The organism is Bartonella sp. AA78NXGY, from assembly GCF_042197005.1.
Lineage (GTDB): Bacteria > Pseudomonadota > Alphaproteobacteria > Rhizobiales > Rhizobiaceae > Bartonella.
On sequence record NZ_JBHIRI010000008.1, the window covers coordinates 1 to 57,671 of the forward strand.

The following is a 57,671-nucleotide window of genomic DNA, read 5'->3' on the forward strand; positions in this document are numbered from 1 at the left end:
ATTAAAGACTTTGACTCATTGTATGTTAGGCGCATATAATAACTTTGTCGGGTGTAGTTATGCTATACAATACCCTTCGGGGAAAGGCGTAACGACGGACTAGATGCCGTGTTTCTTAGTGCCCAGCACTCTTTTAGAATGTCATTAAGGAACGTCTAACATCTAAGAATTCTTTATGAATACCATTATTAAAATTACTGAATTATGTGGCAAAAGGCATGACAATATTATGCGTGACATCAAGAAAACGCTTGAAGAACTTAACGCCCTCAAATTTGAGGAGGTTGATTTTGGTGGGCACTACCTTGATAACAAAAGTGAAAGCCGCCCTGTTATAACCTGCCAAAGCGTGAATGCTTAATTCTTGTTTCTAGTTACAGCACTGCCTTACGAGCAAAGATAATTGACCGTTGGAAAGAGTTGGAAAGACAAGTAGCTATTCCACAAATTGATTACTCCAAACCCGAGGTATTACTTGGCGCCTTAAATCATCTACAAAATCAAATTAAGCAGAAAAACCATGTTATTTCAGAATTAGCACCAAAAGCAAAAGCTTTAGAAGGCTTAAAACGCTCTGATGGTTTGTTTGGTTTGATTGAAGCCGCGAAGATGTTGGAGATAAGACCAAAGGATTTAATAGATTACTTACGTAAAAATGATTGGGTGTATCGACGTGGTCCATTGTTACCTTAATCAGGATAAAATCAACAAAGGATTCATGGACTGTTCTGCCATCACCATTCAAAAATCGGATGGAACAGAAAAGGTGCTGCCTTCAACAAAAATCACACCTAAAGGATTGGCGGCATGTTTGAGAGAACAAGTCCACGGAGGTGTGCAATGAAGGTAGATTCTAACTTCTTATGCGATTTATGGATGGCATTATCTCAATTTTCTAGACATGAAAATATGAGTGATAAGATTGTACTGCTCTGGTTGACATCATGAGTTTAGTAGAAAAAGCTTTGATTTTAAAACTTCAAGATGAAGTGCCTATCCTTCTTTCGATATCTTTCTCATCTGACGCTCCATAAAAAAAGCCCCACAAAAGTGGGGCTGGATAAAATGATGTTCTAATCAATCTCGCGTTAATTATAATAAAGTGGCTCGCTACATCCACGGGCGCCTATTTTTTCATCTTCTACATAACGAGAATGCGCAAAATTCCGTACAAGATGATCATTGTTAGAGCCACCAGTCCAATCGCCTCCTTCCAACATAACATTTATGTCTACACGTAAACTGCTTCCTTGCTCCCCTGTATGCCATTTAGTCACTGGATAACAACCAGACAAATATTGCCAAACATAACCGCAACCATCCTCACAACCGATATGCGAAATCATCCGTCTATTGTTTGTATCAACGTGTCCTCCAGACGTCTTAAGAGAAGGCGCTTGATTGCCGACAATACTGGTTGCTTGATTACTTCCATACATGCATGGCGAAAACTCATCACTCGTCAAAAATCTCTTATTAACAGACCAAAAATCAAATGCATGATCCGCATAGCTACGATTGGTCGTAATCGGAACACCATATGCCAACTTTACATTTGCATCTGTCCCTGATTGAAGATAAATATCAACCCAAATATTCTTCCACGGATCGTAAACCATTCCCTCTGGATCAGTCCTCGGACAGTGATTTAAACACCAAACAGAATTGGGCAAAACATCCCCCGCTTGGTAACCCGATAAGAGATGACCTTCAATCTCACCAACATCCGCACATAGCGTATGAAATCCACCGATCTTTTCAGAATTATCCTTTGTATAGCCATCAGGAGCCGTCGGATTTTGCGAAAGCTCAAAGCATAGCTCATTCGTCTGATCTTTTAAGATGAGATATATATAATAATCCTTTCCTGCTTCAAGATCTTCGTCAAAAGTCATCCTTCCACGCCCTGGAACGCTGTAAAAGATGGACCTATCCCCATTCTCTCCACCATGATAAAAGCGAAAACATGCCCCTTCATTGATCACAAGACCTTTTCTATTTTTCGAATCGACTTCCAGAATTCTGTCAGGTTGATGAAAACGCACATCCTCTAAATAACTAGTGGCAAGAGAACCTACCTTACCTGGAAATTCAGAAAGACTGTCACTGTTCCTCTGTGCCTTCTCTTGAACTTCTGTCAATACACTCTTCGCTTCTTCCGCTAACACTTTTGCCTCAGAGGCGGCTGTATTCGCAGAATTTGTCGTTGCTGTCACCGTGTCTAATGAACTCTTGACCTCTCCAAGCCCTTGCTTTGTCGTATCAGCCTCTTCTTTTGCTTGCTCCGCAACATTCATCGCTTCTTCCGCTGTTATCTTCGCAGTCTCAGCTACTTCTTTGGCTTCTACAACCAAAGGTTCTACCTTATCTGCCTTAACCTGCACCGCTTCACAAATGATCAGATCAAATTCTGATAAACCGTATTTCTCTTGCGCATCCGCAATAACTTGGATTAATTGGTAAGTAGCCAACACCACGGTCATTGCATTCGCTAAGACTTTATTTGTTTTTTTCAAAGCTTTTGAACATCAGTTGGTAGCTGATAGAGCCAAGATCTGAGACATCGAGTTCGACAACAGCATCTTTGTTTTACGACGCTTGCCAACTTATGTATCAGAATACACCGCAAAGGAACGAAACGGCACTTCTGTATAGCGTGTCCATTCTCTTATTGTTTATGACATCAAAGCCAGAAAAGGCACGAGAAACAAAACACGCTCTCCAGTTCCGGATATTTGTTGTGCTATCTTAAAGCTGGTAAAAATCTTCTCCGTTCCAAATGCCATAATAAGTTTGCCACGGTCTGCTTCTTTTTAACCATCACAGACTTTCTCATACTTTTGGATTTGTTGAAAAGTTATCCCTAATTGGTGCCCTAATTGCTTTTACGACATTCCCAGCATTTTTTTTGAAAGCGATTTTTTGCCTATAGAAATGTCGTTAAAATGTGGCTTTTTGCTTTTCACTTTCAAGTCCCCCGCTGGGTGCGAGCACCCTCGCATTAGTATTCCGAGAGCCTGAAAATACTGAGTTCGAGTCAGATTTTTTGCTTTTAGTGCTCACCGCACCTAGACATAGAAAAATATCCCATAATTCCGAGACACCCACAGAGTGGGCTCATTTATGATCGAACTTTAGGGCTTTCAACCCCTACTGATCGCTGCGTAGACGAGCAAAATCACTCTTTAAATAATAAAGTAATTTCGGGAAATTGGCAATCAAAATTAAAATAATCTCAAAGACTATAAGATTGGGCACTCTTCAAAAGAGGATAATGCGAAGAACTGTCATCATGGTTAATCATCAACCCACATAATGCTTCTTTTTCAGAAACCGCACAACGCGATATAAGAAAAAATGTTGTTTGCAAAGTTCTCTCTTGCCTATACAAAGAGAAAATGAAAAATTTGGAGGGCGCCCTATGATAAATGACATCTACTGTGTTGGATACAATTATGTTGAACATGTTCATGAACTAGGTAATGTTGTTGAAGATGAACCCGTTATCTTTAGCAAGCCAAAAAGTTCACTCGTTTTAGGCAATGAAATTTATCTCCCTAATTTTTCCAAAGAAATACATTTTGAAACCGAAATTGTACTCAAAATCTCAAAGGACGCTTTCATGATCATGGAGGAAGAAGCAGAAGAATGCTATGATGCCGTAGCAATAGGTCTTGATCTCACAGCGCGGGATTTGCAAACAAAACTGAAAGAAAAAAAGCTTCCTTGGCTTTTATCGAAAGGATTTAAAGGCGCCGCATACGTCTCTGACTTCATAAACAAGGAAAAAATAAACAACCCAATAACCTTTGCAATGAAGTTAAATGGCGAAACAAGACAAGTTGGCAATACGAAAAATATGATCTTTAACTTTGAGAAGATAATCTCATTTTTAAGTCACTACATTCAGCTAAGACGTGGTGATCTCATATACACAGGCACTCCACAGGGTGTAGGAAAACTTTCTCAGTTTGACAGAATAGAATTGTATCTCGAAAATCAATTAATTTCAGAGCTAAAAGTAAAATGAATCATCAAATACTGACCTTTTTCATTGTTTCATTTTTTTTAGTCATCTCACCGGAGCCGAATATGGCCCTTATCATCGATAATGCAACGAGATTGGGAAGAAAGAACGCATTTGTAAACGTTTTAGGATTGTGTACAGCAACATATGTGCATGGGGCATTTTCCACACCTAGGTGTATCAGCGCTCATTCTCAACAACAAAACGCTGTTTTTTTTAGTAAAACTCATGGGTGGCAGCTATTTATTATACATGGGCTTTAAATCAATTAAATCTGGAATACACAGCTTAAATTCAAAAGAAAGAAGTTCAACGAATGAAAAGCATGCTACGAGTGAAACAAAGCTTTTAACCAGCTATATGGACGGTTTTCTGACACAAATACTAAACCCCAAAGTATCTATATTTTATATAGCAGCTTTTCCAAAATTCTTAGCTTCTGGAGGTAGCATTAAAAAAGGTTTTGAACTTGTCACAATACATTCTTTCAACATCTTTGCATGGTTTACTTTAATGACCATTTTTATATCATTTGCCAGTACCGCCTTAAAAAAGCAGCGGGTAAAAGGCTCGATTAACATTGCGACAGGAACAGTTTTATCTCTGTTTTCTTTTTTCATTTTCTTTGGATAGTTTTATCTTTGATAACAAATTGTAAAGTTAATAGAGCAATCTTTTCCTGATTCTGTCTCTCACTATGAATAGCTCAATCTCTAACAGAGCTTATACAATCCCCAGTTCTTTTTTTCTTTATATAACTGAATTACGTTGCATTTCTTTATCATACTCTCAAGGGCGTTTGTGTAAACAATGTGAGTTTCTCGCAATATTTTATAAAATGTTACCAATATCTAAACAAAATCCTTATTCATCACTTTAAAAAAATAAGCTATGATATTCCTCTTTTCGCTTATGAAACAAAAGTAACTTTTTGATTTATGATAGCACCATACAAACAAAAAAATGATTTAAAAATCATTTTAATTTTCCATTAAAAATTGTTTCTTAAACTAAGATGAGAACTCTCGAGTGCTATTTGAGCAAAAAGTAAACTCTCACCATTATGAATAATAATAAATAATGCACTGATTACAAATAATAAGTTTCAAAAAATTATAAAAACTCCTGACAACTTTCTGAAATAATTTTAAAAGCCCCACGTCTTTTAATGAACAATTAATTTGTTATTCATAACAATAAAAAGCTCCCCATTCAAATATCTGTTACGTTATTTAAGAGGACAACATTCTCTTTTTTCAAAAGCATATTCCTAAAACATATTCTTTTCTTTATCCACACAAAATCATAAAAAACGTTTTTTTCCTTTACACCTCATTTATATCATGCTTCGATACAAAATAATGCTTTTTTAGTGTAATTTAATCTCAAAATAATTAAAGGGAACCCCCAAAAAATGAGCTACAAACAAAATTTAAAAGATAATTCTCAGAATAAGTTACAGCGTGGACTACACAACCGACATGTACAACTTATAGCCATTGGTGGTGCTATTGGAACAGGTCTCTTCATGGGGGCAGGAAAAACAATTAGTGTAGCAGGTCCTTCCATCATACTCGTTTATGCTATTATCGGTTTTGCTCTATACTTTGTCATGCGTGCTATGGGAGAATTGTTGCTTTCTAATTCACAATACCGATCTCTTATTGATTTTTCAACCGATATGCTAGGACCGGGAATCGCTTTCTTTGTTGGCTGGAGCTATTGGTTGAGCTGGGTTGTAACTGGAGCTGCTGACATTATTGCCATCATCACTTATATGAACTTTTGGTGGCCAACACTCAATCCATGGTTTACCGTTTTTACCTGCATTAGTGTCTTTTTAATCTTTAACCTCTTTGCCGTAAAACTATTCGGTGAACTTGAATTCTGGTTTGGTCTTATCAAAGTCGTCGCAATTTTAGCATTAATTGTTGTGGGATTTTATATGATCGTTACGGGCTTTACCTCTCCCAATGGTACGGTTGCTTCTCTCAATCACGTATGGAACGATGGAAATATCTTTCCGCGAGGAATGACAGGTTTTTTTGCTGGATTTCAAATTGCTATTTTTTCTTTTGTTGGTATAGAAATTGCTGGAACAACCGCTGCTGAAGTAAAAGAACCTAAAAAAGTGCTCCCCAAAGCAATTAATGCAATACCGGTCCGTATTGTACTCTTTTACATTTTTTCTCTCGCTGTAATTATGTCTGTCACACCTTGGGATCAAATTGTTCCAGATAAAAGCCCCTTTGTCTCGATGTTTTGGCTTGCAGGCATTCCGATAGCTGCTGGCTTGGTAAACTTTGTCGTTATCACCTCAGCTGCCTCTTCAGCAAATAGTGGTATTTTTTCTACCAGCCGTATGATATATGGACTTGCAACACAAAAAGGTGCCCCTCCAATTTTAGGTAAACTTTCCAGATACCATGTTCCAGCCAATGCTCTATTCTTTTCCTGTTTATGTATTTTAATAGGGTATACAATTGCCTCACTCTCTCCAAGCCTCATAAGTGCTTTTACAATTGTGACAAGCATTTCAGCTATTGCATTTTTATTCGTATGGTCTGTAATTTTGATTAGCTATATTGTGTATCGTCGCAATCGCCCTCATCTACACGCTGAATCCATTTATAAAATGCCAGGAGGTGTTATCATGTGTGGGATAATTTTAGTTTTCTTTGTTTTCATGCTCTATTTGTTGACATTAGAAGCTGATACTCTACTAGCCTTAAAATATAGTATATTCTGGTTTGTTTTCTTAGGTATAATGTATTTTATGTTTGTAAAGAAAAAAATAACTCAAGGTAACAAATAAAGTCTATACATAAAAACATCTCAAAAAAGGGTAATTTTAGTTACCCTTTTTCTACTTAACCTCCTCCCAAACATCAAAAAACGACGATTCCTACCAGCACCGGTTTGTAAACAATCCGGCTTATTAAGGGGGGAATGCTGCTGATCATTTATATGGTTCACCTACATAAGGCTCTATGGGCTAGCCCTGCCCTGAACACTCACCACCCATTCTAAAAATACTTAATGCGTAAAATGTTATATGCTTTATATCACTACTCTACACAACAGTATTTTACTGCACAATAGGATAAGAAACGAGCTATTCTATAAAAAATTCTCTATAAACTTCACTGACATTGTTTACTAATAAAACATGAGATTTATCTAAAACTTTCCCCCCAAAAAATTTATATTCAATTTTTTATCAAAATTAAAAATATAGCTCTAAACAGAATATATCTTAATAGCTATCTGCAATAAAAAAAGATTCTATGAAAATATTTTTCTATTTGTAATAAATTTTAAATATTAATACTTAAATGTAAATTTTAAATATATTTTTTAATGTTTTAAATAATAGTTTAACTATTTAAACTTATTTTATTTATATACAAAGTTTTATATTTAATAAATTTACAATTTTATTTATATTTTTATATAGATAACAATATCTATAAATAAATAATTTTAAATATAAATATATTTATATAAAAATTTACTATAAATAAATATACATAAAATATAAATTATTATTTATATACATATAATAATATATAATATAAATTATATTATATATATTAATTATGTATAAAACATAAAAAATCAAAAAAATATAATACAATTTATCTTTTTTTTCTTATATATAAAATAATTATTCCATTAATTAATAATGTTTTTGCTTTATTCACATATAGTCATAGAAAAAAATTCCTTTACTCCTTAACCATAGCGTGTTCCGATAGAAGGAATTACCTTTTTTAGGGTAATTTTTATTTAAAAATAACTAAGGAGAACTCCCCAAAAATGAACAAACAAAATTTAGAAAAAAAACCTAAGAAGAAATTGCAACGTGGACTACATAACCGACACATACAACTTATAGCCCTTGGTGGAGCGATTGGAACAGGTCTCTTCATGGGATCAGGAAAAACAATCAGTGTAGCAGGCCCCTCAATTCTACTCGTTTATGCAATTATTGGTTGTGCTCTATACTTTGTCATGCGTGCTATGGGAGAGTTATTGCTTTCTAATACACAATACCGATCTTTTATTGACTTCTCAACCGATCTTCTAGGGCCATGTGCCGGATTCTTTATCGGCTGGACATATTGGTTGTGTTGGATTGTCACTGGAACTGCTGAAATTATTGCTATTGTCACTTATACACACTTTTGGTGGCCTGAGCTCAATCCGTGGATTCCTGTTATAATTGGTCTTATGTCCTTTTTAATTCTTAACCTCGTCGCCGTAAAACTATTTGGCGAACTTGAGTTTTGGTTTGGTTTTATCAAAATCGTAGCAATTCTAGTCCTAATCGTTGTAGGATTTTATATGATCTTTACCGGTTTTGTCTCTCCAAACGGTACGGTTGCTTCTCTTAGCCATATATGGAACGGTGGGAATATTTTTCCGCGAGGAATTACAGGCTTTTTTGCTGGATTTCAAATTGTTATTTTTGCTTTTGTTGGCATTGAACTCGCTGGAACAGCTGCTGCTGAAGTAAAAGAGCCTCAAAAAGCTTTACCACAGGCTGTTAATTCAATACCAATCCGCATTGTATTCTTTTATATATTCTCTCTTCTTGTGATTATGTCTGTGACGCCGTGGGATCAAATCAGTCCAGAAAAAAGCCCATTTGTAACAATGTATGCACTTATTGGTATCCCAACTGCTGCAGGTTTGATGAACTTTGTTGTCCTCACAGCTGCCGCATCTTCAGCAAATAGTGGAATTTTTTCTACCAGCCGTATGATATATGGGCTAGCAACACAAAAAGGTGCTCCTAAATTTTTAGGAAAACTTTCTCGTAACCACGTTCCAGCCAACGCATTATTCTTTTCATGTATATGCATCTTATTTGGTTATGCCGTTGTATCGTTATCTCAAACACTCATAGCTGCTTTTACAATTGTTACGACAATTGCCGCAACTTTGTTTATATTTGTATGGTCTATCATTTTGATCAGCTATATCGTCTATCGCCGCAATCGTCCTCTCCAGCATACTGTCTCTCCTTATAAAATGCCAGGAGGTGTTGTTATGTGTTGGGCGCTTCTTGTTTTCTTTGCATTCATTATCTATTTATTGTCATTAGAAGCTGACACTGCCATAGCTTTAAAATACACTCCAGCATGGTTCATATTTTTAGGAATTGTATACTTTCTTTTTGGGAAAAAGAATTATGCAAAAAATTAAAAAATAAAGCTTATGTTTCCAAAAACATATAAAAAAGGGTAACTAAAGTTACCCTTTTTTTGATATTTATCTATAAAATTATAAAAGCTATTGACAAAATATCTCTGTAGAATCTTCAATTACGCTCTTTATCAACCAAAGCATTCGATTTTATCCAAGGCATCATAGAACGAAGTTTTTTACCAACTTCTTCAATAGGATGATTATCATTTAAACGCCGCATACTTTTAAAATGAGCAGCACCAGCTTTATATTCTTGAATCCAATTCGATGTAAATTTACCCGTTTGAATATCTTTCAATATACGTTTCATTTCTGCTCTGGTTTCATCCGTAATCACACGTGGACCAGACATATATTCACCCCATTCAGCTGTATTAGAAATCGAATAATTCATATTTGCAATGCCCCCTTCATACATGAGATCAACAATCAGTTTAACCTCATGCAAACACTCAAAATAAGCCATTTCCGGCGCATAACCTGCTTGTGTTAATGTTTCATAACCTGCTCGAATCAATTCAACAAGACCACCACAAAGAACCGCTTGTTCACCAAAAAGATCAGTTTCGCACTCTTCTTTAAATGTTGTTTCAATCACCCCAGCACGTCCACCACCAAGTCCACATGCATAAGATAATGCTACATTATGTGCATGCCCTGAAGCATCTTGCGCCACCGCTATTAAGCAAGGAACACCACAACCCCGTTGGTATTCATGACGAACTGTATGCCCTGGACCTTTAGGAGCAATCATCACAATATCAACGTTTTTTTTAGGTTCAATCAAGCCAAAATGAATGCTCAAACCATGCGCAAAAGCAATCGCTGCCCCATCGTGTAAATGATCATGAATATGTTCCTTATAAATATCAGCTTGCAATTCATCTGGTGTTGCCATCATGATGAGATCTGCCCATTTTGCTGCTTCAGCAACACTCACCACTTCAAAACCATCAGCCATGGCTTTTTTAACTGTTTCCGACCCTGAACGCAAAGCTATTTGCACATTTTTAACACCAGAATCTTTCAAGTTTAAAGCGTGCGCACGCCCTTGAGAACCATAACCAACAATGGCTACTTTTTTCCCTTTAATGAGATTAACATCCGCATCACGATCATAATAAACACGCATAAAAAATTCCTTCTTTCTCTATTTAAACTGGATTTCAGATTATTTTTATTCAATAAGAAACATTATCTACAGTGCATCACACACTTATAAAGACAAAAAAAACGCTTATAAGAACACAGCAATTGAATAATTTTAAAGTTTACATATTGCATAGAAAAAACTGTAGTCCCCAAACATTCCTAAAACATATACGGATCCCCAAATAAACTTCAACTGCTATTCTACAAAAACAATAATTACACAAAATAAGATTTCTAAAGAAAATTTAGCTAATATTCTACTCTTTTATCGTGCAACAACGCTATATTCTAAAAATTAAGATACAACATACAATCTTTAACATGAACCAAATCAATACGGATAGCAAGAAAAATTACAAAATAACAAGTATTGTTTTAATACAACCTTCAAAAGCATATACAACAATATCTTTAGAATAATAGAGAGGATGTTTTTACTTTTTACGTTCTTTTAATATCCACGCCTCTCACACGAAGAAGCCCCCATACGGCTATTATGTTATCCATTTATGGCGCCTTATAAAAAAATTTTAATATGCTCAAGCCCTTTTCAAGAATTCCCTATAATAGTGTAAGATTTATTGCACATCACTCTCTTTACTTCATAAAGCTACAAGTCGATATCATCATTCTATTTAACAGCTCCTATTGCATTAAGCTTATTCATAAGGAGATTTTACGTTATACTATTTACAGATAACCCAAAAATGAGCTCCAATATCAAGAAAATTTGTGTATTAATCCATTAAAATCCTACGCACTCCTTTATAAGGGAAATACTTTCAAAACCCTACTTCTTCTCCATTCAAAGAAATTATAATAAGAAGATTTTAAAACTTCCTCATAATGGATAGTACAAATAAAAAACATCGCATGCACTCAAAAACAAAAGATAGAAAGCAACCAATAAATAGAGGAACAATAGAATATTTATAATGCACGATAATAGTGCTATTTATATCAACATATATAAAATTGTTTTTTAAGATAAATTGGCAAACCTCTATAAAAATTTCTTTTCCAATTTTTATAGAGAGAAAAAGATTACGATAACAACCGGATAAAACGCTGAACAGTCTCATGTATTCCATACTCTAATGCATCAGCAATGAGCCCATGGCCAATAGAAACTTCATCAAGCCAAGGAATATTTTTGACAAGAGCAGGAAGATTCATAAGTGTCAGATCATGCCCTGCGTTTATACCTAACTGCAATTCTTTTGCTCTTCTTGCTGCTAAAACAAGTTTATTGAGCTCTTGATCTTGTTTTGTTTTATCCTGAAATGCACCACCGTAAGGTCCCGTGTAAAATTCCACACGATCAGCGCCCATTGCTTTAGCAATATCAAGACCATCGACAGTAGGATTAGCAAAAAGGGATACACGAATCTTTCTGTTTTTTAAATTCTGAATAATAGGTGCTAAAAATTCTGCATCATGAGCAAAATTCCAACCATGATCAGACGTTGACTGATCTGGATCATCAGGAACAAGGGTAATCTGATCCGCATAGTTTTTAGCGATATCCAAAAATTGATCACTGGGATAACCTTCAATATTAAACTCAGCAGTAGGAAAAGTGTTCTTTATTAAACAGTATATATCTGGTAAATCCGCAAAACGAATATGCCTTTCATCAGGGCGCGGATGAACCGTCAAACCTGCTGCTCCAGCAGCAAGCGCTATATGCCCAATATTCGTTATACTTGGCCACGGAAGATTACGTCGATTACGCAAAACAGCAACAGCATTAAGATTAACCGAAAGTTTTACCGCCATGCCCATTTCCATTTTTTTATAGTGTGTAACAAGATAGAAAAAAGGCATTTTCCATCTGAAACTTAGATGATATACACATCTTTTTTCTATCGAACAATCGTTAAACGTTCTGCTGCGCGGGTAATTCCCGTATAAAGCCAGCGCGCATACATATCACGAAATGCAAAACTTTCATCAAACAAAACGACATTATTCCATTGAGAACCTTGCGCCTTATGAACCGTTAATGCATACCCATAATCAAAATCATCATATCGCTTTTTTAATTGCCATGAAATTTCTTGATCAGGGTTTTCAAACGCTGCTTTTAAAAGTTTAATCTTTGCTACCCCACGCTCACTTTCTTCTGGTTTCACAAGAAGATTAATACTTGGTTTAACGGTCTCCTTCTGTGAAGTCATCACCTTCCATAAAGAGCCATTCAACAAACCTTTAATCGGATCATTTCGCAAACACACCAGCTTATCTCCCGCTTGTGGATAATCTGCTGTAAATCCCTTTAACACACGCAAACGCTGATTATAAAGGTGGCGTGTACGATTAACCCCTACCAAGACCTGATCAGCATCCAAAACCAATTGTTGATTGACCTCTTTACGTGTCACAACGCGCGCTTCTCCATAGTCACCATAAGCAATATCGCGTCCTTCACGTACATCCATAGCAAGACGTATAATCGGATTATCTCGCGCTTGCCGATGAATTTCTGAAAGAAGAAAATCTGGTTCTCCATTAGAAAAAAAGCCTCCACCTGATATAGGAGGCAATTGACCTGGATCACCAAGAACAAGAATTGGCGTTCGAAAACTCATTAAATCACGGGCCAATTTTTCATCTACCATCGAGCACTCATCAACAATAATGAGTTTAGCTTGTGCAGCAGCACTTCTTCGATTTAACGTAAATGTTGGAGCAATAGATTTTTTTCCTGTTATTTCATCGGAAACTTCCTCTTCACCACGTGGACAATAAATTAGCGAATGAATCGTACAAGCATTGCTTGCACCTTTAGAACGCAAAACCTGCGCCGCCTTCCCTGTAAAAGCAGCAAATTGAACAGAACCATCAACTGTCTCTGCAAAATAGCGCGCAAGCGTCGTCTTACCCGTCCCCGCATAGCCAAAAAGGCGAAAAAGAGGAGAACGCCCTTCCTTCAACCACGCGGCAACAGCCTTCAATGCATTATCCTGTTCCCGTGAAAACTGCATAGCTTACCAACATAAGATTTGCATAAAAAGAGCAGTATTTTGAAAAAAACCAACTATCAAGAAAAATTTTTTTATTAAGAATTGCTGACACACACCCATCTAACAACTTTCGTAGCACAATTATCAATTATTTACCCATTGTTTTTTCAAGATATTGTAACAATCTAAATTTTATCTATACATCGATCTTCTTGGTAACACCTTATGCGTATCAAATAAAATATCATTTTTTACAACAGTAACACCAACAATGGAAGATGCATATCTTAAATTTAAAATAACACCTCTATACGCTTTTTCTAACCAAAATTTAGAATGAGAAAAAGAGCATTGCAATTGCAAAACCCTCACTAGAAAAAATGTCCTTAACAGGATAAGAATAATGTAATTTTATGAATACTATTTTACACAATCAATCAGCTTTCTTGCACATAAAAATAAAGTACATCCACTATTATGAAATTATAATTAAATATATCAAAAACCTTTTGGCAAAAATAGAAATAGCTCTCAACAAAACGACTTAATCCTATGATGATACACCTATAAAGTTCCTATCTCCCTCTTATCATGATTTTAATAAATTTACTCTTCATGCTACAAATAAGTGATATCTCAACGAATAAAGAGAGACATCACACTTATATGAAGCACGCTTTATCTCGCACAAATATGTAGCTTTTTCTGTTTCAACAATAAAATATGGTTTGTAAGTATGGCCTTCTTGGTAGTCTATTATAGAAAACTGGGACATGGCTTCAGTCCAGCGTAGCACTTCAGGTTCGTCCTCTAGAATATGAGAAAAGCGCAATTCTCCATCTATTGAGTTAAACTTTTTCTTTTTGTCGCAATGTTTTAAAGTTTATAAAAACTAACTGATTAATACTATTCTTATTTGCTAGAAATAACAATAAATCAAGGGGTATAATTTGTTAATAGGCTTGGTGTTATATCAAAATATCAGCGATGAGATTGCTTTTTGGTTGTTTTAGAAATGAAATAATGAGCTCAAATATTGATGAATGAAACGGAAGGTTTAAATTGAAAATATTAATTCCAGATGACTATCAAAAAGCCACTCTACCATTACAGTCTATTACAAAATTAATGAAATCGCATGAAGTGCTGGTTATAAATAATTTAGCTAAAGAATATGATTTAGAAGATAGGCTCAAAGAGATAGATATTCTGATCTTAATCAGAGAGCGGACTATAGTTGATAGAAATCTTCTCCTGAAACTGCCAAATTTAAAATTAATCTGCCAAACAGGCCCTATAGGTTCACATATTGATATAGAAGCTTGTAGAGACTTAGGAATTGAAATATTAGACGGTGGTGGAGATCCAACTTCTGCTGCTGAATTTGCGTGGCTCTTAATTATGTCTGCGCGTAGAAAACTCTGTAAATCTGTATCTGATATGAAAAAAGGACGATGGCAAACAACATTTGGCAACCAAATGAAAGGGGCTACTCTTGGAATATTCGGGTTTGGCCGTATTGGTAAAATGGTTGCTCAATATGCTCAAGCTTTTGGCATGTCCATTTTGGTTTATGGGAGCGAGCGTTCAACGCAAGAAGCAAAAAATTTAGGTTATCATTTTACGCATTCAAAAGATGAATTTTTTACACGTCCTGACGTTATATCCGTCCATTTACGTTTAAGCGATAAAACCAGAGAAATCATAAAATTAGATGATCTATTGAGCATGAAACCTCATGCTATTTTTGTCAACACAGCGCGTTCAGCTTTGGTTGAAAAAGGGGCGATAGAAAAAATACTAAGTTTGGAAAATTCAATTTACTTTGCACTGGATGTTTATGACAGCGAGCCAGTATATGAGAGCAAATTATTGCAATCAGATAGAGTTCTTTGCACACCGCATCTGGGCTATGTGACTGAAGAAAGCTTTGAGAATTATATTGAAAAAGCTTGCCAAAATATAGCGTCTTTTATAAAGAGCACTTAATGCCGGCTGAGCCAATGTTTGTAAAATTTATCTTATATCGCTAGCGTATCAAATTTGCACGACACATAATAGCTTATTTCCTTAAATGAAGCATATTCCTTAGCTTTCATATTAATACCAATTGTATTGACAGATTTTTATGTAATCAGCATAAAATACCTAATTTATTGTTGCAAGCATTATTAAAAAGGCTACTTCATTGGAATACAATTTAATTGGAGGGGGGCGGAGTGAGCAATAATAAATTTATAGGAAAAAATTATTATAGATGGATTATATTGCTTGTTGCCACTATCGCTCAAGCATCAGCCTGCTTCTTTGTTCAAGGGATTGGTCCTTTAGCTGAATTTTTTAAGAAGGATTTCTCGCTTAGTGATTCTCAGATAGGTTTACTATCTTCAGCAGCGCAGTTCCTACCTATTATTGGATTACTTGTAGCTGGTGAATTACTAGACAAGTTTAACGAGCACTATATTATTGGAGTTGGCGCGGTTGGCGTTTCTGTCGTTCTTTTGTTGGGAGCAATCGCAGATAACTATATTTCCCTTTTGGTTTGTTTGCTAATTGTAGGGGGATTTATAGTTCTGCTCAACTCGGTAGTGCTAAATCCGTTTCTTCATGGTTTCCACAATCGCAACGCGGATTTGCAATGGGAATAAGGCAGGCGGGGCTACCATTAGGTAGAGGGCATTAGCTGGGTATAGTTATTCCTGCGAGTGCCCTTGTCTATGGCATACAAGGTGCGTTTTTGGTCGGTACCATAGTTTCTTTTTTAGGTGGATGTATATTTATTATTTTTATCACTCACCAGCAAAAGTTATCACTATCGTTCCAGAAAGCAAGGCAAGAATTTCGTTCTATGCAAATGTAAGATCTCGTCTTGCAATGTTGGCTGCGCCTCATATGAAGAATATTATTTTTCCAAGCGTTTCACTTGTGATCGTTCAATATGTTTTAACTATTTTTATAACGATCTATTTTTATAGAATCTATCACCTGTCTCTAGATAAAAGTGCTTATTTATTTTTTGTTTCACAGGCTTCTGGTGCCTTAGGAAGAATTATTTTAGCAGCGTGGAGTGATCATTGTAGAAAAGGACGATTTTTTCCTGTCTTGTTTTGCATGATTGCAATCGTTTTTGGATTTTTAATATTAATTTTGAGCATGAGTGGATCCATAATTTATTTAACTATTTTATCTGCTTGGTTAGTTTTTTGGGAATGGAATGGTATGGCCCTTGAGCTGCTTATATTGTAGACTCTTAAACCGAAAGAAAGCGTTGTGTTTTCTCTGGGTTTAGCAATATCTGTAAATCAAATCGCAATTATTACTACTCCACCATTATTTGGATTAATCCAAGATTTTACAGACACTTATTTACTAACATAGCTGATTTTAATTATTGTTTTTTCACTTTTTTAATAAAAAAGTAGGGAAATATAATTGGGGAAATTATAATGATAAATGGAAAATACTTTTTAGTTGAGCAATGTCGAAAGAGACAAACTTTGAGAGGCTTTAGACCATGTTATTTATGATCCATACGGTGGTATTGAATATTCGGTTAAGCTAAAAAAAATAGCATTTTCGCTGCTCCCACATAGAATATTGACAATTCTTATGAACCAAAAGGTGTCTATTACCCCTAGACCATATTTAATCTTTGAAAACCTTCCTGTTGATAAACAAATTAATTATGTCACCTAATCCTTACAATTTAGATGTGTCTTGTAAAAGTGGCTCTATTAGCGAAAATTTAATTATAATGTTTTCTTTATTGATCGGAGAGCCTTATTCAATTAAGTTTGAAGGCGAACATATAGTAAATAACCTAGTTCCTTTAGAGGATAATAAAAAAGATTATACAGGATTAGGATCTGAAGTTGAGTTAGATTTTCATATGAAAATGCTGCACTAAAATTTATAACGGATTTAAATTTATCTCCTAAAGGTGATACTTTTATCTGGTATTCGCAATGGTGTTGATGGCCCGTTAACGAGAATATCTGATGCACGTCTAGCCTTAAAACTTTTAAGTGAGGAGGATTTGAGGAGCTTAAGGGATAATTTATATATAATTAATGTTCCCTATAGATGGAGAAAAAATGGGGTAACCTCTACAAGTAAAGTGCCCCTAGTTCAAGGGGACGGTGAATTCCCAGATATCAGCGCTGTTTTTTATCTAGGCATGTTAGAGCCACAGTCAAAAAAGCCAAGAAAGCTTCAGATCATTTTTATGAAGCTATTAAGGCTGTATCTTTTGGAATTGATGTACAACCAGAAAGATTATTATACATTGATAACAGAATGACCCTACACTCTAGAGATAAATTTTTTGGATCATTTGATAGTTATGAAAATCCAATGCGGTGGATTCAAAGAGTGTTTGTGTCTGCAGATTTATGGAATCATAGATATATAGAACAAATAAAAGAAAGAGTATTTAATTTTCAATGTTAATATCCTGATAATGATATGATGTTGAGTATTATTCTGGTTTATATATTGACGATACATCTCATATGTATAGGTTTCTCCCGCATAATCATACCTGATTATAAGCTATGGTGACCTATTGGTTTTCTATGGCTGCATTTGATTTTTGTTATTTTTTCCCTTCCTTTCAAACCGCTAGGGGATTTTCCTATCAAGCCCCTGAAAGAGCTATTTGGAGTAATTTCATAATGCAAAACCAAAACATAGTAACAAACTTTTCTATTGTTTTCACAAGTACGACGGCTTGCATGGTTGCACCCTTCAAGCACTGTGGCTTTTTTTCTTGCACGATGAAATCATTCATATATGAGACAACATAATTAATTTATAACAGATAATTCAATGTATTATCTAAAAAATGCAACGAAATAGCTATTAATGTGAACATATGAATTAAAAAAACAAACATCGCGTACAAATAAATTCAAACATAATTGTGCACACGACTTATAACATTTTTTAGATGAACAAATAATAATACACCCCATGTCTTTAAACAAAGAATGAAAATCATAAAATGAGCTCTAAGGATAATAGAAACTCTCCACAAAGAAGAGACAGAGATGAAGACTCCAAAGACTTCATCATCACCATCCTTCACCATTTTGTTAACATATTCATTTTATACAAGAATCTTTCCCTCGGAAGAAATAGCATTTGCAATAGCTTCTTCGCTTGCCTCATCGGGTAATAACATCTCATTATGAGCACATCCCGATGGGATCATAGGAAAACAGTTTTCTAAATGATAAACACGACAATCAAAAAGAGCAGGCTTATCACAGTCAATCATCTGCTGAATTTTATCATCAAGTTCATCGGGTTTTGAACAATGAATTCCCACGGCTCCATAAGCTTGTGCCAATTTCACAAAGTCAGGCATAGATTCCGTATAAGAATGAGAAAGACGATTACCATGCAGCAATTGCTGCCACTGGCGGACCATTCCCATATACTGATTATTTAAAATGAAAATTTTCACCGGTGTGTCATGCTGAATAGCTGTTGCAAGCTCTTGAATATTCATCTGAATGGAGGCATCACCAGAAATACACACAACAAGCGCATCAGGATGCGCTATTTGAACACCTATAGCAGCAGGTAAACCATACCCCATCGTTCCAAGACCACCAGAAGTCATCCAATGTTTTGGTTCATCAAAATGATAATACTGCGCTGCCCACATCTGATGCTGCCCGACATCCGTTGTAATATAAGCATTCGCATCTTTGGTAAAAGCATACAGCCGTTCAAGAGCATATTGCGGCATAATGACATCTTTTTTCTCCGCATATGCCAATGAATTACGAGCCTTCCAACGGTTAATTTGCGTCCACCACGCCTCACGGACTTCACTGTTAAACGCTGGTTGCTGTATCTTTAAGAGTTGTGTCATACCTCCTAAAACACAAGCCACATCACCAATAATTGGAACTTCTGCTTTTACAATTTTATTGATAGAAGAAGGGTCAATATCAATATGAATAATACGCGCATGAGGTGCAAATGCATCAAGGCGCCCGGTGATACGATCATCAAATCGTGCTCCAACAGCTAACATGACATCACAATCATGCATGGCCATATTAGCCTCATAGGTTCCATGCATTCCAAGCATTCCAAGCCAATTTTTACCGGAAGCAGGATAAGCACCAAGTCCCATTAATGTTGAAGTAATCGGAAAATCCCCCAATTGAACCAAATTACGTAAAAGCTGTATAGCTTTCATCCCCGATGAAATAACACCACCACCAGAATAAATAATAGGGCGTTTTGCCTCAACTAAAAGAGAAACGGCAGATTCAATAGCCTTAGTATTCCCTTTCAACGATGGAAAAGAATGTAAAGATTCCTGAACTTGAGGTGCTCTATAAAATCCTGAAGCAAATTGAACATCCTTAGGAATATCAATCAAAACCGGCCCAGGACGACCTGATTGAGCAAGAGCAAAAGCTTCATGAATAATAGCCGCAAGATCATTGACATTTTTAACCAGCCAATTACGCTTCGTACAAGGCTTTGTAATTCCAACTGTATCAGCCTCTTGAAAAGCATTTGTTCCAATCACCGTTGTTGACACCTGCCCAGAAAAACAAATAAGAGGTATCGAATCCATAAGAGCATCTTGCAAAGGTGTAACAGCATTCGTTGCCCCTGGACCAGAAGTCACAAGCATAACCCCTACCTTCCCTGAGCTGCGTGCATAGCCTTCAGCTGCATGCCCTGCGGCTTGTTCATGGCGCACCAAAATATGCTGGAGTGTATCTTGGTGATAAAGAACATCAAAAATAGGCAAAACAGCCCCACCAGGATAACCAAAAATATGTTCAACGCCTTGATCTATAAGAGCTTGAACCACTATTTCAGCGCCCGACATTATTTTTCCATCTGCACTCTCTTGCTTTCTTGGATCATTTCTCATTTTTCCCACTCACCTACTTTATAGGACAATAAAAAAGCCCCTAACGGAGCCCATAAAAAAAAACCCCAAAGGAGCCCATTACACAACACATACTGTATGATTACCCCCATTATTCCAACGTATAAAATATATAAAAAATTCCTTGTAGAGAGATTTCTAATTCCATTGATACCATTCGTCAATAAAAAATTATATTTTCTAAAAAATTTCTTTTTCACGAATTATCTTTTATCTTTCGATAAGTTTCTTTGCAAAGCTCTAACTCTTTTATCAAAAAGTAAGCATCCATTCTTCATCAAATTGATTACGAAACCATGTCATTTGTCTTTTTGCATATCTCCTCGTTTGTATTTTCACCGCTTCAAGAGCACTCTCAAAGCTTCTATATCCATCCAAATAAGCCATAAACTCAGGTATACCAATAGCCTTCATTGCTGGTAATGAAGGGGAAAGTTTAAGTTTTTTCATAGCCACCACTTCTTCTAAAGCTCCTCTTTCAATCATAGAATCCAAGCGTTTATGAATACGTTCATAAAGCAGAGGACGTGGTGGCATGAGAAGAATTTTTTCGGTCAAATTTGGCGCAATGAGAGGTGTTGTTTTTTGTTTCTGCCACCAACTGAGCGACTTACCGGTTGCATCATAAACTTCCAAAGCACGTACAATACGCTGTCTATCGTGCGAAGAATTTTTTTCAGCAACAACAGCATCAATCTGCAACAACTGGCGATAAAGACTTTCAGGTCCCTCTTTATCAAGCAGCAAACGCCACTTCTGCCGCACAACATCTGGAACATGAGGGATTTCCGAAATCCCCTCTAAAAGAGCACGAAAATAAAGTCCTGTTCCACCAACAAAAATAACTGATCTTAAAGAAAAAGTAGCCAATAGCTTCTCGACATCACACAACCATTGCCCTACTGAATAGTTCAAAGTAGGACTCACATGACCATAAAGATAATGGGGAACAATCGCGGTGTCAGCCTCCCTCGGCCGTGCCGTTAAAATATTTAAAACATCATAAACCTGCATTGAATCAGTATTAATAATGAGAGCATTTTTTTCTTGAGCCATTTGCAAGGCAAGTTCTGACTTCCCACTTGCCGTTGGCCCTGCTATTAATGTAACTGTTCTCTGTGTCATGAATAGCAATTTCTCCCAATCAATAACTTATTGCAACATGCAGACACCCCCAAAGCCTTCCTGTATTTTCTCTCCATTATCATAGAGTAAATACTTCAAACAAAAATACGAACACAAATTCCCCTTAAGACAAAGCCCCTTATGAAACTTATAAAAAAGAAAAAATGGACTTAATAACAACACCAAAGGAATTTCCAAGCATTTTTTGCTATCATAATTCAATAACAAACCACAGCTATAATAATTCTGTCCGTTAAGGCCATTAAAAATATACTCTTTGTCATCATTTATGAAAATAATACTAAGTTTAATCTATACAATCAAATAGCTTTATTTTTTCCTATAAAAATAGCATGCTACGCCGGTTTATAATAAGAGCCTCATAAAGCATCATATTAATACCATTTACTTGCGCATCACAAGCAGAGATAAAAATGGACTTAAGAAAGGTGTACCAATATCTCTTATGCAGCATTTCAAAGTCTAGGCTGTTACAATATTGAGAACTGAAAAATACTATGATGACACCAATTTATACTTTGATATTCAGCATAAAGATATAATGATTTCCAATAGATTTTATATTGCACACCCCATGCTCTCTATCGTGAAATGAGCTTGAGAAATATCGGACATCACATGGCTGACTTGCAAAATATCCCACACACTAAGGCTGATAAAAAACAAAAAATAATTTTTTAAGGATCAATCCATTAGGAGCGTTACGAACCGTAACTCTCCATCTGGACGTGCTACAATAAATAGAGCATTTTTGCGTCCAGCTTCACGTAATTTATGAATACGTTTTTTAGCCTCATCAATTGTTGTGATAGAACTCTGATTGATATCAACAATCACTTCACCAACGCGAATACGCTTTTTATCCGCTGCACTATTTTGTGCAACAGATGTCACCACTAGTCCTCGAAGTTTATCTGAAATTGAATAACGATGACGCAAATCCTCTGTCAGTTCAGATAACGTCATTCCCATAAATTGCATTGTCACGTTTTTCGACAAATCTTGATTTTTTTTATCATCAACTTCTTCTGTATCTTCATTTGGATCTGTTTCAATCAAACGTCCAAGCTTAACTTTTACTGTTGCTTCTTGCCCATTGCGTAAAATAGTAACGTCCACCACTTTTCCTTCTGAACTTTCTGCAACTAAACGCGGCAAATCACGTGCATGCTTAATTTTGGAATTACCAAAGGAAAGAATAACATCTCCAGTTTGTAACTGGCTATTATCTACATTATTTTCTTCCGTCTGTTCTATTTTACCAGCCACCAATGCTCCCACAGCATTGTCCAATTTTAAACTTTTTGCAATATCCTCTGTTACCGGCTGAATACGAATAGCCAACCAACCACGCCTTATTTCTCCAAAATCACGCAATTGATTAATAACAGAAAGAGCCATATCCGATGGAATAGCAAATCCAATACCGATAGATCCTCCCGAAGGTGAAACAATTGCTGTATTAATGCCAATGACTTCACCATTTCTATCAAATAACGGCCCACCAGAATTTCCCCGATTAATTGCTGCATCTGTTTGAATAAAATTATCATAGGGACCAGCATTAAGATCACGGTTACGTGCAGAAATAATACCAACCGTCACACTTCCACCAAAACCATAAGGATTACCAATAGCCATAACCCAGTCACCAATACGTGCTTTTTCTGAGTCACCAAAACGCACAGCTTTTAATTTTTTACTTCCTGCATCGACTTGAAGCAACGCCAAATCAGTTTTGCTATCCTTTCCAAGAAGCTTTGCCTTTAGTTTTGTACCATCCGTAAAATTAACTTCAATATCATCAGCATCTACAATAACATGATAGTTTGTAACAATAATCCCTTTCTGCGCATCAATCACAAAACCAGAGCCTAAAGAACGCACCTTTTGAAATTGACTATCTTTTTGACCATCCTTGGGTATAAAAAAATCACTGAAATATTCCTCCAGCAATGAATCTTTTGGGATAACGGGTACCGAGGTGTTTGCATCCTGTTCTGTTCCTTCAACAGTCTGCGCCGTGGAAATATTCACAACTGTTTCCAAAAGCTCAGAAGCTAAATCAGGAATAGAAAGCAATGCCTTGCTTGTCTCGGCTCCCCAAGACAAACTCACTGATCCTGATAGAAACAAAGTCACACAAAAAACAACTCTTGTGATAAAAAACTTTAAAAACGTATTTTTACTCACGACACTTCTATCCATGACATGCCTTTAATCAAAGATGCAAAGAGCCCCACTAAATTTATCTACGTAAAACCAGCACGGCTCGATACTCTCTACCACTTTTACCATAAAAGAAAATGGTCACAGATCATTCTTTTCATGCAAAATCTCGTATCTGCAATCCATTATTTTATCTATTCTCTCCCGATTTTGGATCAGTTTTACTGAGGCCAGTATTCATTGTCGGTAAGAATGCTTTATTTGCCTGCGGCGGATTACGAAAATAGAAAAAGAAATCCTCATTTGGAGAAATCACCATCGGTGTTTTCTCTAAATTCTTGTATTGTTCCATCGCCAACCAAAAATCGTAAAAAGACGGATTAGCCTCCCTCGCATTCAATAAAAGACGAATACTTTCAGCTTGACCTTCACCACGGGTAATTTCAGCATCACGCTTTGCAGCTGCTACAATTTCTTCATATTCACGATTAGCTTCTGCCACAATACGATCTCGCTCCTGCTGACCACGAGCCCGGATATTTTCCGCAGCAGCTTCACGTTCAGCTGCCATTTGCCGATAAACATCTTCTGAAACAGCATCAGTCAAATCGGTTTTACGAATACGCACATCAACAATGGTAATACCCAACGAGCCTGCATCTACAGAAAATTGCTTCTGTACTTCAGCCATCATCGCGCCTCGTTCATCCGATAAGGCTGCTTTAAATTCTCGCTTACCATAAACAGCACGCAAAGCGTCAATAAACCGTGGTGCAAGGTTTTCACGTGCCGCAATTTGTGGACGCCCAGAAGCAATGCGCTGTAAAAACAACTTAGGATCTGTAATACGGTAAATAAAGAACGCATCCACCTCATAATACGCACCACCACGAACCTGTACAGATTGTGTAGGAACATCGTAACGCAATAACCGATTATCAACAATGATCATCTTATCGATAAAGGGCGCCTTGAAATAGATTCCAGGATTAGATTCTACCTGAACAATTTGTCCAAAACGCTTAATTGCTACTTGTTGACGAGGATAGACGATAAATACGGACATCCACAAAATCATCAAAACAAACACTATAGCACTAAAAACAAACAAAAAGCGAGATTGCTGCATAATTAATCTCCTCCAGAAATACGAGAATCTAAGAGTAACGCAGGACGCGCTGCTGTTGCCTTTACTTTTTCCGATGACTTGCTACGCAACAATTCATTCAAAGGTAAATAAGGCACCGCTGGAGAATTTGCCTGATCAAGAACCAGCTTATTTGGTGAAGAAAGAATTCGCCCCATCGTCTCCATATAGAGACGGTAGCGAGCAGCTTCTGGTGAAATCGCAGCCTCTCGAGCTATCGCCTGAAAACGTTCAGCACGCCCTGTTGCCTCTTCAACCATTTGTGCCTTTTCACCTTTTGCGATTTCCCGTGTGCGTGAAGCTTCACCATTTGCTAAACCAATTTTCGTAAAACGAACACGATTCCCCTCTTCAATCATTCTTCCACGTTCCTGCTCCGCCTGCTGAACAGAATTAAACGCAGCAGCAACCTTTGTCGGAGGAGCAGCTTCACTGATAGAAACACGGCTTATTTCGACACCAAGTTGATATTTATCCACAGTCAACTGAATAATCTTTCTAACGTCATTAGCAACTTCTTCTTTCTTGTCACGTAAAACATCATCAACCGGCCGCGAACCAATGACCTCACGCATTGCACTCTCAGCAACTTGGCGGACAGTTCCCTCTTGATCATTCACATTGAATAAAAACTGACTAGGGTATGAAATCCGATAATAAACGGAAAAATTAACATTAACGATATTTTGATCACTCGAAAGCATTAAACCATCACTTTGTTGCGCCTGACCGGGCTTCCCACCAATCGCGATTGTTTTTTCCGTTAAAGGGACTTTCATATAGGTCTCAATTGGCCAAAAATGAAAATGCAACCCATCACCAATAATGCCTTCTTTAGGGATGCCAAAGCGCAACTCTACCGCTTGTTCATTTTGCTGAACAATATAAATTGACTGGTATAGCCAAAAAAACACAATAAGCAGAAGGAATAAAACAGAAAAACTGCTTCTCCCGAATTGTTTAAATTGATCCTGCCCTTTGCGCAAAATTTCATTAAGATTAGGACCATTTTCGCCACCATTACCGCCACCAGAACCAAAGAGATTCTTAGCTGGTGTTTTTTTGTCACCACTGTTTTTATCGCCACTCCACGGGCCACCACCATTTTGATTTGTCCAGGGCATTATCACCTCTTTAACTGATTACCACTACTCGAACACCAACCATTTGCTTGATCTTATAGGGTGTCTCTTACCTCATTACAATACAACTGATAAACCCTTCCACTTCATATTACAAAAAATTATTTCCGCTCATAAACAACAAAACGTGTCGGATGACTATCTTTATCCCCTTTTGGAATATCTTGTGTTTGCACAATAGTCCACTTTTCTTTATCAAAAACAGGAAAAAAACTATCACCTTCTATAGAAGCTAAAACTTCTGTAAGGAATATTTTATCAGCCATATGCAACCCTTGTTGAAAAATTTCACCACCACCAATAATAAAAATTTCCTCTACATCATTTTGAGAAGCAACATTTGTTGCAAGAGAACAAGCTTGCGATAAAGAGTGAGCAACAACAGCCCCTTCAGCACAAAAGGTACAATCACGTGTAATAACGATATTTGTACGCCCTAGTAAAGGTCTCCCAATAGAATCCCAAGTTTTTCGCCCCATAACAATGGGCTTACCCAATGTCAAAGCTTTAAAGCGTTGCAAATCCGTTGATAAATGCCACGGCATTACACCTTCACGACCGATAACACCATTTTCTGCAACAGCAGCAATTAAACAAATGGAAATCGTCATATTGCTACCGGCGCTTTAATATGGGGTTGTGCTTCATAATTAAGCAACTCAAAATCCTCAAATTGAAAAGAAAAAAGATCTGTTACCGCTGGATTTATGCGCATACATGGCAAAGCATTTGGTCTACGAGACAATTGATATTTTGCCTGTTCAAAATGATTAGAATAAAGATGAGCATCTCCCAGAGTATGAATAAAATCGCCTACTTTAAGACCGCTTACTTGCGCAATCATCATCGTTAGCAATGCGTAGGATGCAATATTGAATGGAACACCTAAGAAAATATCCGCCGAACGCTGATAAAGTTGACAAGATAATTTCCCCTCCGCAATGTAAAATTGAAAAAGACAATGACACGGAGGCAACGCCATTTCCTCTATTAATGCAGGATTCCAAGCTGATACAATCAAGCGACGAGAATCTGGCGTTTCCTTAATCATTGTTAAAAGATTGTTAATTTGATCAATATGGCGTCCATCAGGAGCAGGCCAAGAACGCCACTGATAACCATAAACAGGACCAAGATTTCCCTTTTCATCAGCCCACTCGTCCCAAATTGACACACCATGCTCTTTCAACCAAGCGATATTTGTATCGCCTTTAAGAAACCACAAAAGTTCATAAATAATTGAACGTAAGTGTAGTTTCTTTGTTGTCAACAACGGAAATCCTGCTTGTAAATCAAAGCGCATCTGATACCCAAAGATAGATCGCGTTCCAACACCCGTTCGATCTGTCCGATCAATACCCTGATTTAAAACATGAGATAAAAGAGCAAGATATGATTTCATGAGGGTATTATGTCCGATTCTTCTTATTATAGAAAATAAAAACTGTAAAATCCGTACAAACATAATTCAAATCTTTTTCCAAAAACATCTTACACAAGAAATTATCATGATCTGACTAAATTTTTGATGCAAAAGATAAAATACTATAGACAGCTTCTAAAAAAATGACATAAATGAACAAAGATGGATGAACATCAAATAAAGGGATCGACTATGGAAAAACAAGAAGCTTTAAAACCACATGATACAAGAAAACGTATCTGGGCTATCGTGTCCAGTGCATCAGGTAATCTAGTAGAATGGTATGACTTTTATGTTTATTCCTTTACATCTATTTATTTTGCATCACAATTCTTTCCCTCAGATGGCAATGACGTTACGCAACTTTTAAAAGCGGCGGGTGTTTTTGCTATTGGTTTTCTTATGCGCCCAATCGGCGGATGGCTTTTTGGCTTCATTGCCGATCGTTACGGACGCAAACGCTCAATGCTTATCTCTGTTTTTATGATGTGTGGTGGTTCGTTCTTAATCGCCCTACTTCCTACCTATGAAACCATTGGAATGGCAGCAGGAATTCTTTTACTTTTACTCAGAATGCTTCAGGGGCTTTCTGTCGGTGGTGAATATGGTACAACAGCAACTTATATGAGCGAAATCGCCCTCAAAAATCGCCGCGGATTTTTTAGCTCTTTCCAATATACCACACTGATTGGAGGTCAACTTCTAGCCAGTCTCGTTATATTCATTTTAGCGCTTTATCTCACCGAAGATCAGCTAAAAGCGTGGGGCTGGCGTATTCCATTTGCCATTGGTGGATGCGGCGCAATTGTTGCGATTTATCTACGCCGCACACTCCATGAGACAACGACCAAAGAAAGTCGTTCTAGTGCACAAGCTGGTAGTATTAGGGGACTTCTGAGCAACCACCGAAAAGCTTTCTTTCTGGTTATTGGCTTTACAGCTGGAGGATCGCTCACATTCTACACCTATACGACTTACATGCAGAAATATCTGATCACAACCACTGGCTTTGATAAACATACAGCCACAACAATCATGACAGCTGCACTCTTTGTTTTCATGTTACTCCAACCCCTCTTTGGTGCTCTTGCAGATAAAATTGGAACAAGAACTTCACTCCTTATTTGGAGTGTCTTATCTATTATCTTTACCATTCCTGGACTTAATATGATTGGTAGTACTGATAGTACATGGATTGCTTTATCAGTCATTACTGGAATGCTCTGCATTATGAGCTTTTATACATCTATCTCTGGCATTGTAAAATCAGAAATGTTTCCTGCTTCAGTACGAGCAATAGGAGTTGGGCTCTCTTATGCTATTGCCAACGCACTGTTTGGCGGTTCTGCTGAATATGTCGCACTTGGATTAAAAGATCTTGGATATGAATCTGTCTTCTATTTTTATATAACCGGCATGATGATTATTGCATTCATTGCTGTTCTCTTAATGCCAGATGCTCGCAAAAAAGGGTATTTACAAGGAGACGATATTCATTAACCTTTAATGTTAACAAACAAGGATTTTAACAAAAAAGCCCAGAGTACTGGGCTTTTTTATATTCTTTCCGATAGAAGTTTAAAGCTCACAATTTTTTATCCCTTCAAACACTCTAAAGAAGCAATGTTCCCTCCTGCACACGCCGCTTATAAAAATAAATGGCTTCATATTATTATGTAATAAATACTTCTTTAGCTGAATTTAATTCACTGAAGATAAAAAACGTTTGATTTATTTTAATATTCCCATGCCCACTCAAAATCGAAGAAAAGTGATTATCTTTCAAGATAATTTTATCAATAATAAAGATTACACTCATGATTTTGTTTAATACGTTCTTAATGGTACCCCTCATGCAAAACAAATTCTTTCATGAAAATAGAAAATACCATTATATTATGAATTCGCACACTTTTTTGAGAAACATTTCTCAATGCACCCAACTCCATTTCACAACGGCACCCGTGAATGACATAACGTAAAAGCCCCGTAAAATATAAACATGAACATTACTCTCTTTACACTTAATAAAAGTGCAAGCCGCTATCATTATACTTTTGACGAACTCTTAATATTGTACTCCCCCTTAACACTTAAGCTCATTCCTAAAAAGTATTTTAACAGATACACCAACCTCGCATGAAATAGTCAATAACATCATTTTACGAAACAGCATCAAGCATATAAACTAAAGAGTATCATATCTTCATAAACACTCTGCATATGCAAATAATTCACAATCAAACAAAAAATAATATTTCCTTAAGGATAGTAAAAAGCGTATGATTTACGCAATGTAACAACACCATGAGCCCAAAACACCACTGATAGCTCTAGAAAAAATCTTTATGTTTCCCTAAAAAATTATCATGATACAATGGCGTTTTTATAATGCACATCGTAAATAGCTTTAAAAAGAAGAAAAGTTATAAATCTAAAAGGGGAATACTTCATGAATAATCAAACAACTTTAGATCCACATGATACAAGGAAACGTATTTTTGCTATCATATCCAGCGCATCAGGAAATCTGGTAGAATGGTACGACTTTTATGCTTACTCCTTTGCATCGGTTTATTTTGCCTCACAATTTTTTCCTGAAGATGAAGATATTGTTACACAACTGTTAAAAACGGCAGGAATCTTTTTTATTGGCTTTCTTATGCGTCCAATTGGAGCATGGCTCTTTGGATACATTGCGGATCGTTATGGACGTAAACGCTCAATGCTTATTTCTGTTTTTATGATGTGTGGTGGCTCTTTTCTCATTGCCATACTTCCCACTTATAAAACCTTGGGAATAACAGCAGCATTTCTTCTCCTTTTAGTCCGTATGTTTCAAGGGCTTTCCGTTGGCGGTGAATATGGTACAGCAGCAACGTATATGAGTGAAGTTGCGCCCAAAAATCGTCGTGGTCTCTTTGCTTCTTTTCAATATGCAACAACGATCTCAGGTCAACTTCTGGCAAGTTTTATAATATTTATTTTAGCCATTTACCTTAACGAGGATCAGTTAAAAGCATGGGGATGGCGTATTCCCTTTGTCATTGGTGGCTTTGGAGCAATCGTTGCAATTTATCTGCGTAGCTTGCTTCATGAAACAACAACCCTCAAAAGCCGCTCTGAACAACACGCTGGTAGTCTTAAAGAACTTTTTCGTAATCATAAAAAAGCTTTCTTTTTGGTTGTTGGCTTTACAGCTGGTGGATCTCTCACATTTTATACATACACCACTTATATGCAAAAATATCTGATCACAACCACTGGTTTTGATAAACAAACCGCAACAACGATAATGACTGCCGCCCTCTTTGTTTTTGTGCTACTCCAACCCCTTTTTGGTTCCCTAGCCGATAAAATTGGAGCAAGAGCTTCACTCATTAGTTGGGGGGCATTATCCATTATCTGCACCATTCCTGTACTTAAAATGATCGGTAATGCCCATAATCCATGGACAGCACTCTTAATTATTATTGGAATACTCTGTGTTATGAGTTTTTATACGTCCATTGCTGGTATCATAAAAGCAGAATTGTTCCCTGCTTCAATCCGAGCAATTGGTGTTGGATTTGCTTTTGCCATTGGCAACGCACTCTTTGGCGGTTCTGCTGAATATGTAGCGCTTGGATTAAAAAATATGGGATACGAATCTGTTTTCTTTTTTTACATCGTTGGTATGATGGTCATTGCACTCATTTCTATTCTTCTTATGCCCGATATAGATAAAGGAGGATATCTCGATAAAGACGATAGACTTCATTAAACTTATTTTCTGGATAAAAAAGCCCAAGAAATTGGGCTTTTTTTGATCCCCTCTCCACCCTAGTAAAGAACGAAAAGCTCGCCCCGCATTCGTCTTACAAACAACTCAGTTTCTCTTAAATTGTCTATAGTTACTGCCCTCTTTATGTAATTTACTTGATAAGATTCTATGGGCAGCCCTACCCTAAATATTTATCACGATATCTAAAAAACACCTCATACGGAAAACCTTATCTGAGGCTTACCTCACCCTCCTAAATGATGATGTGTTATGATACAATAAGATAAGTGAGGACACAAAATCCCCTTTTACATTATTTAAGCTTTATGAAATATTTTCAGTTTTGGGGCTTTCTGCTCATAAAGACCATCTCTTCTATGATCTTCCGGTATGATGCCAATATTGCATTCTTATCATAAAGTTTAAAGGTATCTTGATCTACTTTTCAATGTTCTCTCCCTTTAAATGCAACGTGATAACTTTTTATTCTATAACACAAGTAAAAATCTTAAAACGAATGACAACATAACTCTAATAAATCATCTTAAAGAGTTTCCCTAAGAAATTGTTATAATACCATTGAATTTTTCTGGAAATCATAAACAATTATGTTTAGAAAATATGAACTATAAATCCAAAAGGGGAACAATTCATGAAAAATGAAACAACTTCAGCATCACAGGATGCAAGAAAACGTGTTTTTGCTATTATAGCAAGCGCATCAGGAAATCTCGTAGAATGGTATGATTTTTACGTGTACTCATTTGCATCAATTTATTTTGCATCACAATTCTTTCCCTCCGATGGTGATACGATTACGCCACTGTTAAAAACCGCAGGTGTGTTTTTTATTGGCTTTCTTATGCGCCCTATTGGAGCTTGGTTTTTAGGGTTTGTCGCCGATCGTTATGGACGTAAACGCTCGATGCTTATATCCATTTTTATGATGTGTGGTGGCTCTTTTTTCATCGCCATACTTCCCACCTATGAAACCTTAGGAGTAACATCAGCAATCCTTTTACTTTTAGCTCGGATGATGCAAGGACTTTCAGCAGGTGGTGAATATGGTACAGCAGCCACTTATATGAGCGAAGTTGCCCTCAAAAAACATCGTGGGCTTTTTGCTTCTTTCCAATCAGCTACCCTTATTACAGGTCAACTTCTTGCCAGCTTCATTATATTTATTCTAGCATCTTATCTCTCTGAAGATCAGTTAAAAGCATGGGGATGGCGCATTCCTTTTGTGATTGGTGGTTTCGGGGCAGTGATTGCGATTTATCTGCGTCGTTCTCTCCACGAAACAACCACGAAAGAAAGCCGCTCTCACAAACACTCTGGCAGTCTTAAGGAACTTCTCACCAAGCATACAAAAGCCGTTGTCGTAATTGCATGCTTTGCATCAGGAGGATCACTCACATTTTACACCTTTACGACTTATATGCAAAAATATCTGATCACAACCACCGGCTTTGATAAACATACCGCAACAACGATTATGACAGCTGTACTATTTATTTTCATCCTATTCCAACCCATAGCTGGTATCATAGCCGATAAAATTGGAACAAAAACTTTACTTATCATTTGGAGTATACTCTCTGTCATCTTTACATTTCCTGGACTCTGGATAATCGGTAATACGCATAGTATATGGGTTGCCTTTTCCGTCATTATTGGCTTGCTCTTCATTATGAGCATGTATACATCCATCTCTGGTGTCGTCAAATCAGCAATGTTTCCCTCTTCAATACGCGCATTAGGCGTTAGCATCTCTCATGCCATTGGCAACGCCTTATTTGGTGGTTCTGCTGAATACGTTGCGCTTGGATTAAAAAAGTACGGTCATGAATCACTCTTTTATTTTTATATAACCGTCGTGATGATCATGGCATTCATTGCTCTTCTCTTTGTCCCGAGTATGCGTAAAGGAGGCTACCTCCAAGAGGATGAAAAACATTAACCCTTTTTATCAACGAAAAAGCCCAAGAAATTGGGCTTTTTTTTATCATTATCACAAATTTAATATTGTTTAAATTTTATGAAGTGCATTAAGGTGCTTAGCAACTAGATAATAAAAAGTCACACGACTTTTTCTACGCTCTCCAGACATCATCTCAGCCACTTTTGAAACAGCCATTTTAGCACTCTTCTCATCGGCTTCTAAAACATCTTGAACCCATTTTTCAACACGTTCTAACTCTTTTGGATCCGATGTAGCAACAAGCGCTGCATCCTTATTTTTCATCACTAAAGCTAAACGACGGCTAAGTCGTTCTACTGCTGCTTCATCGGGATTTAAATCATATAGTTTAATATCTGCTAGATTATTTGTCATTTTGCATCATCTCCTCTCCAAAAATGAGCGGACTATACTTTACAGCCGCATCATATAGCTCCATAAATAATTAGAGGATTAAAAATATTAACAACCCCCCTTTTCCTAAGACTGTTCTTCATCTATATTTAGAGGGCTGGTTCACCAGCTATGGTAATAAATGGACGGTGAAATAAACCTATTGGACCCGGGGGCGGTACCCGGCGCCTCCACCAAAATATAAGAAACCAAAATTATATTTTGGTGGGGGCGAAATAGGATCGACAAGGGTGTAAAGATCGCTCTTTTACTCGGCATTGTACCACCGTTATCGGGCTAAATGAGTAGTTGCAAATGACAACTATGCGGAAGCACGTCTCGCCGCTTAAGGTGGTGTGAATGTTTCAATTTAAGTCTTAAACCGTCGCAGGTTTAAGCGGGGTTCGGAGGCACCTGGCAACAGAAGCCTTCACTTTTTTAAATGTTGTTGATTGATCTTTCAGACATTATCAGACATTATTTACCATAGAGTTTCGTATTTATTCGATTTATTGAGGTGCATCGTAGAAAAAATCTGCTAATTTAAAATATATTCTGTCACACAATATCAATACGCCCCATTCTGCTACGTGAAATAAAAGGAATAAACTTCGATGGTTAAAGATCAAATCCGTTACGATATTCTCGTTCAGGATGCGCTTCGTGGAGTTATCCGTAAAGTTTTATCGGAAGTTGCCAAAGCAGGTCTTCCGGGGAATCATCATTTTTTTATAACTTTTTTGACAAATGCCCTAGGCGTTAAAATTTCTCCTCGGCTAAAAAATCGCTATCCCGAGCAAATGACAATCGTCTTACAACATCAATTTAGAGATCTCAGTGTTTCAGAAACAGCTTTCGAAGTAACTCTCTCTTTCAGGGAAATAACCGAAAAGCTCGTGATTCCTTTTACTTCCATTCAGGTCTTTTACGATCCTGTAGCAGCATTTGAAGCAGCATTTGATCTGCCCTCAAATCTGACCTCTGGAGAAAGTGAAAATTCAGAAAATACCTCAACGACGCCTATTACCTTATCAAACAAACAAAAAAAAGAAAATACGCTTACAAAAGAACAAAATCTCAGTACAAATAAAGAACCTTTAAATAACGATGCAAAACAAAATCAAAGTGCTGATGTTGTCTCTTTAGATTCCTTTCGGAAAAAATAATTTTTCTCATGACTGAATTGATTAATCTTCGCCAATTTCGAAAACAAAAAAAACGTACAGAAAAATCTCTTTGTGCTGAACAAAATCGTTATCGTTTTGGACGAACAAAAACTGAAAAAAATTTTGAGCAGCAAAAATCTTTAAAAATGCAAAAATTTCTTGATCAAAATCGTTTGCGAAACGACGAATAAAGGTGGAAAAATGCACGAAAATAATTCTATCGATTGGTCAAAAGTCATTCCACGAAAGATATCTGTTCGCGTTGATGGACACGCAACAAGCGTCTCTTTAGAACCACCATTTTTAGATATTCTAAAAGATATAGCCCGCAAAAAAGGACAATCTTTAGCCTTTATTATTACCGATATTGATAGCAAAAGACCACAACAAGTAAATCTTTCGGCTTCGTTACGCGTTTATGCCCTTCAAAGCGTTCTCACCCAACGCCTTTAATGTTTGTGCTTATTTTTTACGTTCTCTTTCTGTCTGTTCAACTGAAACTGTTGTGACTTTTTAAGAGAAGTTTTTTTAATCTAGAACTTCAATAAAAAAAAGACTACAAAAGAGAGATAATGAGTAATTTTTCTGATCATACCATACCTTTCTTTGAAGAAGATTCCCCTCCAGACCATGATAAGAAGAGCTCTGGTTTTTTCTCCCATACTCTAAAAGAACAAAAATCATATAACACAGACTATTTAGAACAACTCAATCCAGAACAGCAACAAGCTGTTATGAATACTGAGGGGCCTCTTTTAGTTCTTGCAGGTGCTGGTACAGGAAAAACGCGCGTTTTAACAACCCGTATTTCTCACATTTTACGCTCTGGACTTGCTTCTCCTCAGCAAATACTTGCTGTCACTTTCACCAACAAAGCAGCACGTGAAATGAAAATACGTATTGGTGAACTTATTGGAGAAGTTGTTGAAGGTATGCCTTGGCTTGGAACCTTTCATTCCACTGGAGCTAAAATTTTACGCCGTCACGCAGAGCTTGTTGATTTAAAAAGAAACTTTACAATTCTTGATAGCGATGATGTTCTTCGACTTTTAAAACAACTTATTCAAGCTGAAGGATTAGACGATAAGCGTTGGCCCGCACGAAACCTTGCCATGATGATTGATTCTTGGAAAAATCAAGGACTTTCACCAAAACATATCTCAAAAAGTGATGCTCATTCCTTTGGTAACGGCATGGGACGTGAACTTTATCACAGTTATCAAAATCGATTAAAAGATCTTAATGCTTGTGATTTTGGTGACCTTCTACTTCATTCTATCTCTATCTTCCAACATAATCCAGATATTCTTCGCGAATATCATTCTCAATTTCGTTATATTCTTGTCGATGAATATCAAGATACAAATACAGCACAATATCTTTGGCTTCGGCTTTTGGCCCAACATCCTCAAGGTCAACATGTTAATCTTTGTTGTGTTGGCGATGATGATCAATCCATTTATGGATGGCGTGGTGCAAAAGTCGAAAACATATTACGTTTTGAAAAAGATTTTCCTTCTGCTAAAATTATTCGTCTAGAACGCAATTATCGCTCAACATCTCATATTCTTAAAACCGCCTCCCATCTCATTGCTCATAATGAAGAAAGACTGGGAAAAGTCCTTTTTTCTGCTCAAATAAAGAGTGAGGAAGAAAAGGTAAAAATTCATTCAGCATGGGATTCGGCAGAAGAAGCACGAGCAATCGGAGAAGAAATCGAACGCGCACAACAAACCGGTCATGCATTAAATCATATGGCTATATTGGTACGCGCATCATTTCAAATGCGTGAATTTGAAGATCGCTTTGTAACACTTGGCCTTAATTATCGCGTCATTGGTGGTCCTCGTTTTTATGAGCGAATGGAAATACGTGATGCCATGGCTTATTTACGCGTTGTTGTCCAACCTACTGATGATTTAGCTTTTGAGCGTGTTATTAATACACCCAAACGCGGCATAGGAGATGCAACCCTGCGCATTCTTTATGAGAGTGCACGTGCACGTGCTGTTCCTCTCTTTTCTGCTGCCGCAGACATCATTGAAACAGATGAATTAAAGCCTAAGGCACGCAGTGCGTTACGAAGCCTCATTGAAAACTTCCGCCGCTGGCAAAATATGCTTCAAGACACTCCTCATAGAGAACTTGCCGAGATCGTCCTTGATGATTCTGGTTATACAACCATGTGGTTAGAAGATCGCTCACCAGAGGCTCCTACAAGACTAGAAAATCTTAAAGAAATGATTCGTTCCATGGAACAATTTGAAAATCTTCAAAGTTTTTTGGAACATGTTGCACTCGTTATGGAAACGGAAAATAATGAAAATATGGATGCAGTCAACATCATGACACTTCATTCAGCCAAAGGACTTGAATTTGAAACAGTTTTTCTTCCAGGTTGGGAAGAAGGACTCTTTCCCCACCAGCGCTCATTAGATGAAGGTGGACGTTCAGGATTAGAAGAAGAACGGCGTCTTGCTTACGTAGGTCTAACAAGAGCAAAAAAACATTTGCATATATGGTTTGTATCGAATCGAAGAATTCATGGACTTTGGCAACCTGCTCTTCCCTCCCGTTTTCTAGATGAATTACCAGCAGAACATATAGAAGTTGTAGAAATGGAAACATCCTATGGTGGTTATGGAAAATCTTCCTTTCAACATCACGATTCCTTTTATACTGACTATGCAACAGCAAGACAAAAGCGTGCACAAAAAAACAAGAATATTGAAGGGAAAGTTATCTCTCAATCAATCTCTCATGCACCATCAGATTTTTCTGTCAATGATCGGATTTTTCACATAAAATTTGGCTATGGTTATATTACAGCAATAGACGATCATAAATTGACAATAATGTTCGAAAAAGCCGGAGAAAAGCGTGTACTAGACAATTTTGTAAACAAAGCTTAATTACAAGTAAACCACGATCAGTTTTTTCAAGAAACCACTTTGTTTTATTCTGACTATCATTTCCATTTACGAACAAAGGCTTCAATGGGCAGATTTTGCATATCAGGCAATGCGTCGTGAATTTTATCAAGTGGCCAATCCCACCAAGCCATATTTAAAAGGCATTCTATCACATGATTGGGAAAACGCATCCGCAATCGCTTAGCAGGCACCCCAACGACAATCGTATAAGGCATAACATCTTTCGTTATAACAGCGTTCGCGCCAATGATAGCGCCATGACCAATTGTCACTCCAGGCATAATAACCGCACCATGTCCAATCCACACATCATGCCCAATAATAACACGTTTTGCACAACGCCTTTCACGAAAACCACTATCTAATGCCATATAACGAAAATATTCGTTTGGACGATAGGTTATTTTATGCGTTGAAACGCGCTCCATAGGATGCTCCAACGCATTCATCCGTACATGAGATGCAATAGAACAAAAACGCCCAATATCGCTATAAATAGCCTCACTATTACGCTCTAAATAAGAAAAATCTCCAACGGTTACATCCCGTAAAATCACCCGCTCATTAATTTCCACATAGCGCCCTAATTTACAACCATGCAGCCGCGCTGTCGTATGGATACGAGGTTCACTTTCATGAAATCGAAGATCTTTCTCAATATTCATACATCTTTCACCAATGTTTTATCAATAGATATGGAAAGACATACCAATCAAGCCAATAAAATCAACCATGAAACAAACATTGCAAAACAAACCTGCCGATGTTACAATTTCTCGATCTATCTAAGAGAGTCAAACTATGAAAAATGTAATACGCATCTTGGGGCTGACAATCATATTTCTTGCAGGTGTTTTTATTTATGATACGCTGACAAATAAGCCTTTAGGTGATAACTTTACGCTCACTGATTCTAATGGAAAAAATATTACTGAGGCTGATGTTCGAAGCAAGCCTTCAATAATTTTTTTCGGCTTCACTATGTGTCCTGAAAGCTGCCCTACCACACTGATGAATCTTGATCGATGGCTTACAGCCCTTGGGCCTGAAGCTGATAAATTAGGTATATGGTTTGTGACTGTTGATCCTGAACGTGATACACCAAAAGTACTCCATGATTATCTCAGTAATTTTAACAATAAAATTGTTGGCATCAGCGGAGATCCTGAAAAAGTTCATAAAATGGTCAATTCTTTCAACATCGTTGCTGAAAAAGTCCCTGAAACAGATGGAAACTATACATATAACCATACAGCAGCAATTTTTTTACTCAAAAAAGGTGGAAAATTAGCTGGCGTTATCCGTTATGACACGAAAGAAAGCGATAGCGAATTAAAAGATGAAATCGCCATTGAACGGTTAAAAAAACTCATCTTAAACTAAAAAAACCGATCAAAAGAAAGAACAGCATGTCGCAACAAATTCGCCTCTATTATACTGCTTCTAGAAATGAAGCAGAACGGTTCTATACCCTTATAGAAACAGCCTTTGACGAAGAAGGGTATCCTCTTGCTCTTACAGAGATAGATGAACAAAATGCTGTATATGAGCTTTCTCTATATGTCGATCAAGACAATCAAGAGAACGCATTGAAACGTTTTGCTCAAATCCTTTCTATAGATTTTGATAATATTAATATGGAAGTTTTACCCAACATTGATTGGGTACAAAAAAGCCTAGAAGGACTAAAACCTGTGCAAGCCGGTCCTTTTTTCCTTCATGGAAGTCACAACCGAAACGCCATTCCAGCAAATGTTCTCCCTATTGAAATTGAAGCAAATCAAGCCTTTGGAACAGGACATCATGGGACAACAGCTGGTTGTTTGGAAATGATTGCCAAAGTCATGAAACACGAAAATCCACAAAATGCCCTTGATCTTGGAACTGGTAGTGGAGTCTTAGCCATTGGCATAGCAATGCTCAAGCCCATTAGTATTCTCGCCTCCGATATTGATCCTATTGCTATTCAAGTTGCACAACATAATATCGAGCTTAATGGCGTAAAAGAGTATATTACAGCTGTTACAGCAACAAGTTTTACCCATGAACACATTGCAACACGTGCGCCTTTTGATCTCATCGTTGCCAATATCCTTGCTAATCCGCTTATTGAACTTGCGCAAGAAATGGTAAAAGCCCTTAAAAAAGGGGGATCACTTATACTCTCTGGAATTCTTGAAGAGCAACACGCCTACGTTTTAGATACTTATATAAAACAAGGAATGAAGCATATCGAAACATACCACCGGCAAGGATGGGTTACGATACATCTGAAATAAAATAAAAGAAAAGGACGTCGTTATGTATCAATCTTTTGAGGCGACAACAAATCCTGCTTATGCAGCAGAACGCATTTCTTGCCTTCGTAAAGAACTCGATCACCTTGGACTCGATGGTTTTCTTGTTCCGCGATGTGATGAGCATCAAGGAGAGTATGTCCCTCCTCATGCTCAACGCCTTAGCTGGTTAACCGGCTTTACTGGATCAGCTGGGATTGCACTGATTTTAAAAAACAAAGCCATCATATTTACAGATGGGCGATATAAGCTCCAAGTTCGCCAACAAACTGATCCTGATATTTTTAATTATGAAGATCTCATAACTTGTCCTCCCTCACAATGGCTTGAAAAAAATGGTCAAAAACTTTCTATTGGCTTTGATCCATGGCTCCACACGATTGCTGCCACCGATGCATTGAGAAACGCATTAGAAATGAAAGCAGGTGGAAAACTTGTAGAAGTTCAACATAATCCCATTGATTTGCTCTGGCATAATCAACCAAAGTTACCACAATCTGCCTTATCAATTCACCCTCTCAAATATGCTGGGTGCGATACAGATGAAAAACTCGCTTTGATTTACAAAGATATACAGCAAACTCATGCAAATGCTTTTATTTTTACAGACCCCTCTTCCATTGCATGGACATTCAATATACGGGGCAATGATGTTTCCAACACGCCTTTTTCCCTTTGTTTTGCTCTCATTCCACTTAACAAAACACCAGCTTTATTCATTGACAGCAAAAAACTTGGTGTAGAACAGAAACAATATCTAGAACGTTATGCAAAATTATATGAACCAGAACAGCTTATTCCCAAGATCAAAGAGTATATTCAAAAAGGGACAGTGTTTGCCTTAGATCCACAGCTAACATGCGAAAAATTACGAACTGTTATTGAAGAAAAAAATAGCTTTTTTATCACACTTACCGATCCTGCTGCTCTACCACGTGCCATTAAAAATGACACAGAACTCAATGGCACACGCAAAGCGCATCTACGCGATGGTGTTGCCCTAACCCGTTTTTTTTCTTGGTTAGATAAACAAATACCAGGGTCAATAAGTGAAATTTCTGCTGCTCAAAAATTAGAAGAATTTCGCATAAATACAGCAAAAGAAATGGGAGAAAAACTTGAAGATCTTTCTTTTGATACAATCTCCGCAACAGGAGAAAATGGTGCCATTATTCATTATCGTGTAACAACGCAAACAAATAAACAACTCAAAGCCGGTGAACTTTACCTCGTTGATTCAGGTGGACAATATCGTGATGGCACGACTGATGTCACACGCACCGTAGCAATTGGGAATATTGGAGAAGAAGAAAAACGCTGTTTCACTCTTGTTCTCAAGGGCATGATTACTCTTTCAACTATCAGATTTCCAAAAGGCACACGAGGACAAGACCTTGATGCTCTTGCACGCATTGCATTGTGGAAAGCTGGTTTTGATTATGCTCATGGCACCGGTCATGGTGTTGGATCTTATCTTTCTGTCCATGAAGGACCGCAAAATATTTCTCGTAAAGGGTGCCAAGAACTCATCTCCGGTATGATTCTTTCAAACGAGCCAGGCTATTACCGCGAAGGCGCTTTTGGTATCCGTCTTGAAAATTTGATGATTGTGAAGCCAGCACAAAAAATTGATGGTGGAGATATAGAAATGCTCTCGTTCGAAACACTTACACATTGCCCCATTGATCGACGGTTAATCCTTCCAGAGCTTTTGACACAAGAAGAACGACAATGGCTCAATGATTACCATGCGCGCGTTTATCAGATGAATGCACCTTACTTAAATGAAGAAGATAAAAAATGGGCAAAAGAAGCAACAATGCCCCTTTAAATGAAGCAACCTATAACTTTTACTCTTTCTACAAAACACAGGATTTTCTCTTTTTAAGGGAAAAATATGTATCTGCGTCAGGAAATATGAAAAATATTTCTACAAGATACTTCAAGTTTTTTGCTGGTATGGTAAACGCTAACCTAGGTGAAGCAAGATGAGATACACCTATACGTGGTAATACTTATCTTGGCGATCTCCATCCAGACATTATTATATCCCTATTTCCTTTATATGGAAACTTTCGTTATATTTTGTAATTTTCCGCGTTATATTTCTATTACGTCATTATAATTGGTTTATTACGGCATTTTGGATTAAATTATACATATTTATTTACAATTTTTACCTTGCTTCACAGTAATAATTTATATTTTGTACTAATAATAACCTTGTATATTCTTCATCATAATAGTTTAAGTTTAATATTTAAGCTCAACGTTAATTATTTTAAATAACGTAATAAATATTAAAATATATGGCGCTCTGTTTTTGCAAAAAACAGCCCCTATTATCCCTCTTTTTGATTTCATCCCCCAAAAAATGTAAGAGAGATAATCATACAAACAGCATACGATCTTCTAGAAAACATCCTCTAAACATTATGTTTCTCAATCAGCTGTAGCCAAGCCTCTTCATCGATAACCTCAACACCTAATTCCTCAGCTTTAGCCAATTTGGAGCCCGCTCCAAGTCCTGCAACAAGAAGATCTGTTTTTTTAGAAAGTGAACCAGATGTTTTAGCCCCCAATCGCTCTGCCAATGCTTTTGCTTCATCACGTGACATATGCGCCAAAGTTCCTGTAAAAACAATAATCTTATCCGCTATTGGTGAAGAATCTGCTATGATAGGCTCCTCATCAAGAGGAGTTACTTCTTCAAGCAAAACAGATAAAATCTCACGGTTATGCTCTTCTTGATAAAAATCAACAATTGCGCTCCCTACCTGTGGTCCAATTCCTTCGATATTGGTAAGCTCTATCCAAGCCTCATTTCCTTCTTCATTTTCCTTATCACATGGCATAAATGCTTCCATAGCCGCAGTCTCAAAAGCTGTATAATTTTTATAAGCACGTGCAAGGCGGCGTGCATTCACTTCGCCAACATGACGAATCCCCAATGCAAACAAAAAACGGCTCAAAGGAATTTCTCGGCGCGCATTAATGGCATCATACAATTTCCGCACTGAAACAGTACCAAAACCTTCCATATTTTCCAAACGGATCAAAGACTTTTCTTGGCGCCGTTCTAAAGTAAAGATATCAACTGGTGTATGAATACAAAGCGCTTCATCTTGAACATGGAAAAAGAACTCCACTTGTTTTTTACCCAAGCCCTCAATATCAAACGCATTGCGTGAAACAAAATGACGAATACGTTCAATCGCTTGTGCCGGACAAATAAGCCCCCCTGTACAGCGACGCACGGCTTCTCCCTCTTCACGAACAGCATGACTCCCACAAGCGGGACACAGATGAGGAAAAACAAAAGCAGAAGCATCTTTTGGACGTTTTTCAGCAATAATATCAACAATTTGAGGGATCACATCACCAGCACGTTGTACAATCACGCTATCGCCTACACGGATATCACGTCCTTCACGAATGGGCTCTCCTTTATGACCAATTCCCTTAATATAATCCTCATTATGCAAACTAGCATTGGTCACCACCACTCCACCAACAGTAATAGGCGTAAGACGTGCAACAGGTGTCAAAGCTCCCGTGCGACCAACTTGAATGTCAATATCTTCCAAAAGCGCTATCGCTTTTTCTGCTGGAAATTTATGGGCGATAGCCCAACGCGGCGAACGAGAAACAAACCCCAAACGCTTTTGGAGCATCAAATCATTAACCTTATAAACAATGCCATCAATGTCATAGCTTAAAGAATGACGGCGTTCTTCTATATCACGATAATAGAAAATAATTTCTTCTACTCTCTTAAAGACTTTTGTTAATGGATTGATAACAAAGCCATATTCTTTTAGCTTTTTCATCATCTCCATTTGACTTTCTGCCAATATTTCACTCACCTCACCACAAGCATAAGCAAAAAATTGAAGTTTTCTGCTAGCGGTTATCCGTGAATCAAGCTGACGGAGTGAACCAGCCGCCGCATTTCGAGGATTGGCAAAGGTTAACTTGCCCTTCTCTTGTTGGCTGATATTCAGTGCTTGGAAATCTTCCCGCCCCATATAAACTTCACCACGCACCTCAATGATATCAGGAAAATCACCTTGCAAAACTTGTGGGATATCAGCAATTGTTCGGGCATTTGCCGTCACATTTTCACCGACAGTTCCATCCCCACGCGTTGCCGCACGCACAAGCTGCCCCTTTTCGTAGCGCAAAGACAAAGATAAACCATCAATTTTTGGCTCCGCTGTTATTTCCAACACTTGTGTTTCTGGAAGCCGTAAAAAACGACGAATACGCTCAACAAATTCAGTAACATCTTCAGAGCTAAACGCATTATCAAGTGAAAGCATAGGCTGTGCATGAACAGATTTTTCAAATTTTTCAGAAATTGGTGCTCCAATTTTATGTGAAGGAGAATCAATACGTATAAGCTCTGGAAAAAGAGCTTCAATTTCTGCATTACGACGACGTAAAGCATCGTATTCTGCATCAGAAATTTCAGGCTGATCATCACGATTATAAAGCACATCATGACGTGCAATCTCTTTTGCCAACCACTCTAATTCACGTTCTGCTTCAACAGCTGTGAGATTTTTATATGCATCTTTGTTCATAAAATCTATTCCAAATTACAAGCACTGCCACAAGGATTTCCACACGCATCCTCATCAAGTGAATCTCAATAAATACAAGCTTTCCAGTATTTTTATCGCTGACTAATTACCTTTATGCTAGAAGCTTTTGAGCCGCTGCACGCGCTTCTTCAGTAATCTGTTCTCCAGCCAACATACGGGCAATTTCTTCTGCACGCTCATGTTCTTTCATTTTATGAATCGCAGTAACAAAGCGTCCTTTATCATGACTCTCAATTTTTGAAATAAGAAAATGACCATGCGCTTTCGATGCAACCTGTGGTGCATGTGTAATAGCAAAAACCTGAACACGTTCTGATAAGCGTTGCAATCGTTGTCCAATAGCAGCTGCAACAGCCCCCCCAACGCCTGTATCAATTTCATCAAAGATCAGCGTCGGTGCTGATCCTCGATCAGATAAAACAACTTTTAATGCTAGCAAAAAACGGGATAATTCACCGCCAGAAGCCACACTAAGCATCGGCCCTGCACGTGTTCCAGGATTTGTCCGCACCCAATATTCAATACGATCACATCCCTCTGCACTCCGCTTTTCCATATCACTTTGCATTTCAACAATAAATTCAGCCCTCTCTAACTTCAATGCCGGCAACTCAGCCATAACACTTTCAGATAAATGCTTTGCTGTCTCCCGACGCTTTATTGTTAAGGCTTGCGCCAATGTATCATAATTTTTCTTTGCCTGCTCTGCCTCATCTTCAAAACGTGTCAATATGGTCTGAGCCTCTTCAAAGTCAGCCAGTTCAGCATCCATTTTATCGCGTAACTGAACCAATTCATCCGCAGAAACTTGATATTTACGAGCAAAACCCCGAAGAGCAAAAAGACGCTCTTCTATCCGTTCCAATTCATCAGGTTCAAAATCTAATGCTCGTATTGCCGTCTCAATACCTTCTTGTGCTGTTGCAAGTGCATGCAATGCCTCATCAATAGATTTCACCACTGGTGCAATAAGTTCTTGCGCCTCAGGAATTTTCCGCTCCAAACGCCTCACCAAATTAGAAAGCACTGGGATTGGTGATTTTTGACCTGTTAAAAGATCATCCGCTTCTTTAATATCTGTCGCTATTTTTTCTAATTTAAGCATATCAGCACGACGAAGAGAAAGAGCTTCCTCTTCACCAACTTTAAAATCAAGCTTTTCAAGCTCTTCTACACACGCACGAAAATAATCAACCTCCCGTACAGCACTCTCTACTTTAAGACGCTGCCGTTGCAAACGCTCCTCAAATTCACGCCATGTGTGATAACACTGACGCAAATTTTCCACTTCATTCTCAAGTCCACCAAAGGCATCTAATAATTGGCGATGTGTAGCAACATCAACAAGCGCACGATCATCATGTTGTCCATGGATTTCAACCAGCAAACGGCCAACACTCCGCATCAATGCAACACTAGACACCTGATCATTGATAAAAACACGGCTACGTCCATCACTTGATTGCACACGTCGTAAAATAATATCACCCTCATCATCAAGACCATTCTCACGAATAAGTTGACGTGCAGGATGTGAAACAGACACATCAAAAACAGCTGTGACCTGCCCGCGGTCAGCCCCATGACGCACAAGCGAAGCATCACCCCGCCCCCCTAGAGCAAGTGATAAAGCATCAAGGAGAATAGACTTCCCCGCACCCGTTTCTCCAGTTAAAACCGTCAACCCCGCTGTAAAATGAATATCGAGCGTTTCGATCAAAACAATATTATGAATCGAAAGCTGTACCAACATAGAGAATCAACGTACCCTCTTCTTGTCACCACCTAAAGCATTTGAGATCCAAGAAGATTTATGCTCACGTGGTGATATTTTATTCTTCTGCAAGAGATTATAAGAAAATTTATACCACTCACTTTTGGGATAATTACGTCCTAAAATAGCTGCTGCCGTCTGTGCTTCCGCCGTTAAGCCGAGAGCAAGATTAACCTCAGTCAAGCGGAAAAGTGCTTCTTCAATTTGATTTGTATCAGAATACTCTTCAACTACGGTACGAAACCGTCTACTTGCCGCAAGATAGCGCCGCCCCTCTTCATAATAACGGCCAATCTGCATTTCTTTACCAGCCAGTTGTTCGCGACCAAAACGGATTTTATCCTTAGCATCCTTGACATACTCAGAATTAGGATAACGCTCTATAAGAAGCTGCATAGCAGCAATAGCACGTTTCGTATCACGTTGATCACGCGTAACATCAGGAATCCGACGGAAAGAAGAAAGACCAATAATATAGTATGCATAAGCCGAGTCAGTCGACCCTGGATAAAGAGTAATATAGCGTTGAGCCATACTAATTGAATCATCATACTTTCCGAGTCGATAATTAGTAAAAGCACCCATGACCAAAGATTTACGTCCCCAGTCTGTATAAGCGTACTGTTTTTCAATCTTCAAAAACTTCTTCGATGCATCCCCAAGCCGCCCACTTTCAAGGCTAGCAAGCGCCTGATTATATAAAACATCTGGTGGCTCTATTTTCAAAACATAAGCAGATGGATCAAGGGTATTTTTCTCTTTAAAGAGGCATCCCGCTAACATACAGGTGCTTCCCAAAAGCACCACCCCCAATATCTTGCGTACAATGTTAGATTTTCTATATGTCATATTTCCAATGCACACATGAGATTTTTTCATAGTTTTTCCGGCCTCCACAGAATATCACCTTGTAGCAAAAACAATTTATCAAAGGTTTTATACCATATCACTTTAAAATCCACATAACCAATTTAGCAGTTTAGGTCAATCATCCCCTTAAAAATCAAATAAACGATAAAAAAATCTTGCCAATTTTTTTACTTTTTCTCTAAAAAGCTTTTTTCATAATATGATTCGTCTGCCAAAACAGCCTTCACCAATTGCGCATTAATTCTATGCCCACTACAATAAGAACGAAATAATCCAATAAAAGGTGCCCCAAGCAAAGCAGTATCACCAATCGCATCAAGCATCTTGTGCCGAACACATTCATTCTCCCAATAAGGACCATCGGGATTTAAAATTTTATCATTAAGGTCGATAACAAGAGAATTTTCCAAAGAAGCGCCTCTCGCCTTTCCAGAAAGCCTTAATTCTTCCACGTCTTTGATAAAACCAAAAGTGCGCGCACGTGACAAATCATCCCTAAACCCTCGTGTGGTAAGATCAAAACTGAAATGTTGCTTACCAATAGCAGAAGAAGGAAAAGAGATCGTTATATCAAAACGACGTCCATCGAATGGCAAAAGCTCTGCAACACCATGAGCTCCTTCAACCCGCACGGGCTTTTTTATAATGAAATAAGAACGCAACGCATTTTGCTGTACAATACCAACATCTTCAAAAGCTTGGCAATATAGCCACGCTGAACCATCCAAAATAGGAATCTCATTATGTGACACTTCAATAACAAGATTATCCAAATTATAAGCAGCAATTGCCGCCATCAAATGTTCAATTGTTTCAACCCTTACATCTCCATCTCCAAGTACTGTTGATAATTCAGTTTCTCCTGTTTGCGATGCATGGGCTTGAAATATTTTCTCTGTTCCGTCTAATCCACAACGCTTAAAAACAATACCACACCCAACATCCGCTGGACAAACCTTTACCACTGACAAACAGCCACTATGAACGCCAATCCCCTTAAATGTTACTGCTTTTTTAAGAGTAGACTGATATTTTGGTACTAAATTCATCATATCATTTTATTAAATTGCTTGTACATCTTTTAACAAAATTTATAAAACTATAAAAAATATTCATAGTAAATAATAAAAAAAAACCGCTTATTGTAAGCGGTCTTTTTAAAACAAAGTATTTTATCCAAAAAACAGTAATATATTTTACTGTATAATTTTTGACTGAGCATTAAAGAAATAATAAAATTTCTTACTTTACCTCATTTTTCATCAATTAATTTGCCTGACGACGTAAAAATGCTGGTATTTCCAACTGATCTTCTTCACTTATAAAAGTACGCTGATCTTGTGGTACCTGAGGATGCAGCTCACCAGAACGACGTGGAACATAAACAGAAGCATCTTGAGAAAGCGCCTGAGAGTTTTTATTGTAAACATGAGAATCTTTCTGCTGAGACGATCTAACAGCAGGCTCCAGCCTCGCTTCTGGCTCAGCTTCTTCACGATGTGTCAAGCTCTGTTTCAAACGCTGCCAAAGATTACGAGGACCTTGATCAGTCACAAATGTTCTTTGACTTTGTCCATGAGCAACAGGTGGAAAATCCTTTAACTCAGGCATACGCATTGGAGCGCGCGCTTGCATTTGTTGCATTTGTTTTGGTTGCACTGGCTTTTCTTTTTGCTTCATAAGCCCTGTCATCTCATCAAGAACATGCGCTGTTGCCTCCATACTCACAGGAGCCGTCATCGCCTGTTGAGAACCACGGCTTACTTGCATACGAGGCACATTGGATCTCTGTTCCTGAACAGCATTTGAACCATACGCAACAGCATTCGTGGCACTTCGTGTCGTCATTGCTTCTGCAGGTTGTGCAAAAATTTGACTTTTGGGACGGAACTGTTCTCCGGTTGATTTACCCTTCTCTATTTCAAGTGATTCGATCACTTCTACCATTGACTCAGAACGCAGAGGCGATGATTGAACATGAAAAGAACTATGTGACGTTCCAGGATCGCTCTTGCGTATTGAAGAAGCAGGCCTTTGAATCTGAGGATGAGAGGACTGAACCACATCACTAACTTCACGATCAATACCGGTGGCAACCACAGAAACACGAATAACACCTTCCAATGACTCATCATCAATAGCGCCAAAGATCACATTCGCATCAGCATCTACTTCTTCACGAATACGATTAGCAGCTTCATCAACCTCAAAGAGAGTCATATCACGACCACCCGTAATAGAAATCAGTAAACCACGCGCCCCACGCATAGAAGTATCATCTAACAATGGGTTCGCAATAGCAGCTTCAGCAGCAGCCAAAGCACGCCCATCACCAGATGCCTCACCGGTTCCCATCATGGCTCGACCCATTTCGTGCATAACAGAACGAACATCAGCAAAATCAAGGTTAATCAAACCCTCTTTAATCATCAAATCCGTAATGGAAGCAACACCAGAATAAAGCACTTGGTCAGCCATAGCAAAAGCATCAGCAAATGTTGTCTTATCATTTGCAATACGGAAAAGATTTTGATTGGGAATAACAATCAATGTATCGACAGACTTTTGTAATTCTTCAATACCAGCCTCTGCCGTTTTCATACGACGTGCGCCTTCAAACTGAAAAGGCTTTGTCACAACACCAACAGTCAAAATACCTTTTTCACGCGCTGCGCGAGCAACAACGGGAGCAGCTCCTGTTCCAGTTCCTCCCCCCATACCAGCAGTAATGAAAACCATATGAGAGTCTGCAAGATGATCAATAATTTCATCAATACATTCCTCCGCCGCCGCTTGCCCAACTTCCGGTAAAGCACCAGCACCCAAACCTTCTGTCACAGCTGCCCCAAGTTGGATAACACGTTCAGCCTTTGACATAGCTAAAGCCTGTGCATCCGTATTTGCAACAACAAAGTCAACTCCCTGAAGACCAGCATTTATCATATTATTCACGGCATTCCCGCCACCACCTCCAACACCAAAAACGGTAATGCGTGGCTTCAATTCCGCGATATCTGGCCGATGCAGATTAATCGTCATTTTCTTTTCCTTCTCATAAGACACCGCAAGCCAAAGCGATGAAATTTATCCAACTAGACTTAACTAAAAACTCTCACGCAACCACTGACCAACACGCTGAAAATACCCACGCGTGCCCATCGATAAATGATTTCCTGCCGCCTGCATTGTTTTTTCTTCAAAACCCACCAATTGCGGATAAATTAACAACCCAACAGCAGATGTAAACGCCGCCCCTTTTGCAAGAGAAGGAAGCCTCGAAATACCTAAAGGCCGCCCGATACGAACATTTCTTCCTAATATAGTACGTGCCATTTCTGGCAATCCTGTTAACTGGCTTGCTCCCCCAGTCAAAATAACACGTTTACCAATGATGTGACCAAAACCAGAACGATTTAAACAATCACGGACCATTTCTAAAATTTCTTCAACACGCGCACGAATGATACGCCCAAGAACTGCGCGAGGATATTGAGTTTCACGCTGTTCACTCCCAATTTCTGCTACATTAATCATTTGCCGCTCATCAGCACTTGTTAAAAGTGCTGAACCATAAACAACTTTTAAACGTTCCGCCTCTGTTAAAGACATAGAAAATCCGCGCGCAACATCAAGAGTGACATGATGCCCCCCAACAGCAAGAGCATCTGCATGAATAAATTTCCCCTCAAAAAACACTGAAAATGTTGTTGTTCCACCACCAAAATCAATACATGCAGCCCCTAAATGCGCCTCATCATTCATCAAAACAGCAAGACCACTTGCAAAGGGAGTGGCAACCATTGCTTCAACACTCAAATGTGCACGATTAATACAAGTTTCTAAATTACGCAAAGAGGCTGTTTCCGCTGTTACCACATGCACATCGACACCAAATGTTTCCCCTGCCATGCCAATAGGATCAAAAATTCCTTTATCTCCATCCAATACATAAGAAACTGGAACTGAGTGCATAACATGACGTTCAGCATCAAAGGCTTTGCGCGAAACATCTGAAAAGGCCATACGCATATCACGCTTGGTGACTTCACGACCATTCAAATGGACCATTCCATTAATCAAAGCACTTTGTAATCGACTTGAGGAAAAATTCACAATCACTGAATCCACCACCAAACCCGCCATTTTTTCTGCCGCATCAACAGCCAAGCGTATTGATTGCTCTGCTGCAAACATATCCATCACAACACCAGATTTAATACCACGTGAACGCTGCACACCAAAACCTAGAATTTCCGTAGAATGTGTACGACCATGTAAATAGTGCGCATGCTTCAAAGGACGCAAACAAGCAATAAGACAAACAATCTTACTTGAACCGACATCAAGTACCGTTAAAAAACGTGTTTTACGCCCCTTCAAATGATGTGATCTGAGTAGCATCATAGGCTTCCTGCCTTTCGCGCTTTTAAAATACGTTCTTCTTCTGCTACAGTAGTATGATAACGCTCCAACGTTTCATCTGATAAAGAAACAGTAATTCGATCAGCAAGACGTAAATCAACACTGAGAATATCGCGAGATAAAAGATCTTGCATTGTACCGGACGAAACAAGAGAAGAAAGCCTTTCAAGCGCACCACTTTCAGGCAACATAACGCGCATTCCATTATTCAAAACAAGATCCCAACGTCGATCACCTACCCGCACAAAAGCACGAATACGATCATATACTTCCGGATAGACTGACAGCGCTTGAATAAACACTTTAGCAGCATTTTGTGCACCCTGCCCAACCACAAGAGGTAAATCCCGAACAATTTCTCCTTTAAAAGGCACAATGACACGACCTGTATTATCAACAATATCCATTATGCCATCATGTTGCCAAATGGCATAGGGTTCACGCTCCACGATGGAAATGCGCATTCTATTGGGATAAATTTTCTGAACATTAGCCGATTGCACCCAAGCCTGTTTTTCCAACAGAGAACGCGCTCTTTCAACATCAAAAGTGAATATAGAAGGCGCAACATCAAGTTTTAAAATTTTAAAAATATCCTGCTTTGCCAAGCGCTTATTACCGCTTATATCGACATGAGTGACCACAAAACTACTATCCAATATGATCGTATTTACGATCACAGCCATCTGACCACTTGATGAAAGTCCATAAAAAGCCGTAACAAAGAAAAACCACACAACAGCAAAAGAGCCAAAATGGCGTGGAATATGAATATTGACAAAAACAAACTCAAACATAAACCGAAGAAAACGACGATAAAGACGTGGCAAAGCCGGCACTGAAAGCACCTCCATCGGAACATTTGTTTTATTAACATTCAACGCATACATGATGCGTCCTCCACCATCCATTGAACAATATCGCCGTAAGTACGGCCGCTCGCTTTTGCAATATCAGGAAGAAGAGACGTCGAGGTCATACCTGGTTGCGTATTAATTTCAAGCCAAACCAATTCTCCCGTTTTTTCATCAAAACGAAAATCAGAACGGCTAACACCTCGACACCCTATCGCCTGATGGGCTGCTAAAGACATTCTTTGCACACTTTGGTAAATATTTAGTGAAAGTTGTGCAGGACAAATATGAAGAGAACCACCCGTTTTATATTTTGAGTCATAATCGTAGAATGGAAAGTGTTTATCGGGAAGAATTTCACACACATCCAGCACTTCGTTCCCCAAAACAGCACAAGTCAATTCACGACCAGGAATATATTTTTCAATCATCACCTCATCGGCATACCCCCACTCAGCTCCCCCAATATTATGCGGCGGTGCAGCTTCATTTCCTTGAACAATGACAACACCAAAACTTGATCCTTCACACACAGGTTTAATTACATAAGGAGGCTCCATGGGATGCGTTCGGCCCAAAGCAAAGCGGCTCATGATACGAGAAGGAGCAACACAAACCCCAACATTTGCAACGATAATTTTTGCACGTCCCTTATCCATTGCCAAAGCAGATGCCATCACGCCAGAATGAGTATAAGGAATTTTTAAATATTCAAGAATCCCCTGAATCCGGCCATCTTCACCAAATGGACCATGCAACGCATTGAAGGCAATATCGGGCTGCAACTGTTCAAGAACAGAAGCAATATGAGCATCAACATCCACGCGGCTCACGCGATACCCCTGCACCTCTAAAACATCAGCACACGCCGCCCCTGAAGATAAACTTATAGACCGTTCAGAAGAAAAACCTCCCATTAACACAGCTATATGTTTATCTTTCATAATAAATCACCCTCTTTCGCATACTATATGTAGTCTATATAGAATACATCAGCACTACATACAGGAAAAACAAAGTTTATCCTTGCGAATCAATAACCTAGCATTTTGCATAATGAATCAGACTCAAAAGCCTGATGCAAGAGATTCTTTGTTAATTTATTGATTCTTAATAGAAATTTTTTATTATCTCTTTGAAATGACTCAATTTTTTATTTTCACTTTTTAGTGAACAATAAATCAATGAAATGGATCAAAAGGAGAAACACTTCGACCACGCTCAAATTGACCAATACGCTCTATTTCCCATTGTAAAAGGTGGGCTGAATTTGCAAAAACACGCGCACGCACTGTTTCTCCCAATACTTCAAGATCATATCCTGTTGCTTGCCCTGTATTAATCATAAAATTACAGTGCATTTCACTCATTTGAGCGCCACCAATCCGTAAACCACGACACCCTGCTTCATCAATCACGCGCCACGCAGATCCATTCTCAGGATTTTTGAAAGTTGATCCCCCTGTCTTTTCACGAATAGGTTGCACAGTTTCTCTGTGGAGGGCAACTTCATCCATAGCAGCACGAATATCATCTTTATTGCCGAGTTTTCCTTCTAATAAAGCAGCCGTAAAAATAAAATCTTTAGGAATATCACAATGGCGATAGGAATAATGCATATCTTCCACACTCAAGATATGACGTTGCCCTTTACGATCCAGCGCATAGACCTCGACAACACGCGCTGCGGTTTCAACACCATTCGCACCTGCGTTCATTTTGAGAGCTCCTCCAAGACCTCCAGGAATACCATGATAAAAATGAAAACCTGCAATCTCAGCTTCTAAAGCGGCAGCAGCTAAATGTTTATCCGCCGTACCAGCACCAACTAAAAAGCCTTTTGGAGAAACTTGCTTCACTTGCCCAAATTTTTTTGGCGAAAGACGAATCACAACACCAGGAACCCCCCCATCACGCACCAGAAGATTAGAACCAATACCGACAATTGTTACAGGAACAAATTCAGGCAAATTTTGAAGAAAGAGAGCCAAATCTTCTTCATCGACAGGCTGATAAAAAAGCTCTGCCAACCCGCCCGTGCGAAACCACGTTACCTTACGCATCTCAACATTAGGTGTAAGCTTTCCTCTCACGCCACCTAACAGTGGTTGCAATTGCGCCAATAGCGCCTCACCATCAATGTGCTGAAAATTTATCATGACCATCCAATACCGCTAACTGATGAGGCAAAGCACAAGCCCATTGTGTGATATTGCCAGCACCAAGAAAAACAACATAATCCTCTGCCTGAGCAAATTTTGAGACAAGAGACACAACATCTTCCAAACCATGTATCAAGCGCACATCACGATGACCCGCCATTTTAATATGCTCTACCAATTCTTGAGAACCAAATCCTACAATAGGCTCTTCACCAGCCGCATAAACGGGCGTAATCAACACTGTATCTGCATCATTAAAACAAGCAGCAAAATCATCAAATAAATGATACAAACGCGAATACCGATGGGGTTGTGCAATCGCAATAACACGCCCTTTTGCACTCTCACGTGCAGCACGCAAAACAGCCTTTATTTCAACAGGATGATGTCCATAATCATCAAATATTTCAATGCCACGCCAACTTCCTGTTCGCGTAAAACGCCGTTTTACTCCGCCAAATTCTGCTAAGCCCCTTTTTATAGCTTCATTTGAAATGCCAAGTTCATGCGCAATAGCAATCGCCGCCGTTGCATTGGCAACATTATGCTGCCCTGCCATGGGCAAAAGCAAATTTTTCAACTCAATCTTTCTTCCTGTTTTGCGTGAGCGAACAAGAACATCAAAATGCGTTTTTTGACCATCCATCGAAAGATTAAGAAAACGAACATCCGCTTGTGGATTTGCACCATAAGTGATCACCCAACGATCATCAATACGGCCCGCCAATGACTGAACCTCTGGATGATCAAGACACAAAACAGCAAAACCATAAAAAGGAACATTTTCTACGAATTGCCGAAAAGCCTCACGCACAGCATCAAAACTTCCATAATGATCCAAATGCTCAGCGTCAATATTAGTAATAACAGCAATATCAGCAGGCAGCTTTAAAAATGTACCATCACTTTCATCAGCTTCAACAATCATCCAATCGCCATCTCCCGTACGAGAATTCGTACCATAAGCATTAATAATACCGCCATTAATCACCACTGGATCAAAATGACCAGCATCAAGAAGGGCTGCGACCATTGATGTGGTGGTTGTTTTACCATGTGTACCACCCACTGCAATTGCACGCCGAAATCGCATCAGCTCCGCCAGCATTTCTGCACGTCTGACAAGCGGCAAATGTCTTTCCTTTGCAGCAATATACTCAGGATTTGTTTTTTTAACGGCAGTAGAAAAAACAACAACCTCTGCATTCCCTAAGTTTTCAGCACAATGACCTATATGAACGTTAATTCCTTTTTTCCGCAAACGTTCAACATTTGCACTTTCAACTTGATCTGACCCTTGAACTTTATAGCCAAGATTATAAAAAACCTCCGCAATTCCACTCATACCGATCCCCCCGATTCCGATAAAATGGATAACGCCTATATCAAGTGGCATTTTCATTAAAAAGCTCCTCTTTTATATCTGACAACAATCGCCCTGCAGTTAAGGATTCAGCCATATCAGCAAGGCGACGGGTTGCATGAGGTTGTCCAACTTTTTTTGCAGCAAGCGCTTGTTTTTCCAATAAATGGGGCGCACAACAAGCGTGCATTAAAAGAGAAGAAAGCTTTTGTGCATTTAAATCTTTTTCTGATATAATTTGTGCTCCCCCCACACGAGCAAGCAAAGCTGCATTGGCAGCCTGATCATGATCTAAAGCATGGGGATAGGGAACAAGCAGAGCAGGTCTACCAATCACCGCTATCTCACAAACGGACGAAGCCCCAGCGCGCGACAAAATAAAATGAGCATGTGCCATACGTTCAGCCATATCATCAAAGAAAGGAGCAACTTCTGCTTGTACCCCCATATCACGATAGATTTTGATCAACCTTCCTGCTTCACCGCGGACTTGCTGTACAATTCGTAAACGTTTACGGTTCTTATCATCAAATAAAGCAATAGCTTCTGGAACAATATGTGAAAAAGCAGAAGCCCCTTGACTACCTCCAAAAATCAAAAAATTAAATGGCTTTTCTCCCTCTGAAGAATGATAAGGAATTTTGGCCGCCTTCAACACAGCCTCACGGACAGGATTCCCCGTCAAAAGTATTTTATGAGCATAAGCGCCATTTGGCGACAACAAACCACCAGCGATTGCACGCACAAAAATTGCCAACACCCGATTGGCACGCCCCATAACAGCATTTTGTTCATGAATAAATGTCACACGCCTCGTTAAAGCCGCAATAAAAAGAGGAGGAAAGCTCGGATACCCCCCAAATCCTCCAACAAGAACAGGACGTAATTTATAAAACAACGCCAACGATTGCCCCATACCCCTTAGCAAAGACCAAAACGTCTTTATCAGAGCAAAAGGATGGCGTCGTGTAAATGTTGCCGATGAAACGATATGAATATGCTCTTCATCAAAACACCGAACAAAAGGGCGTGCTCTTTCATCTGTTATTAAATGAACATCATATCCACGCTGCCTTAATTCAACAGAAAGGGCTTCAGCAGGAAAAAGATGTCCACCTGTACCACCAGCCACCAAAATAATAACTTTTTTATCATTCATAAGGGGTATCCAAGACAGAAGAGGAAGAAAAAGCTGAAAGGCGCGCTTCTGGCCAACGACGTGTTAAACTAAGCAAAATGCCCATTGAAAACGCAATCGCCACCATCGAAGAACCACCATAAGAAATAAAAGGCAATGTCATACCTTTTGGAGGAATTAAGTGAAGATTAACGGCCATATTAATAGCTGATTGAAAGCCAATCATCATTGCTATGCCAGTAATACCAAGACGTATAAAGGAATCACGTGTATTCATGGCTATATACAATGAACGCATAACGATAAAGCCAAACAGCATCATAATTAATAAACAAAGAATAATACCATATTCTTCAGCAGCAACGGAAAATACAAAATCTGTATGGCTATCAGGAATGATACGTTTTACTGTGCCCTCCCCAGGACCTTGCCCAAACCAACCACCATTCAAAATAGCCTCACGTCCCACATCCACTTGAAACGTATCCCCTTCACCTGTCAAAAAACCATTGATCCGCTCGCGCACATGATGCAGAAAAAGATAAGCTAAAATAATTCCTACAACGCCTAAAATGAGAAAGAGAAAAATAATAGTAAGAGGGACACCAGCAATAAAAAACAGCCCCCCCCATGTTGCACTTATTAAAACTGTTTGTCC

The 57,671-nt window shown here is 38.3% G+C and carries 44 protein-coding genes, 1 other RNA gene and 2 pseudogenes (1 of these 47 running past the window's edge); 21 read left to right on the top strand and 26 right to left on the bottom strand.

All coding sequences use genetic code 11. The features are described from left to right. Positions 1-175 precede the first annotated feature (175 nt). Both ACFINL_RS05675 and ACFINL_RS05680 read left to right on the top strand, forming a co-directional pair. The gene (locus ACFINL_RS05675; protein WP_375612034.1) at positions 176-361 is read left to right on the top strand and encodes a hypothetical protein; all 186 of its coding nucleotides are present in this window, start codon (positions 176-178) and stop codon (positions 359-361) included. A gap of 53 nt (positions 362-414) precedes the next feature. Further along, positions 415-844, top strand: a pseudogene (locus tag ACFINL_RS05680) (phage antirepressor KilAC domain-containing protein); the annotation flags it as partial. Positions 845-1,088: 244 nt separating this feature from the next. Here the strand turns inward: ACFINL_RS05680 and ACFINL_RS05685 are convergent. Continuing rightward, complete coding sequence (locus ACFINL_RS05685) at positions 1,089-2,297, bottom strand: hypothetical protein (protein WP_375651050.1); 1,209 nt, start codon at positions 2,295-2,297, stop codon at positions 1,089-1,091. Between the two features lie 90 nt (positions 2,298-2,387). After that, positions 2,388-2,828 (bottom strand): annotated as a pseudogene (locus tag ACFINL_RS05690) (DEAD/DEAH box helicase family protein); the annotation flags it as partial. A gap of 593 nt (positions 2,829-3,421) precedes the next feature. On the opposite strand from ACFINL_RS05690, the gene ACFINL_RS05695 reads away from it, so the two are divergent. The 4 genes from ACFINL_RS05695 (at position 3,422) to ACFINL_RS05710 (ending at position 9,238) form a co-directional block, all read left to right on the top strand. Beyond that, the gene (locus tag ACFINL_RS05695; protein WP_375612032.1) at positions 3,422-4,030 is read left to right on the top strand and encodes a fumarylacetoacetate hydrolase family protein; all 609 of its coding nucleotides are present in this window, start codon (positions 3,422-3,424) and stop codon (positions 4,028-4,030) included. Between the two features lie 150 nt (positions 4,031-4,180). Next, entirely contained in the window at positions 4,181-4,660 is a 480-nt protein-coding gene (locus ACFINL_RS05700) for a LysE family translocator (RefSeq protein WP_375612031.1), read from the top strand. Between the two features lie 781 nt (positions 4,661-5,441). Then, positions 5,442-6,842 (top strand): amino acid permease, encoded by a 1,401-nt coding sequence (locus tag ACFINL_RS05705; protein ID WP_375612030.1) that lies wholly within the window; start codon positions 5,442-5,444, stop codon positions 6,840-6,842. A gap of 1,004 nt (positions 6,843-7,846) precedes the next feature. Further along, entirely contained in the window at positions 7,847-9,238 is a 1,392-nt protein-coding gene (locus ACFINL_RS05710) for an amino acid permease (RefSeq protein WP_375612029.1), read from the top strand. Positions 9,239-9,353: 115 nt separating this feature from the next. Here ACFINL_RS05710 and ilvC read toward each other — a convergent pair whose 3' ends face one another. The 3 genes from ilvC to ACFINL_RS05725 all read right to left on the bottom strand — a co-directional run bounded on the left by ilvC (position 9,354) and on the right by ACFINL_RS05725 (position 13,380). Next, the gene (ilvC, locus tag ACFINL_RS05715) at positions 9,354-10,373 is read right to left on the bottom strand and encodes a ketol-acid reductoisomerase (protein ID WP_375612028.1); all 1,020 of its coding nucleotides are present in this window, start codon (positions 10,371-10,373) and stop codon (positions 9,354-9,356) included. 1,064 nt (positions 10,374-11,437) lie between these two features. Further along, positions 11,438-12,172, bottom strand: a complete 735-nt coding sequence (locus ACFINL_RS05720; RefSeq protein ID WP_375613393.1) for a pyridoxine 5'-phosphate synthase — start codon at positions 12,170-12,172, stop codon at positions 11,438-11,440. An 86-nt stretch (positions 12,173-12,258) separates the two neighbouring features. After that, on the bottom strand, positions 12,259-13,380 hold the full coding sequence (locus ACFINL_RS05725) for an ATP-dependent RecD-like DNA helicase (protein ID WP_375612026.1): 1,122 nt from the start codon (positions 13,378-13,380) through the stop codon (positions 12,259-12,261). Positions 13,381-14,421: 1,041 nt separating this feature from the next. On the opposite strand from ACFINL_RS05725, the gene ACFINL_RS05730 reads away from it, so the two are divergent. From ACFINL_RS05730 to ACFINL_RS05745, 4 genes are all read left to right on the top strand, one after another. Next, positions 14,422-15,348: a D-2-hydroxyacid dehydrogenase family protein gene (locus tag ACFINL_RS05730; protein ID WP_375612025.1), complete on the top strand. Its 927-nt coding sequence runs from the start codon at positions 14,422-14,424 to the stop codon at positions 15,346-15,348. Positions 15,349-15,578: 230 nt separating this feature from the next. Continuing rightward, positions 15,579-16,007 carry an MFS transporter gene (locus ACFINL_RS05735; RefSeq protein ID WP_375650945.1) on the top strand — a complete coding sequence of 143 codons (429 nt, stop codon included), beginning with the start codon at positions 15,579-15,581 and terminating at the stop codon, positions 16,005-16,007. A gap of 121 nt (positions 16,008-16,128) precedes the next feature. After that, positions 16,129-16,605 carry a hypothetical protein gene (locus tag ACFINL_RS05740; RefSeq protein WP_375650949.1) on the top strand — a complete coding sequence of 159 codons (477 nt, stop codon included), beginning with the start codon at positions 16,129-16,131 and terminating at the stop codon, positions 16,603-16,605. A gap of 439 nt (positions 16,606-17,044) precedes the next feature. Further along, positions 17,045-17,266, top strand: a complete 222-nt coding sequence (locus tag ACFINL_RS05745) for a hypothetical protein (protein ID WP_375650954.1) — start codon at positions 17,045-17,047, stop codon at positions 17,264-17,266. 1,200 nt (positions 17,267-18,466) lie between these two features. Here the strand turns inward: ACFINL_RS05745 and ACFINL_RS05750 are convergent. The 7 genes from ACFINL_RS05750 to ACFINL_RS05780 form a co-directional block, all read right to left on the bottom strand. Further along, on the bottom strand, positions 18,467-20,266 hold the full coding sequence (locus ACFINL_RS05750; protein ID WP_375650959.1) for an acetolactate synthase 3 large subunit: 1,800 nt from the start codon (positions 20,264-20,266) through the stop codon (positions 18,467-18,469). A gap of 270 nt (positions 20,267-20,536) precedes the next feature. After that, positions 20,537-21,409 (bottom strand): tRNA (adenosine(37)-N6)-dimethylallyltransferase MiaA, encoded by an 873-nt coding sequence (gene miaA / locus ACFINL_RS05755; protein WP_375650963.1) that lies wholly within the window; start codon positions 21,407-21,409, stop codon positions 20,537-20,539. A 705-nt stretch (positions 21,410-22,114) separates the two neighbouring features. Further along, on the bottom strand, positions 22,115-23,638 hold the full coding sequence (locus ACFINL_RS05760) for a Do family serine endopeptidase (protein WP_375650967.1): 1,524 nt from the start codon (positions 23,636-23,638) through the stop codon (positions 22,115-22,117). A gap of 151 nt (positions 23,639-23,789) precedes the next feature. Continuing rightward, entirely contained in the window at positions 23,790-24,728 is a 939-nt protein-coding gene (hflC, locus tag ACFINL_RS05765) for a protease modulator HflC (protein ID WP_375606990.1), read from the bottom strand. Between the two features lie 2 nt (positions 24,729-24,730). After that, positions 24,731-25,870 (bottom strand): FtsH protease activity modulator HflK, encoded by a 1,140-nt coding sequence (hflK, locus tag ACFINL_RS05770; protein ID WP_375612019.1) that lies wholly within the window; start codon positions 25,868-25,870, stop codon positions 24,731-24,733. A gap of 119 nt (positions 25,871-25,989) precedes the next feature. Continuing rightward, positions 25,990-26,499 carry a dihydrofolate reductase gene (locus ACFINL_RS05775; protein ID WP_375612018.1) on the bottom strand — a complete coding sequence of 170 codons (510 nt, stop codon included), beginning with the start codon at positions 26,497-26,499 and terminating at the stop codon, positions 25,990-25,992. Further along, positions 26,496-27,290 (bottom strand): thymidylate synthase, encoded by a 795-nt coding sequence (locus ACFINL_RS05780; protein ID WP_375612017.1) that lies wholly within the window; start codon positions 27,288-27,290, stop codon positions 26,496-26,498. The genes ACFINL_RS05775 and ACFINL_RS05780 overlap by 4 nt, the downstream gene beginning before the upstream one ends. 213 nt (positions 27,291-27,503) lie before the next feature. On the opposite strand from ACFINL_RS05780, the gene ACFINL_RS05785 reads away from it, so the two are divergent. The 3 genes from ACFINL_RS05785 to ACFINL_RS05795 all read left to right on the top strand — a co-directional run bounded on the left by ACFINL_RS05785 (position 27,504) and on the right by ACFINL_RS05795 (position 33,034). Beyond that, positions 27,504-28,811, top strand: a complete 1,308-nt coding sequence (locus ACFINL_RS05785; protein WP_375612016.1) for an MFS family transporter — start codon at positions 27,504-27,506, stop codon at positions 28,809-28,811. A gap of 952 nt (positions 28,812-29,763) precedes the next feature. After that, positions 29,764-31,074, top strand: a complete 1,311-nt coding sequence (locus ACFINL_RS05790; RefSeq protein WP_375612015.1) for an MFS family transporter — start codon at positions 29,764-29,766, stop codon at positions 31,072-31,074. Between the two features lie 652 nt (positions 31,075-31,726). After that, positions 31,727-33,034: an MFS transporter gene (locus tag ACFINL_RS05795; RefSeq protein ID WP_375612014.1), complete on the top strand. Its 1,308-nt coding sequence runs from the start codon at positions 31,727-31,729 to the stop codon at positions 33,032-33,034. Positions 33,035-33,103: 69 nt separating this feature from the next. On the opposite strand, the gene ACFINL_RS05800 is transcribed toward ACFINL_RS05795, so the two are convergent. After that, positions 33,104-33,409: a DUF2853 family protein gene (locus ACFINL_RS05800; RefSeq protein WP_375650971.1), complete on the bottom strand. Its 306-nt coding sequence runs from the start codon at positions 33,407-33,409 to the stop codon at positions 33,104-33,106. A gap of 96 nt (positions 33,410-33,505) precedes the next feature. Between ACFINL_RS05800 and ssrA the strand changes: the two genes are divergently transcribed. From ssrA to ACFINL_RS05825, 5 genes are all read left to right on the top strand, one after another. Beyond that, positions 33,506-33,862: a transfer-messenger RNA gene (gene ssrA / locus ACFINL_RS05805) on the top strand. A 179-nt stretch (positions 33,863-34,041) separates the two neighbouring features. Beyond that, positions 34,042-34,593 (top strand): SspB family protein, encoded by a 552-nt coding sequence (locus tag ACFINL_RS05810; RefSeq protein WP_375650975.1) that lies wholly within the window; start codon positions 34,042-34,044, stop codon positions 34,591-34,593. A gap of 8 nt (positions 34,594-34,601) precedes the next feature. After that, positions 34,602-34,784 carry a DUF4169 family protein gene (locus ACFINL_RS05815; RefSeq protein ID WP_375612011.1) on the top strand — a complete coding sequence of 61 codons (183 nt, stop codon included), beginning with the start codon at positions 34,602-34,604 and terminating at the stop codon, positions 34,782-34,784. A gap of 10 nt (positions 34,785-34,794) precedes the next feature. After that, positions 34,795-35,046: a ribbon-helix-helix domain-containing protein gene (locus ACFINL_RS05820; protein WP_273788067.1), complete on the top strand. Its 252-nt coding sequence runs from the start codon at positions 34,795-34,797 to the stop codon at positions 35,044-35,046. A gap of 119 nt (positions 35,047-35,165) precedes the next feature. Further along, the gene (locus ACFINL_RS05825; RefSeq protein WP_375613379.1) at positions 35,166-37,505 is read left to right on the top strand and encodes an ATP-dependent helicase; all 2,340 of its coding nucleotides are present in this window, start codon (positions 35,166-35,168) and stop codon (positions 37,503-37,505) included. Positions 37,506-37,561: 56 nt separating this feature from the next. On the opposite strand, the gene ACFINL_RS05830 is transcribed toward ACFINL_RS05825, so the two are convergent. After that, complete coding sequence (locus tag ACFINL_RS05830) at positions 37,562-38,191, bottom strand: DapH/DapD/GlmU-related protein (RefSeq protein WP_375612008.1); 630 nt, start codon at positions 38,189-38,191, stop codon at positions 37,562-37,564. A 136-nt stretch (positions 38,192-38,327) separates the two neighbouring features. Between ACFINL_RS05830 and ACFINL_RS05835 the strand changes: the two genes are divergently transcribed. The 3 genes from ACFINL_RS05835 to ACFINL_RS05845 are packed head-to-tail and all read left to right on the top strand — an operon-like array spanning position 38,328 to position 41,654. Then, on the top strand, positions 38,328-38,909 hold the full coding sequence (locus ACFINL_RS05835) for an SCO family protein (RefSeq protein ID WP_273790767.1): 582 nt from the start codon (positions 38,328-38,330) through the stop codon (positions 38,907-38,909). A 26-nt stretch (positions 38,910-38,935) separates the two neighbouring features. Continuing rightward, positions 38,936-39,805: a 50S ribosomal protein L11 methyltransferase gene (locus ACFINL_RS05840; RefSeq protein ID WP_375650980.1), complete on the top strand. Its 870-nt coding sequence runs from the start codon at positions 38,936-38,938 to the stop codon at positions 39,803-39,805. Between the two features lie 22 nt (positions 39,806-39,827). Further along, positions 39,828-41,654, top strand: a complete 1,827-nt coding sequence (locus ACFINL_RS05845; RefSeq protein ID WP_375650984.1) for an aminopeptidase P family protein — start codon at positions 39,828-39,830, stop codon at positions 41,652-41,654. Positions 41,655-42,249: 595 nt separating this feature from the next. Here ACFINL_RS05845 and ligA read toward each other — a convergent pair. The 12 genes from ligA to ACFINL_RS05905 all read right to left on the bottom strand — a co-directional run. Continuing rightward, entirely contained in the window at positions 42,250-44,409 is a 2,160-nt protein-coding gene (gene ligA / locus ACFINL_RS05850; protein ID WP_375650987.1) for an NAD-dependent DNA ligase LigA, read from the bottom strand. A gap of 112 nt (positions 44,410-44,521) precedes the next feature. Beyond that, on the bottom strand, positions 44,522-46,183 hold the full coding sequence (gene recN / locus ACFINL_RS05855; RefSeq protein WP_375650992.1) for a DNA repair protein RecN: 1,662 nt from the start codon (positions 46,181-46,183) through the stop codon (positions 44,522-44,524). 6 nt (positions 46,184-46,189) lie between these two features. Further along, positions 46,190-47,083, bottom strand: a complete 894-nt coding sequence (locus tag ACFINL_RS05860) for an outer membrane protein assembly factor BamD (protein ID WP_375612003.1) — start codon at positions 47,081-47,083, stop codon at positions 46,190-46,192. Between the two features lie 158 nt (positions 47,084-47,241). After that, positions 47,242-48,126 carry a UDP-3-O-acyl-N-acetylglucosamine deacetylase gene (gene lpxC / locus ACFINL_RS05865; RefSeq protein WP_375638332.1) on the bottom strand — a complete coding sequence of 295 codons (885 nt, stop codon included), beginning with the start codon at positions 48,124-48,126 and terminating at the stop codon, positions 47,242-47,244. Between the two features lie 214 nt (positions 48,127-48,340). Then, on the bottom strand, positions 48,341-50,113 hold the full coding sequence (gene ftsZ, locus ACFINL_RS05870; protein ID WP_375650995.1) for a cell division protein FtsZ: 1,773 nt from the start codon (positions 50,111-50,113) through the stop codon (positions 48,341-48,343). Positions 50,114-50,176: 63 nt separating this feature from the next. Beyond that, complete coding sequence (ftsA, locus tag ACFINL_RS05875) at positions 50,177-51,478, bottom strand: cell division protein FtsA (RefSeq protein WP_375650999.1); 1,302 nt, start codon at positions 51,476-51,478, stop codon at positions 50,177-50,179. Continuing rightward, a complete protein-coding gene (locus ACFINL_RS05880; RefSeq protein ID WP_375611999.1) occupies positions 51,475-52,386 on the bottom strand; it encodes a cell division protein FtsQ/DivIB in 912 nt (303 codons plus the stop codon). Before ACFINL_RS05880 ends, ftsA begins: the two co-directional genes overlap by 4 nt. Beyond that, entirely contained in the window at positions 52,374-53,294 is a 921-nt protein-coding gene (locus ACFINL_RS05885) for a D-alanine--D-alanine ligase (RefSeq protein ID WP_375611998.1), read from the bottom strand. The genes ACFINL_RS05880 and ACFINL_RS05885 overlap by 13 nt, the downstream gene beginning before the upstream one ends. 237 nt (positions 53,295-53,531) lie before the next feature. Continuing rightward, positions 53,532-54,509, bottom strand: coding sequence for a UDP-N-acetylmuramate dehydrogenase (gene murB / locus ACFINL_RS05890; protein ID WP_375638334.1), 978 nt, complete (start codon positions 54,507-54,509; stop codon positions 53,532-53,534). Then, complete coding sequence (gene murC / locus ACFINL_RS05895; RefSeq protein ID WP_375632331.1) at positions 54,487-55,914, bottom strand: UDP-N-acetylmuramate--L-alanine ligase; 1,428 nt, start codon at positions 55,912-55,914, stop codon at positions 54,487-54,489. The genes murB and murC overlap by 23 nt, the downstream gene beginning before the upstream one ends. After that, entirely contained in the window at positions 55,898-57,034 is a 1,137-nt protein-coding gene (gene murG, locus ACFINL_RS05900) for an undecaprenyldiphospho-muramoylpentapeptide beta-N-acetylglucosaminyltransferase (RefSeq protein WP_375638335.1), read from the bottom strand. The genes murC and murG overlap by 17 nt, the downstream gene beginning before the upstream one ends. After that, on the bottom strand, positions 57,027-57,671 hold the 3' portion of the coding sequence (locus ACFINL_RS05905) for an FtsW/RodA/SpoVE family cell cycle protein (RefSeq protein ID WP_375638336.1). The gene runs 510 nt beyond the window's last position; only the last 645 of its 1,155 coding nucleotides appear in the window; its start codon lies beyond the right edge, outside the window — the gene reads right to left on this strand; its stop codon occupies positions 57,027-57,029. The genes murG and ACFINL_RS05905 overlap by 8 nt, the downstream gene beginning before the upstream one ends.

Excerpts from the sequence above, each read along its gene's own strand:
- ACFINL_RS05675 (WP_375612034.1), top strand. The coding sequence starts at position 176 with ATGAATACCATTATTAAAATTACTGAATTATGTGGCAAAAGGCATGAC.
- ACFINL_RS05685 (WP_375651050.1), bottom strand. The coding sequence starts at position 2,297 with ATGAATGTTGCGGAGCAAGCAAAAGAAGAGGCTGATACGACAAAGCAA.
- ACFINL_RS05695 (WP_375612032.1), top strand. The coding sequence starts at position 3,422 with ATGATAAATGACATCTACTGTGTTGGATACAATTATGTTGAACATGTT.
- ACFINL_RS05700 (WP_375612031.1), top strand. The coding sequence starts at position 4,181 with ATGGGGCATTTTCCACACCTAGGTGTATCAGCGCTCATTCTCAACAAC.
- ACFINL_RS05705 (WP_375612030.1), top strand. The coding sequence starts at position 5,442 with ATGAGCTACAAACAAAATTTAAAAGATAATTCTCAGAATAAGTTACAG.
- ACFINL_RS05710 (WP_375612029.1), top strand. The coding sequence starts at position 7,847 with ATGAACAAACAAAATTTAGAAAAAAAACCTAAGAAGAAATTGCAACGT.
- ilvC (WP_375612028.1), bottom strand. The coding sequence starts at position 10,373 with ATGCGTGTTTATTATGATCGTGATGCGGATGTTAATCTCATTAAAGGG.
- ACFINL_RS05720 (WP_375613393.1), bottom strand. The coding sequence starts at position 12,172 with ATGGCGGTAAAACTTTCGGTTAATCTTAATGCTGTTGCTGTTTTGCGT.
- ACFINL_RS05725 (WP_375612026.1), bottom strand. The coding sequence starts at position 13,380 with ATGCAGTTTTCACGGGAACAGGATAATGCATTGAAGGCTGTTGCCGCG.
- ACFINL_RS05740 (WP_375650949.1), top strand. The coding sequence starts at position 16,129 with ATGTATATTTATTATTTTTATCACTCACCAGCAAAAGTTATCACTATC.
- ACFINL_RS05745 (WP_375650954.1), top strand. The coding sequence starts at position 17,045 with ATGTCACCTAATCCTTACAATTTAGATGTGTCTTGTAAAAGTGGCTCT.
- ACFINL_RS05750 (WP_375650959.1), bottom strand. The coding sequence starts at position 20,266 with ATGAGAAATGATCCAAGAAAGCAAGAGAGTGCAGATGGAAAAATAATG.
- miaA (WP_375650963.1), bottom strand. The coding sequence starts at position 21,409 with ATGACACAGAGAACAGTTACATTAATAGCAGGGCCAACGGCAAGTGGG.
- ACFINL_RS05760 (WP_375650967.1), bottom strand. The coding sequence starts at position 23,638 with ATGGATAGAAGTGTCGTGAGTAAAAATACGTTTTTAAAGTTTTTTATC.
- hflC (WP_375606990.1), bottom strand. The coding sequence starts at position 24,728 with ATGCAGCAATCTCGCTTTTTGTTTGTTTTTAGTGCTATAGTGTTTGTT.
- hflK (WP_375612019.1), bottom strand. The coding sequence starts at position 25,870 with ATGCCCTGGACAAATCAAAATGGTGGTGGCCCGTGGAGTGGCGATAAA.
- ACFINL_RS05775 (WP_375612018.1), bottom strand. The coding sequence starts at position 26,499 with ATGACGATTTCCATTTGTTTAATTGCTGCTGTTGCAGAAAATGGTGTT.
- ACFINL_RS05780 (WP_375612017.1), bottom strand. The coding sequence starts at position 27,290 with ATGAAATCATATCTTGCTCTTTTATCTCATGTTTTAAATCAGGGTATT.
- ACFINL_RS05785 (WP_375612016.1), top strand. The coding sequence starts at position 27,504 with ATGGAAAAACAAGAAGCTTTAAAACCACATGATACAAGAAAACGTATC.
- ACFINL_RS05790 (WP_375612015.1), top strand. The coding sequence starts at position 29,764 with ATGAATAATCAAACAACTTTAGATCCACATGATACAAGGAAACGTATT.
- ACFINL_RS05795 (WP_375612014.1), top strand. The coding sequence starts at position 31,727 with ATGAAAAATGAAACAACTTCAGCATCACAGGATGCAAGAAAACGTGTT.
- ACFINL_RS05800 (WP_375650971.1), bottom strand. The coding sequence starts at position 33,409 with ATGACAAATAATCTAGCAGATATTAAACTATATGATTTAAATCCCGAT.
- ACFINL_RS05810 (WP_375650975.1), top strand. The coding sequence starts at position 34,042 with ATGGTTAAAGATCAAATCCGTTACGATATTCTCGTTCAGGATGCGCTT.
- ACFINL_RS05815 (WP_375612011.1), top strand. The coding sequence starts at position 34,602 with ATGACTGAATTGATTAATCTTCGCCAATTTCGAAAACAAAAAAAACGT.
- ACFINL_RS05820 (WP_273788067.1), top strand. The coding sequence starts at position 34,795 with ATGCACGAAAATAATTCTATCGATTGGTCAAAAGTCATTCCACGAAAG.
- ACFINL_RS05825 (WP_375613379.1), top strand. The coding sequence starts at position 35,166 with ATGAGTAATTTTTCTGATCATACCATACCTTTCTTTGAAGAAGATTCC.
- ACFINL_RS05830 (WP_375612008.1), bottom strand. The coding sequence starts at position 38,191 with ATGAATATTGAGAAAGATCTTCGATTTCATGAAAGTGAACCTCGTATC.
- ACFINL_RS05835 (WP_273790767.1), top strand. The coding sequence starts at position 38,328 with ATGAAAAATGTAATACGCATCTTGGGGCTGACAATCATATTTCTTGCA.
- ACFINL_RS05840 (WP_375650980.1), top strand. The coding sequence starts at position 38,936 with ATGTCGCAACAAATTCGCCTCTATTATACTGCTTCTAGAAATGAAGCA.
- ACFINL_RS05845 (WP_375650984.1), top strand. The coding sequence starts at position 39,828 with ATGTATCAATCTTTTGAGGCGACAACAAATCCTGCTTATGCAGCAGAA.
- ligA (WP_375650987.1), bottom strand. The coding sequence starts at position 44,409 with ATGAACAAAGATGCATATAAAAATCTCACAGCTGTTGAAGCAGAACGT.
- recN (WP_375650992.1), bottom strand. The coding sequence starts at position 46,183 with ATGTTGGTACAGCTTTCGATTCATAATATTGTTTTGATCGAAACGCTC.
- ACFINL_RS05860 (WP_375612003.1), bottom strand. The coding sequence starts at position 47,083 with ATGAAAAAATCTCATGTGTGCATTGGAAATATGACATATAGAAAATCT.
- lpxC (WP_375638332.1), bottom strand. The coding sequence starts at position 48,126 with ATGATGAATTTAGTACCAAAATATCAGTCTACTCTTAAAAAAGCAGTA.
- ftsZ (WP_375650995.1), bottom strand. The coding sequence starts at position 50,113 with ATGACGATTAATCTGCATCGGCCAGATATCGCGGAATTGAAGCCACGC.
- ftsA (WP_375650999.1), bottom strand. The coding sequence starts at position 51,478 with ATGATGCTACTCAGATCACATCATTTGAAGGGGCGTAAAACACGTTTT.
- ACFINL_RS05880 (WP_375611999.1), bottom strand. The coding sequence starts at position 52,386 with ATGTATGCGTTGAATGTTAATAAAACAAATGTTCCGATGGAGGTGCTT.
- ACFINL_RS05885 (WP_375611998.1), bottom strand. The coding sequence starts at position 53,294 with ATGAAAGATAAACATATAGCTGTGTTAATGGGAGGTTTTTCTTCTGAA.
- murB (WP_375638334.1), bottom strand. The coding sequence starts at position 54,509 with ATGATAAATTTTCAGCACATTGATGGTGAGGCGCTATTGGCGCAATTG.
- murC (WP_375632331.1), bottom strand. The coding sequence starts at position 55,914 with ATGAAAATGCCACTTGATATAGGCGTTATCCATTTTATCGGAATCGGG.
- murG (WP_375638335.1), bottom strand. The coding sequence starts at position 57,034 with ATGAATGATAAAAAAGTTATTATTTTGGTGGCTGGTGGTACAGGTGGA.